Here is a 57,515-nt window from a genome sequence, read left to right as displayed (position 1 = left end):
TTGAATACATGGCGATCGACAAGGCGCGGCAGATGCTGGCGTCTCTACCTTCCCGCAAGCGGCAGGGCAAAGAAACCGGCATCGAGGTCGATGAAGTCTGCGCCACGCTCGACGTACCGCTCGGGCCGGAGATTGGCCAATGCTGTGGCGGCCGCGTCGAGGTCCTGATCCGGCTTGTCGACGGCGTGCTCGCTGCTGAGCTGGTCTCGGCTGCCGAAGCCGAAGAAGCCCACCTGCCGCACGTCTATATCTTCGGCGGCGGCCATGTCGGTCAGGCGCTGGCGTCGACGATCGCGCTCCTTCCTGTACACGGTGTCGTCATCGAGACGCGGGCCGAGGCGCTTGAAGGCATGCCGGAAACCGTCGAGACGCGGCTGACGCCGATGCCTGAGGCCGAGGTGCGCAACGCTCCCGCCGGCACCGCCTTCGCCATCCTCACCCATGACCATGCGCTGGATTTCCTGATCGTCACCGAAGCGCTGAAACGCGACGATGCGGCCTATGTCGGCATGATCGGCTCGAAGACCAAGAAAGCGACTTTCAGGAGCTGGTTTCTGAAATCGGGGGACGGCACGGACGCGGAATTTGCCCGCCTCGTCTCGCCGATCGGTGGCGATGCCGTCAAGGACAAGCGCCCGCCTGTCATCGCCGCACTTGCCGCCGCCGAGATCATGACGGCGCTGGTCATCCACAACGCGGCGTCAAATGCCGACCTTAAAATTCCGCATGACAGAGTGATAGCCGGCTAAGCTTGCGCTGCCGGCTCAGGCCGGCCGCTTCAGCCCGAGATGCTCGCGCAGGGTTCGGCCTTCATAGTCCCGTCGAAACAGGCCGCGCCGCTGCAGTTCCGGCACGACCAACGTGGCAAAGGCATCGAGCTCGCCCGGGAAATAGGACGGCATCACGTTGAAGCCGTCGGCTGCCCCGCCTTCGAACCGCGCCTGCAATTCGTCGGCCACTTGCGCCGCCGTGCCGACAATGCGCCAATGACCCCGCGCGCCGGCGAAATGGCGGGCAAGCTGGCGGATGGAAAGGCCGTCGCGACGCGATTGTTCGACGACCAGCGCCTGCCGGCTTTTCATCCCCTCGCTCTCCGGCAGTTCGGGCAGCGGTCCGTCGATCGGGTAGCGCCAGAGATCGGAGATGCTGAGATAGCTGGACAGCAGCGCCACACCGACATCGTCGGGGATCAGCGCCTGCAATTCCTCGTGTTTCTGGCGAGCTTCGGCCTCGGTTTCCGCGACCACGGGCGAGACGCCGGGCATGATCTTGATGTCGTCAGGCTCACGTCCATAGGTAGCCATGCGCCCCTTGAGGTCGTCATAAAAGGCCTTCGCTTCCTCGAAGGTTTGCGCCGCCGTGAACACCACGTCGGCGGTGCGGGCGGCAAGGTCGCGGCCGACATCCGAGGCGCCGGCCTGGACCATGACAGGCGCGCCCTGCGGCGAACGCGGCAGGCCGAGCGGATCGCGCACTGAAAAGCTCTGGCCGTCATGGCCGGACGCCTTACCGTGCCAAAGCCCGGTGACCACTTCGGCGAATTCGCGCGCCCGCTCATAGCGGTCAGCATGCGGCTTGAGGCCGGTAGAGCCGAAATTGGCGGCTTCGATGGGGCTGGCCGAGGTCACCAGGTTCCAGCCGGCCCGGCCGCCGCTCAAATGGTCGAGCGACAGAAAAGTCCGCGCCAGGCCGTAGGGCTCGTTGTAGCTTGTCGAGGCTGTCGAAACGAGACCGATGCGGCTGGTCCGCACGGCCAGCGCCGACAGCAGGCTGATCGGCTCGAAGCCGATCGAGCGCGATGTCTGGCTGGCAATGCCGACATTGGCCTCGCGCAGGCCGGCGGCGTCCTCGCAGAACACCATGTCGAACTTCGCCGCCTCGGCTATGCGCGCCAGCTGGATGTAATGATCGATGTCGATGCCAGCCGTCACATGCGCCTTGGGGTGACGCCAGGCGGCGATGTGGTGGCCCGTCGCCCACAGGAAGGCGCCGAGCTTCATCCGCGCGGTCATTGGTCACCTCCGCCGTCAAGCCGAAGATGCGAGCGCAGCGTCGTGCCGCGATAGCCCTCCTGGACAAGGCCGCGTTGCCGCAACGCCGGCAGAATATGATCGACGAAATCGCCGAGCGCTGAGTGCTGTGCGGACAGTTGGATGTTGAAACCGTCGCAGCTTTTCGCGCGGAACTGGCTTTCCAACCTGTCTGCGGTGGCGGTCGGCCCATCGTCGGGGGCGAACGAGATGCTCGTCAGCACCTTCACAGCGTCCGGATCGCGCCCAGCGGCCATCGCGCGACGCTTCAGATCATCAAAGCGTACTTTCGCGCTATCGACCGATCCGCTCTCCAGCAAAATGACATCGGCGGTGCGGGCCGCAATATCCAGGTCGGCCTCGGACAGATCGGACAACACCAGCACCGGGGTGTCCTGCGGCGAGCGTGCGACGTTCAGCGGTCCGCGCACGGAAAAGAACTCGCCCTTGTGGTCGAGCAGGTGCATCTTTTCCGGGTCATGGAAGCGGCCACCGGTCTTGTCGAACAGCAGTGCATCCGCATCCCAGCCCTGCCACAGGCCTTGAACGATGCCGATATACTCCTCGGCGCGGCGACGAAAGTCGGTGTCGGAGAAACCTTCCGGCCGGCTGAAATTGGCCGCATCGCGGGAGCCCTGCGCCATCGTCGCATGCCAGCCGGCACGGCCATGGCTGATAATGTCGAGCGAAGCAAAACGGCGCGCCAGATTGTAGGGCTGGTGGGCAACCGTCGAGGCCGCGGCGACCAGCCCGATCTTGTCCGTCACCGTCGCCAGGGCGGCCAGCAGCGTCGTGGCCTCGAACGGACTGCTCGACGGCCCGTCAGCGGTGTCGGAAATTGCGACCATGTCGACGCCAGCCGCTTCTGCCTGTCGCACGAATTTGCTGATCCGGCTGAAATCCAGCACGGCCTCTCCGGTGGCGGCAGCGATGTTGAGCGAAATGGCGAGATGCATCGCACCAACCTAAGTTCGCCGCTGCGCAAGGCAAGCCCGGCGAATGGACCAGAAGGCCGGCACTTGCCGGCCAGCCCCCGGTTGCCGCTCGGCCCTCACTTACCCGCCAGAATATCCTTGATCAGCCGCTGGCAGCGCTCGGCCATGAAGTCGAGCAAAAGCCGCACCTTGGGGTCCTGCAGCTTCTTGTGCGGATAGACGGCGGCGAACTGCACCGGCGTCGGCGGCGTGTCGGCCAGGATCACCTGCAGCCGCTGGTCGCGGATGAAGGGTTCGACCTCGAAGCGCGGCTTGTTGATGATGCCGCGTCCCGACAACGCCCAGCCGGTCAGCACATCGCCATCGTCGGTGTCGTAGGGCCCGTGCACTTCGAATTTCTGCGGGCCGGTGGGGGTCTGCAGCGTCCAGACATATTCGCGCGCGCCGGAATAGCGCAGCATCAGGCAGTCGTGTTTCTTGCCGATCAGTTCCTGCGGCTCGGCCGGTTCGCCGCGTGCCTCCAGATATTTCGGCGCCGCCACCAGCACGCGTTCGCATTCCATGATGCCACGCATTCTGAGGCTGGAATCCTCGATGATGCCGAGCCGGAAGGCGACGTCGATGCCTTCCTTCATGATGTCGACATTGTGGTCCGAGAGCCTGAGCCGCACCTCGATATCAGGGTATTTGTCGTGGAAATCGGGAATGCCCGAGGCCACCAGCCGGCGGCCGAGGCCGAGCGGCGCCGTCACGCGGATGGTGCCGCGCGGCTGGCCGGACAATGCGGACACCGCGGCTTCCGCTTCGGTGATCGCCTCCAGCACCTGCTTGGCGCCGGCGTAAAACACCGTGCCATGCTCGGTCGGCATCAATTGCCGCGTCGTGCGGTTGAACAGCCGCACACCGAGATGCTTCTCCAATTCCTTGATGCGGTTGGAGGCGACCGCCGGCGAAATGCGCATGTCGCGGCCGGCCGCCGACAGATTGCCGAGTTCGACGACGCGGACGAAGACGGCGATGTTGTCGAGATAGGCCATGCGGAGCACCTTCGCCGCTTTTCGGCGATCAGCCTAGTATTTTCCATTTTTTTTTGAAAGTCATCGTACACCTCGCCTCTTTCCGTTTGCGCGCCACACCGTAAAGTCAGCCAATCGGCAGGGACGACTTCAATGATGGATTTCGCGATTTTCTGGGACTGGCTGAGCTTTGCCGTGCGGTGGCTGCATGTCATCACCGGCATCGCCTGGATCGGCTCGTCCTTCTATTTCGTCGCGCTCGATCTCGGCCTGCGCCAGCGTCCGGGCATGCCCGTCGGCGCCTTCGGCGAAGAATGGCAGGTGCATGGCGGCGGCTTCTACCACATCCAGAAATATCTGGTGGCGCCGGCCGAAATGCCGGAACACCTGACCTGGTTCAAATGGGAATCCTACGCCACCTGGCTGTCCGGCTTCGCCATGCTGTGCGTGGTCTACTATGCAGGCGCCGACCTGTTCCTGATCGATCCCAATGTGCTGCCAATGTCGGTGCCGGTCGGCATTCTTTTGTCGATGGCCACGATCGGTGTCGGCTGGGTGGTCTATGATCTCTTGTGCCGCTCGCCGCTCGGCAAAAGCGATACCGGCCTGATGCTGGTGCTCTACTGCGTGCTGGTGTTCATCGCCTGGGGGCTGACGCACCTGTTCACCGGCCGCGCCGCTTTCCTGCATCTGGGCGCCATCACCGCCACGATCATGTCGGCCAATGTCTTCATGGTCATCATCCCCAACCAGAAGATCGTCGTCGCCGACCTCATCGCCGGCCGCAAGCCCGATCCGAAATACGGCAAGATCGCCAAGCAGCGCTCGCTTCACAACAACTATCTGACGCTGCCCGTTCTGTTCCTGATGCTGTCGAACCACTATCCGCTGGCGTTCGGCACGCAGTTCAACTGGGTCATCGCCTCGCTGGTGTTCATCATCGGCGTCTTGATCCGGCATTATTTCAACACCGTGCACAAACGTGCCGGCAACCCGCACTGGACCTGGCTCGGCGCCCTCGTCCTGTTCATCATCATCATCTGGCTGTCGACCGCGCCGAAGGTGCTGACCGGCGAGCCCAAGGCGTCCGCCTCGGCCGAGGTCTACATTGCCTCGGCGCATTTCCCGGCGGTTCGCGACACCGTGCTTGGCCGCTGCTCGATGTGCCATGCGCAGGAACCGGTCTATGAAGGCATCTACCACGCGCCCAAGGGCGTGGTGCTCGACACCGATGCTGATATCGCCAACCATGCCCGCGAGATCTATCTGCAGGCCGGCCGCAGCCACGCCATGCCGCCCGCCAATGTCAGCCAGATCACCGACAAGGAACGGGCGCTGCTGGTGGCCTGGTTCGAAGGCGCGGGGAAATAAGCATGAATTCCACACTTCTGCGCGGCCGCACGCTGTCCTTCGTGCGCTGGCCCGAAACCATCGACGACCATTCGGCCTGGCGCTACGAGGAGGATGGCGGCCTGCTGATCCGCGACGGCAAGATCGTCGCCTCAGGCGCCTACAGCGGTGTCGAAAAGCAAGCCGGCGAGGGTGTACAAAAGATCGATCACCGGCCGCATCTTTTGCTGCCCGGTTTCATAGATACCCATGTGCATTTCCCGCAGATGCAGGTGATCGCTTCCTACGGCGCCGAACTGCTCGACTGGCTGAACACCTATACGTTTCCCGAAGAGACGAAATTCGCCAACGCCCAGCATGGCCGCCGCATCGCGCGGCTCTTCCTCGACGAGATGGTGCGGCACGGCACCACGACGGTCACCGCCTACTGCTCGGTGCATAAGGCCTCGGCCGAGGCCTTTTTCGCCGAATCGCATGACCGCAACATGCTCAACATCGCCGGCAAGGTGATGATGGACCGCAATGCGCCCGAGGGCGTGCTCGACACGCCGCAATCCGGCTACGACGACACCAAGGCGCTGATCAAGGAGTGGCACGGCAAGGGCCGCCAGTTTTATGCCATCACCCCGCGCTTCGCCATCACCTCCTCGCCGGAGCAGATGGAGATGGCCGGCGCGCTCTGCCGCGAACATCCCGATCTGCACATGCAGACGCATCTGTCGGAAAACCATGCCGAGATCGCCTTCACGCAACAGCTCTACCCCTGGTCGCGCGACTATACGGATGTCTATGAGCATTACGGGTTGCTGGGCAAAAAGAGCCTGTTCGGCCACTGCATCCATCTGTCGGAACGCGAGGCGGATGCGCTCTCGGACAGCGGTTCGGTGGCGGTGTTCTGCCCGACCTCGAACCTGTTCCTCGGCTCCGGCCTGTTCGACTATCAGCGCTTCCGGCGTCGGGACAAGCCGCTCAGGATCGCCGCCGCCACCGATGTCGGCGGCGGCACCAATTATTCCATGCTGCGGACCATGGACGAGGGCTACAAGGTGATCGCGCTGAACGGCGAGAAGCTGAACCCGTTCCAGTCCTTCTGGCAGATCACGCGCGGCAATGCCGAGGCGCTCTCGGTGGCCGACAAGATCGGAACGCTGGATCAGGGCACCGACGCCGATATCGTCGTGCTCGACGCCAGGGCGACGCCCGCGATGCGGCTCCGGATGGAAACGGCGCAGACGCTGGCGCAGGAGTTGTTTCTCTTGCAGACGCTGGGCGACGACCGCGCCGTGCGCGAGGTCTATGTCGCGGGGCGGGCGGCGAAGGGCGACATGGCGAATTAAATCGCCAGGTGCGTTCATTGCTTGACCCGGCGGCAGCCATCGGTCAAAGCGTGCGGCGAAGTTGACAGGGGAACGACATGGCCGTTGCTGACGACATCGCTCTGATCAAGAGACAGGAAGAAACTCTTGTCTTTTCCGCCTTCGATGAGGCGGTTGCCTTCAAGATCGGTTCGGCGATTCGCAAGCGCGCGATCGCCGAAAACCTGCCCATCATCGTCGACATCAGGCTGTGGGACCGGCCGCTCTTCTACGCCGCTATGCCGGGTTCGAACGCTTCCAATCCCGACTGGGCGCGGCGCAAGATCAATGTGGTCAGGCGGTTTCTCAGGAGCACCTATCGCATGGTGCTGGAGCAGCAGCGCCCTGACCGCGCCTTCAAGATTGGTGAAGGCCTCGACATCTCCGACTATGTGCTCGCCGGCGGCGGTTTTCCGGTGACGGTCAAGGGCGCCGGTGTCATCGGCGTGATCGCGGTTTCCGGGCTGCCGGAGCGCGAGGATCATGGTGTTGTCGTCGATGCGCTGTGCGATCACCTGGGTGTCGACAAGCGTGGACTGGCGCTGGCTGCGGAACCCGAATGACTGTGCTCAATCCCAAAGCTTTCCTCACCTCGATCTTCGACGCCGCCGTGGCCGCTGCCGATCCGGAGCGGACCATCAGGGGTCATTTGCCGGCGAAGCCCAAGGGCCGCACCATCGTCATTGGCGCTGGCAAAGGCTCGGCGCAGATGGCGGCCGCCTTCGAGAAGGTCTGGGATGGGCCGATCGAAGGGCTGGTCGTCACCCGCTACGGCTATGGCGCCAAATGCGAGCGTATCGAGATCATCGAAGCGGCGCACCCGGTGCCGGATGCTGCCGGCCTCGAGGCATCTCGACGTCTGCTGGCAAAAGTGCAGGGACTGACGGCGGACGATCTGGTCGTGGCGCTGATTTCCGGTGGCGGTTCGGCGCTGCTGCCATCGCCGGCCGCTGGCCTGACACTGGCCGACGAGATCGCCGTCAACGAGGCGCTGCTCGCCTCCGGCGCGCCGATCGCGGCGATGAACACCATCCGCAAGCATCTTTCCACCATCAAGGGCGGCCGGCTGGCGGCAGCGTCGTGGCCGGCCAAGGTGGTGTCACTGGTTGTGTCAGACATTCCCGGTGACAACCCGGCCCTTGTCGCCTCCGGGCCGACCGTGCCGGATACCGGCAGCCGTCAAGACGCGCTGGCCTCGATTGCGGCCTATGGCATGAAGCTGCCGGCCTCGGTGATGGCGCACATCAATTCGCCGGCGGCCGACGCGCCGGATCCCGACGATGAGCGCTTTTCCCGCAATGAGGTGCATCTGATCGCCTCCGCCGGCGTGTCGCTGGAAGCGGCGGCCGCCGAAGCGAAGCGGCAAGGCATCGAGGCCGTCATCCTCTCCGATGCGATCGAGGGCGAAGCGCGCGAAGTCGGAGGCGTCCACGCCGCCATCGCGCGCGAAGTGGCGACGCGCAACCGGCCTTTCCAAAAGCCGGTGCTGATCCTGTCGGGTGGCGAAACAACGGTGACCTTGCGGGCCAAAGGCAAGGGCGGCCGCAATTCGGAACTCCTGCTCGCCTTCGCCATCGGCATCAACGGCGCGGAAAATATCCATGCGCTGGCAGCTGACACCGACGGTATCGATGGCTCGGAAAACAATGCCGGGGCCTTCGCTGACGGTTCGACAGTGTCGCGCATGCGCGCGGCGGGAGTGGATGCCAAGGCCATGCTGGCGGGCAACAATGCCTGGACGGCGTTTCATGCTGTTGGAGATCTTTTCGTGCCCGGCCCGACCGGCACGAATGTGAATGATCTGAGGGCGATACTGATCCGGTAGTTCACCTGCGGCTTGACTAGCGTTTGGCTCACAAAATCGTTGGTGATTAGCGGAAGCCTCTCAGCTTCGTCATCCCTGGGCGAAGCAGGAGCGCAGCTCCGTCGCGGAAACCCTGGGATCCATTCCGTGATCTTGGTCGAAGAATGCAGCGGAGCAGAATTCTGCACCCGTGGTGGCGCCCAGGAGTCCGGCATGGATCCCTTGGGCTGCGGCGCAGCTCCAGGGGTCTGCGCTGCGTCGCTACGCTCCTTGCTCCGCCCGTGGATGACGAAGTCGTTGAGGCCTTCGCTCATCTCACGACCCCATCAGCCGCTTCACCTCTCTCATATCCTGCAAAAACCGCTCGCGCTCCGCTTCCTTCTCCGCCGGCTCCTGAATGCGCAGGATAAATGACGGATGGATGGTGATGAACACGCGCAGGCCATCCTCGCGCTCGATCACCTGGCCGCGCATTTTCGTCACAGGGATCGCCTTGCCCAGCAAGGACAAGGCAGCCGTTGCGCCGAGCGCCACGGCAAGCTCCGGCTTGATCAGCGCGAATTCCCGGTCGATCCACCAGCGGCAGGCCTGTACTTCGCCGGCATTTGGTTTGGAATGGATGCGGCGCTTGCCGCGCGGCTCGAATTTGAAGTGTTTGACCGCGTTGGTGACGTAGACCTTCTGCCGGTCCACGCCCGCGTCATCGAGGATGGAGTCGAATACCTTGCCCGCAGGGCCGACGAAAGGTTTGCCGGCGAGATCCTCCTGGTCGCCGGGCTGTTCGCCGACGAAGATGATCTTCGCATTATCAGGCCCTTCGCCGAACACGGTCTGCGTCGCATCGCGCCAAAGCGGACAGCGGCGGCAACCCTTTGCAGCCTCGCGCAATTCGGAAATGCTGCTTGCGTCATCACCCTGCGGCGTCTCGGCGGGCTGCTTCGGCCAATGCCTGGCCTGCACCTTGGCGTGATGCGGCGCGGGCGTTGTCGGTATTCTGGCGATCATCTCCTTGGCGGCCTTATCAGCTCCTGCGATCAGCTCTGGAATGAGTGAGGCCTCGGGAAGGTTCCGCCAATATTTCTTCGGCATCTCCTTTTGCATGGCCTTCACCTTCAGCCGTGCCGGGTTGAAAATGTTCTCGAAATAGGTGCGCCACAGGGCCTCCGTGTCGTCCTGATCAGGCGCATCGCCCTTGGTGGCGCCCGGTCCGATGGCCAGCCTTTCGCCATCCCAGTCGGCCGATGCGTAAGGCGTGAGGATCGTCCAGCGCATGCCGGTGAAGCGCCTGACGAAGAAATCGGCGTTCCGCTCGACAATGAAATGATCGGGCTCAAACCAGGCGACATACCGCTCCTCGCCGCCATCGCCAATTTTTCGGAAGCGTACAAAAGCATGCATCTTGTGGCTGTCGCGCCGCACCGCCTTCTCCATCGCCTCGAGCCGTCTGGTGTCGGGATCCGACGCGATCGCCAGCAGCTTGGGTTCGCTGCGCAGCCGCCACAGCAACCGGTAGAGAAAGGCGAACCTACCGGGGTCGGAATGGCAGAAGGCGGTTTCAGCGTGCTCGATAAAATCGCGCGGCACCACGAGTTGCGCCCCCGCAGGTACGACTGGCAAATCGCCAGGCGGTTGGTCGGAGCCGGCCGCGACATGCCAGCTGATGTCCTCGGGCCTGACCTCGTTCAGCGCCAGCCGCCGTGCCGCGTCGCGCCAGCCGGTAAAATCGGTCTCGCTGTCGAGCCGAACACTGTATCGGGCAAGGTTGAGCTCGGCCGGCTGCATGGTCAAAACAGCGAAAGTTGTTCGCAGGAGCGCACGATCTTGTCGCGCAGGCCCTGCTTGTCGGTGAGCGTTCCAGGCGACCAACCCTCCGCGATGATGAACGGCCTGAGCTTGGCGATCGACTGGCAGATCCGCCCGACATCTTCAAGCCGCAGCCTTCGGTGCCGGCGGGTCTCCAGGATTTTCGCCACCACCTTGGTGCCGAGGCCGGGGACCCGCAACAGCGCCTCGCGGTCGGCGCGGTTGATGTCGACAGGAAACTGCCCCCTGTTGCGCAGCGCCCAGGCGAGTTTGGGATCGATAGTAAGGTCGAGCATGCCGTCGCTGCTGCCGGCCAGGATTTCCGGCTGTGAGAAGCCGTAAAACCTCATCAGCCAGTCAGCCTGATAAAGCCGGTGTTCGCGCATCAGCGGCGGCTTCTGCAGCGGCAGGGACGACGAGGAGTCCGGGATCGGACTGAAGGCCGAGTAATAAACGCGCCGCAGATGATAGCTGCCATAGAGCCGCGCGCTGGTGTGCAATATGCCGTCGTCGGATGTCTTGTCGGCGCCGACGATCATCTGCGTCGACTGGCCGCCGGGCGCGAAGCGCTCGCGCTTCTTGGTCCTCAGCGTCGGCTCGGCTTTTTCTTCCATCTTCTGGCGCAGCCTGGCCATGGAAAGGCGGATCGTTTCCGGCTTCTTTTCCGGCGCCAATTTCTTGACGCCCTCGTCGGTCGGCAGCTCGACATTGATCGACAGCCGGTCGGCGTAGAGACCGGCCTTTTCGACCAGTTCCGCCGAACTTTCCGGAATGGTTTTCAGATGGATATAGCCGGAGAACTTTTCTTCCAGCCGCAGCCGCCGCGCCACCTCGACCATCTCGCCCATGGTCTCGTCGGGTGAGCGGATGACGCCCGAGGACAGGAACAGGCCTTCGATGTAGTTGCGGCGGTAGAAATCCATGGTCAGCTTCACCACGTCGTCGATGCTGAAGCGGGCACGCTTCACATTCGAGGACGAGCGGTTGATGCAATAGCTGCAATCATAGATGCAGAAATTGGTGAGCAGGATTTTCAGGAGCGAAATGCAGCGGCCGTCCGGTGCGTAGGAATGGCAGATGCCCATGCCTTCGGTGGAACCGATGCCGCCTGACATCAGCGAGTCCTTTTTCGCCGAGCCCGATGAGGCGCAGGAGGCGTCATATTTGGCGGCGTCGGACAGGATCGCCAGCTTTTCAAGGACGGTGAGAGCGCTCATTCGTTCATGATATGTTCTGAACGGCCGCCGCGCTACCTCATTTGACGTAGCGGCGAAAAAGTGATCGCCGCCCATCACAAGGTCGTCACACCTCGTGTAGGTAGAGATGATAATCCAGTTCGCTGACCGTGCGCGCCACGCGCAGATACTCGGACTGTTTGATCGCCACGAAGGTGCGGTGCAGGTCCTCGCCAAGCGCGCCTTTCAGGAAGCTGGACGCCTTGGCCGCTTCGATTGCCGCGCGCCAATCGGCCGGCATCGTCGTCCGCGTCACCGCAGCCTCATAGCCATTGCCGGTCGTTTCAGGGCCAGGATCGAGGCCTTCGTCGAGGCCCTTGATGATGCCGGCGAGCACCGTCGCTGCGATCAGATAGGGATTGGCGTCGACGCCCGACGGCCGGTGCTCGATGCGCCGGTTTTTGGCGTCGCCCGCCGGCACGCGCAGCGCCACCGAACGGTTGTTGACACCCCACGTCGGCGCCACCGGCGCATAGGATTGCGAGACGAAGCGCCGCCAGGAATTGGCGTGCGGCGCAAACACCAGCATCGATTCCGCCATCGTCTGGATCAGCCCGCCGAGCCCTTGCAGCAGGGGCAGCGACCAGCTCTCGCCGCCGGCCTCGGCAAAGACGTTTCGGCCGGCCTTGTCCTGCAGCGAGACGTGGAAATGCATGCCCGAGCCGGCATATTTCTCGATCGGCTTGGCCATGAAGCAGGCGGTCACGCCATGGCGGCGCGCCTGTGCCCGCACCAGTCGCTTCAGCATGACGAGGTCGTCGGCTGCCCGCATCACATCCTTGCGGTAGTTCAGCGTCAGCTCGTACTGGCCCGGCGCATATTCCGATATCACCGTCTCGGCCGGAATACCTTGCGCCTTGGCCGCGGCATAGATGTCGGAGAACAGCGGCTCCATGCCGTGCAGATGGTCGACGGAATAGACCTCCGTCTTGCCCGAGACACGGCCGTCGAGCACCGCGCGCGCCGGCTGCACCTTGCCCTCGGCATCGCGCTCATTGGCCAGCAGGAAAAATTCGAGTTCAAAGGCGCCGGCCGGGTAAAGCCCCTTGGCCGCCAATATGTCGACCTGCCGGGCCAGCGCCAGCCGCGGGTCCGACGACATGGGCTGGCCATCGAGATGATACATCGCCATCAGCACCTGGCCGCGCGGCGGATTGGTGCCGTAGAGCGGCACCAGCGTGCCGGGGATCGGCCAGGCCCGGAGGTCGCCGTCGCCGGTCGTCCAGATCAGCCCGGTCTCGTGCACGTCCTCGCCTGTGATGTCGAGGCCGAGAATGGAGATCGGCATGTGCCGGCCGCCCTCGAAAATGCTTTTCAGCTCATGCCGGCGCACGATCTTGCCGCGGCCGACGCCATTGGCATCAGTCAGCACGATATCGAAGGCTTCGATCTCGGGATGGGCGTCGAGAAAGGCTTGCGCTTCGGCGGGCGACGACCCTGAAGGCGAGGTCACAATGGCATTGTCCATGGCCGCTTGTCTCATGCCGCAAGCTTTGCCGCAACCGCGCCGAAGGCGGCGATCAGCCGGTTGACCTGGGTGCCGGTGGTTGCCGGCGAGATCAGCATCATGTTGTGGAAGGGCGCGATCAGCACGCCGCGATTGACCAGCGCGACATGGATGGCGGCCTCCAGCTCCGGCGCATGCGCGGTCTCGGCTTGCGCGCCGTTGCGCAACGGGCCGGGTGCGCAGATGAATTCGACGCGGGCGCCGACACGGGCGACATGCCAGGGCAGGCGATAACGGTCGATCACCCCGGTCAGCCCGGCATCCAGACGCCGCGCCAGATGGTCCATGCGGTCATAATTCTCCGGCGTCATCACTTCTTCCAGCGTGGCGCGCATGGCAGCAAACTGCAGCGGGTTAGCCGAAAGCGTCGTGCCCATGCCGGAATAGCCGGGCTCCTTGGTCCTGTTGTAGTCGGCGTAGCGCGAGGCGACCTCGTCGCTCATGCCCCACACACTTGCCGGCACGCCGCCGGCGATCGGCTTGCCCAGCACGAAGAAGTCCGGCTCCAGCCCGTATTTCCTGGTGTAGCCGCCGGGGCCGGTCGAGATGGTGTGCGTCTCGTCGATCAAAAGCAGTGTGCCGGCCGCGCGCGTCAGCCTGCGCAGCGCGTCATGGAAGCCGGGATCGGCCAGCACCATGCAGGAATTGGTCAGCACCGGTTCGGCGATGACACAGGCGACATCCCTGTCCTTGAGCGCGGCCTCAAGTGCTGCAACATCGTTGAACTCGATCACCTTGGCCGTGCGGGTCAGGTCGCGGAACTCGCCCGCCAGTCCCGGCCGGTTGACCGGCTTGCCGTCGATCAGCCGCACCATCGTCTCGTCGACCGAGCCGTGGTAGCAGCCGTTGAAGACCAGGATTTTCTCGCGCCCGGTGACGGCACGGGCCACGCGCAGCGCGAAGCGGTTGGCGTCGGTCGCCGTCGTCGCGATCTGCCAGAACGGCAGGCCGAAACGCTGCTGCAGCAGTGGTCCGATGGCAAGCGCGTCTTCCGAAGGCAGCATATAGGTCAGGCCACGCCCGGCCTGGCGTCGGATGGCGCGCGCCACCGGCGGTGGCGAGTGGCCGAACATCGAACCGGTGTCGCCAAGGCAGAAATCGTCGAGTCTGTTGCCGTCTATGTCAGTGATCGCAGCGCCCCGGGCACTCTCGACGAGGATCGGAAACGGCGTTGGCCAGTCGTTCATCCAGTGCATCGGAACGCCGCCGAAAAAGCCGGGCAGGCCGTTGCCGACCTTGGCTTGGGATTTCGGCCGCGCCTTGCGGAAGGCCGCCCCTTCCGTTTCGCGCAATTGTGCGATGCGCTCGCGGCTGATGCCGCCGATGGACGTCTTTGAACTGTCGCTGCTGTGCATGAAAACCCCTCTCGTGCGTACCTCTTAGCCAATCCACCTCCGCAACTGCAATTGGCCGCGCGCCCGCCCTGCATTGGCTCAGCCTTTGCCGGCGACGCTTGACCGTGCTGCCGAAGTCAGCGCCAATGTGTGCGGGCGTTGAGGTGGGAGGACAAAAATGCGCACGATCATCTGTGCGGCAATGCTGCTGTCGTCGGCCGGCACGGCCTTCGCCTCAGGCGGCATCTGGTGCAATGTCGACGATACGGCGGTGACGTTCGACGTCGGCGCCGGCGTCACCAGAGGCATGGGTGGCCCGACCTTCAACTTTCGCGGCGATCTCGAAATCAAGGCGAGGCCGGCTGGCGATGGATTGCGCAAGACGGTGTTCGAGGATTCCAACCTGACCCAGTACTGGCTGGACGACAAGGAGCTGCGGCTGAACATCTACCGCGAGTACGAAGCGGCAAACACCTTCAATTCGGTCGAACTGACGATCCTGACCAAGGCCAGCGACGAAGGCGTCTATGACGGGCAGTACACGCTTGCCGTCTATGACAATGCCGCCGACACGGACAAGGACGGCAAGCCGGCGGAGTTGACGGGCAAGGTGTCGTGCGGGGCTGAGTAGGCTCGCCGACCGGTTGTGTCAGCCCGACTGCATCGAGGCGATGGCGCGCCGCATCAGGTCGAGAAACATCAACCGCTCGTCCTCGCTGAAGCCGGCCAGCGCCGCCTCGTTCTGTGAACGCGCGGCCTGTGTCGCCGGCTCGCGCAGGCCAACGGCTTTCGCTGTGAGATGGATCGACTGCGAGCGTCCGTCTTCGGGGTGCAGGCGTCGTTCGATCAAGCCGTCACGCTCCATGCGGATCAGTGTGTTGGCCATCGTCGCTTGTTCCACGTTGAGACGCTGCACGAGTTCGCGTTGCGTCAGGCCATCTTCATCCCACAGCGCCAGCAGCGTCATGAACTGGGCGGGCGCCAGGCCGAGTGGCCGGATGCGCTGCTGCAGCCCGTTGGCAAACAACCGTGCCATGTGGTTGGCCAGGAATCCGGCGGATCGTTCCTTCTGAAATGCCATGCTTGCCAGATAATAGTTGAATAGCATGCTATGCAATGATATATAGCTTGCTATGAAAATGAAAACCAGAATTCATGCGGCGGCGGGCGCCGTCGCGCTCATCACGGTGTCTGCTTTCTGGCTGTCGACGGCCACGGTTGAACTGCTCGGCGACACGGCCGCGATCACAATGGTCAAAAACTCTGTGCTGGTCGGCATGGCGGTGCTCATCCCGGCGATGATCATTGTCGGCGCGTCGGGCTTTTCACTCGGCAAGGGCTGGAAGAGTCCGGTCGTGGCACGCAAGAAGTGGCGCATGCGCATCATCGCCGCCAACGGATTGCTGGTGCTGGTGCCGTCCGCCTTCCTGCTCAGCAGCTTTGCCACGGCCGGTCGCTTCGACAGCCTTTTCACAATCGTCCAGGCGATCGAACTGCTGGCCGGCGCAACGAACATCGCACTGCTGTCGCTCAACATGCGCGATGGTCTGTCGCTGCGGCGGAAACCTGTTCGGCTGGCCGCGCGGGCGCGGTGAGTTCAGGCCGTGATGTCGATGACGCCGCAGTCGCCGGCGGCACTGCCGAAGGCGATGCGGCGTTCTTCCTTGTCCCACATCATCGCGGTGATGGCGCCCTTGCCTTGCCGGCGCAACAGTACTTCCTTGGCGTCGGCGAAGCGCGCGGCGATCACCATGCCGTCCTCATAACCGATCGCCACGACATCCTGGCTTGGATGGCAGGCGACTGAGGTCACCATCGTGTTGCCTCGCGTGCCGAGTTCCAGCGGCGCCTTGCCCATCGGTCCGTCCTTGCCCGAAAACGGCCAGACGATCGCCGCCGGCGCGCCGGAACTCGCCAGCCATTTGCCTTTGGCGCTCCATGACAAGCTTTTCACCTTGCCGGGATAGCCGGTCATGCGCATGTGCTTGCCGTCGGCGAGCTTCCAGCCATGCAAGGCGTTTTCCTGCATGGTGGTGACGAGGAAGGCGCCGTCCGGCGAGAAGGTGATGCCGGTGTGGGCGCCGGCCCATTCGAGTTCCACCGGCTTGCCCTCGGCGGCCGGGAAATGCAGCGTCGCACCATTGTAGCGGGCGACGCCGAAGCGCATGCCCTTGGGCGAAAACGCCAGCCCCTCGACCGAACGCGGATGGGCAAATTCCCTTGTCTTGCCATCGGCGAAGCGCACGAAGGCGGTCTTGCCCGTGGCATAGGCGATGATGGCGCCTTGCGGCCCCGCGGCAACGCTGGTGATCCATTTCTTGCCGGCGTTCGCCAGTTCGCTGAGATCGCCGCCGACTTTCACGGCGAACACCTTGCCGTCCTCGCCGCCAGTGATCAGCCGGTCGTTGGCCGCGTCGTGGAAGGCGGCAAGCAGCCCGTCATTGGCTTGCACCGTCTTGTGGCCATTGTCGAGCCGGTGGACGGCGCCGTCAGCCAGCGCGAAATGCGGCACGTCGCCGAGGAAGACGGCGGCTACGCAATGGCCATCGAGATCGAGAGGGGCAACTGTGGGCATCAGAACCATTCCAATGAAATTTGTCGCCAACCCCAAGAAGCCGCCAGCGCGGCCAGGTGTGGCGCCGCCTTCTCCCCTTGTGGGAGAAGGTGGATCGGCGCGTAGCGCCGAGACGGTTGAGGGGTGGGTGACGGAGCGCCGTCATTGCCAAGCTGAAACACCCCTCATCCGACCTCGCTACGCGAGGCCACCTTCTCCCACAAAGGGAGAAGGAAGAAGGGGCAGCGCTAGCGCCATAAAGTCAGGAAATCAAGCCGCCTGGCAGGCGTCAAAACTCTTCTTCAGCCGCTCGGCGTCGAGCTCGCGGCCGATGAACACCAGCCGGCTCTCATGCTTCTCGCCGTCCTTCCAGGCACGCTGGTGGTCACCCTCGATGATCATGTGTACGCCCTGGATGACGTAGCGCTCGTCATCGCCCTTGAGCGCAATGATGCCCTTCAGCCGCAAGATGTTGGGGCCTTCCATCTGGGTGATCTTCTCGATCCATGGGAAGAACTTCTTCGGGTCCATCTCGCCGCCGCGCAGCGACACCGACTGCACCGTCACGTCGTGGATGTCGGAAGGATGCGCGTGGTCGTGATGATGATGATCATGCCCGTCATGATCATGGTGATCGTGGCCATCATGGTCGTGATGATCATGATCGTGGTCATGATGATCGTCATGCGCCTCGAGGAAATGCGGATCGTTTTCCAGCGCCCGCGACAGGTCGAAAGCGCCGCGGTCGAGCACTTCCGACAGGGCGACGCCGGCGCGCGTGGTGCGGTGGATCCTGGCCGCCGGATTGATGGCGCGGATCGTCGCTTCGACCTTGGCCAGCTCTTCCGGGGTGACCAGATCGGTCTTGTTGAGCACGACAACATCGGCAAAGGCGATCTGGTCCTCGGCTTCCTTGGAATCCTTGAGCCTGAGCGGCAAATGCTTGGCGTCGACCAGCGCCACCACCGCATCGAGCTTGGTCTTGGAGCGCACATCGTCATCCATGAAGAAGGTCTGCGCCACCGGCACTGGATCGGCGAGGCCGGTGGTTTCGACGACGATGGCGTCGAAACGGCCGGGCCGGCGCATCAGGCCTTCGACGACGCGGATCAGGTCGCCGCGCACCGTGCAGCAGACGCAGCCATTGTTCATCTCGTAGATTTCCTCGTCGGATTCCACGATGAGGTCGTTGTCGATGCCGATCTCGCCGAATTCGTTGACGATGACCGCGTAGCGCCTGCCATGATTCTCCGACAGGATGCGGTTGAGCAGCGTCGTCTTGCCGGCGCCGAGATAGCCGGTGAGAACGGTTACGGGGATCTGCGTCTGTGCGTCGCTCATGGCTTGCCTCGAAAATGACTGGGCCTTGAAATCCAGGCCGCGAAAAAGGGATTGTCGGCTCCATATAGGATGTGTGCGGGGCTTTTGCACGGGGCAAACCGATGGGCCAAAGCTCTCGGCCCGGCCACTGGGATATCGGCGTGCCGGATGACTGCGGAAGTGCGCCTTTGTGGCGAGCAAAGCGCATCTCATGCCATGCGCGCCTCGTCCTTGCGGCGATTCCTGTGCGGCCAAAAGTCGTTTGTCATCTAACTGAAATAAACATCTGGCATTAGCCACGGCGGGCACCGCAATGCTTGCCGGCAAAGCTGTTTCACGCGCCGGATTCTTTTTATCGTCGATTGCCAACCGGCCGGCTGCGTCTATGCTGTCGCTACCGGTATGGCCGAAGAGGGATGAACCATGGCCAAGGCGGACAAGACTGCAACAATGAGCCGGCTGCATTCGGCGGCCAGGCTGGCAAGAACCGCGCTGGCGGCCCGGCTTCTGGCGCATGGCTTCTATGCCGGCCAGGACCAGATCATGCTGGCGCTCGACCGCGAGGATGGCCAGACGCCGGGCAATCTTGCCGGTCGCCTTGGCGTGCGCCCGCCGACCATCACCAAGACCATCAACCGGTTGCAGGCGCAGGGTTTTCTGGAAAAGCGCGCCTCCGAGGCCGATGCCCGCCAGGCGCACATCTTCCTCACCGACAGCGGCCGCGAGACCATCCGCGCCATCGAGAAGTCGGTGAAGAAGACCGAAAAGCAGGCATTGAAAGGCCTCGACAAGAAGGACCAGAAGGCGCTGTTCAAACTGCTGGCCCGCATCGAGGCCAATCTCTCCAACGAGGAGCTGGAGCTGATCGACGACGACGCCGAGTCGGACGACTGATCAGGCCGCCGCTGGGGCCGAGTCCCGGATCAGCGAGGACCAGCGTCCCGGCGTCATGCCGAACGCTTTCTTGAATTGCCTGTTGAAGTGGCTCTGGTCGGTGAAGCCGGCCTCGACCGCGATCTGCGCCAGCGGTTCGCCGGCGGTGATCATCCGCCGCGCGCGCTGAAGCCGGCGCATCACCAGGAAACGATGCGGGCTGGTCGAGAAGGCCGCGCGGAAATGCCTCGATAAGGCATAGCGGTCAAGCCCGGTGATGGCCTCCAGTTCGCCGGATCGCACGGGCCGCGTTGCGTTCTCCGTCAAATAGTCCCGCGCCAGCGCGGCCGCCCGCCACGCCGTTCTGGCCATCGGCTTCTCCGGCTGGCCGGCATGGCGCGCCAGGCTTCGCATCAGTTGCGTGAGAAAATCGTCGACGAACAGCTCGTCGAGTTCCTGCTGCAGCGGCCCCAGCGCCGAAAGCAGCGTGGCGCAGAAGGCGTCATCCTTCACCACGGCATCCCCGACGAACGGCAGAGAAGCGCCACCAAGGCAATCCAGCATCAGCGACGGTTCGAGATAGAGCATCCTGTAGCGCAACCCATCCTCGGTGCCGGCGCCGCCATCATGCAATTCGTCGGGATGCAGCACGATGATCTGGCCGGGCAGGCTTAGCCGCGTCGCGCCGCGATAGCGAAAGGTCTGCACGCCCTGAAGCGTCACCCCGATCGCGTAGGTGTCATGACGATGCAAATCGAAGGCGCTGCCTTGAAACCGCGCCTCGATCCGCTCCATGCCCGCAGGGTCGGGAGCGGAGATGATGCAGTTCTCCGCCGCATCGGTGCACAAACGTCCAAGACCCTCGAAGGCCTGGCGGCCTAGATCGTGCGACATCGTCTCCTTCAGCCCCGACATCGGGGCGCAGCCTTGAATGGCCCATTTTTCATGTTTGATACGAAGTTTGCAATCGTGCTGCGGGAAGACTTGCCCGTCTGGCAGAAACTCAACGTCACCGCCTTCCTGACCAGCGGCGTCGTCGCGCAGTTTCCTGACATCATCGGCGAGCCCTATCGCGACCGCTCCGGCAACCTCTACAATCCGCTGTCGATCCAGCCTGTCATCGTGCTGTCCGCCGACCAGGCGGCGCTGGCCACCATCCACCGGCGCGCGCTGGAGCGCGGCGTGACGACCTCCCTCTATGTCGAGGAGATGTTTTCCACCGGCTTCGACGCCGCCAACCGCGCTGTCTTTGCACAATTCGCGCCGGAAGACGCCAAGGTGGTCGGCATCGCGCTGCGTGCCGAGAAGAAGGTGGTCGACAAGATCACCAAGGGCGCCCGTATGCACACATAAGGATTTCAACCAGCTGGCTGCCGCCGATCGAGATGAGCGGCATACAGTGCCGCCAGCAATGCGAGTGCCGCCGATATCAGCATCGTGACCAACAGCGCAGGGATCGACCCTGCCAGGAACAGGCCGGCGATGGCGGCTATGAGTGCCCCGCCGCCGATCCGCATTGCGGCGGCCAGTCCTGCGGCGGTGCCGACCAGATCCTGTCGCACCGACAAGGCGCCGCTGTTGGCGGCAGGCATGGTCAATCCATTGCCGACGCCGATGAACAGGCAAGGTCCAAAGAAGGCCAGGACGTGCGCGATGCCCAAGCTTGACAGGACCAGACCGGCCAACAGGCCAGCGCAGGTCAGCAGGCGCGCAAAGACAAGCGTGGCGCCGAGCGAGGTCTTCGCGGCGTAGCGCCCGGCCAGATAGCTGCCGAGAATGAAGCCGGTTGGAACCAATCCCATGTAAAGGCCGAGCTTCGCACTTGATCCACCGAGCGCGTCGCCGACGACCAATGGGGCTCCGCCCAGGAACACATAAAGCACCCCCATCGAGGCGGCCATGCACAACGTGTAGGCCCAGAACCGCGCTGAACCCAGGAGCAGCCCATAGGAGGCAAGGTAGTTCCTGTTCGATCTCGGTAATGGAATTCTTCTGATCTCGCGCATGGACAGGGCGAAGGCGGCTATCCCGAGGATCGCAAAGACCACGAAGCTTGAACGCCATCCGAACAGCTCGTCCAGCGACCCGCCAAACAAAGGACCGACCATGGGCGCGAGCGCCCACCCCATGGCGAGGTAACCGAATTTGCTGGCGGCTTCGCGCTCGTCCGATGTCTCCTTGATGATGACCAAGGCGACCGAATAGCAGGGGCCGATGCACGCCTGCATCGCGCGAAACAGAAGGAAAGTGCCGATATTGGGAGCCAGAGCGCAGCCGATGGACGCCGCGACGAAGATCGAGAGGGATATCAAGACGACCAGCCTGCGCCCAAATCGGTCCGATAGTGCGCCCCCGATGGCCTCTATGACGGCGGTGATGATCGCAAAGCCGGCAACCGACAGATTGACCAATGCGAAATCAGCTTGGAACGTTGCGGCAATGTTCGGCAGCGACGGCAAAATCATGTTCACCGGCAGCACGGCAAGAGCCGAAAGCAGGATAAGGGTAATTAGCCGGGGCGGAGCAACGGGTTTGGGGACGACCGTTGTCTCGAGCATGTCCGTGCCCGGACTCCGAATGGGGTTATCGCTCGCCATGATCTCGCTCGCCTTGTCGGTGGGATTGAAGGGAGGGTCTGACGGGGCGGCCCAAATTCCGGGCATAAAAAAAGGCCCCGTCAGGAGCCTGCTTACCGCGCATGGGTGCTTTCGCCGGATGGTTACACCATCCTGCCCATGCGCTCCCTTACGATGATCAAAGTCATTGCGATGTTCATGGCACCAGAGCTAGGCGCAAAAGGTGCATGTCGTCAAGGCAACACGCGCTCGGACGTCGATCGGCAACAGAGCCATGCATGTGGTCTGCCGGAGCAATTCCAGGAACAAGAGTGAAATGGTGAATTGCTCTAAGCCTGTCGGCGCGTCTTGTTGTGCCAGACGCTTTTGGCTTGCCGGCAAGCGACAATTCCCGCAAAGGTGGGCTTCAGCCCCGCTTTTCCCCGGCCTGCAAGTGAATGCTTCCCAAAGATATGTCGAGAGCGCGACGCCGCCGGTGGCGATCCTGTGCATGCTTACCACCTACGTCTTCTTCACCTTCCTCGACACCTCAAGCAAATATCTCGTCCTGGCCGGCGTCTCCGCGCTGATCGTCGCCTGGGTGCGTTTTGCCGTGCATGTCGTGCTGGTCGGCACGCTGCTGCGCGGCTGGCGCGAACCCATGCGGTTTCGCCCGGTCAGCCTGCCGGCGCATGTGTTGCGCGGTGTGTTCCTGTTCGGCTCGACCATGTGCAACATCTTGGCCCTGCGCTCCCTGCAACTGGCCGAGACGACGTCGATCTATTTCTTCGGGCCGATGGTGATCACGGCCCTAGCCGGCCCGCTGCTCGGCGAGTGGGCCGGTTGGCGGCGTTGGTTGGCCATTCTGGCTGCCTTCGCCGGGGTCCTGATCATCACAAGGCCGGGTGTCGGCGTCTTCGGCATCGGCCATCTTTTCGCGCTCGGCTCGATGCTGTCGAACTGCTTCTATGTCATCATGACACGCCGCATGTCGTCGACCGAGACGCCGGAAAGCCTGATCCTGTTCTCGGCGCTGGCGCCCGTGGTGCTGCTTTTGCCCTTGCTGCCGTTTTCCTTCTCGCTGCCGCATGATGGCTGGCATTGGTTCGTGCTGCTCATGCTTGGCGTGTTCGGCGGTGTCGGACACTGGCTGCTGGTGCAAGCCTATAGGCTGGCGACGACCACGGCCCTGGCGCCCTATCCCTATTCGCAGATGGTGTGGATGATCATTTCCGGCTGGATCGTCTTCAAGCAGTTCCCGGATCGCTGGACGCTGGTCGGCGCCGCCATCATCGTCGTCAGCGGCCTCTATATCGTCCATCGCGAGCACCGGCTTCGGCTGCAGAGCCGCGCGGCCTCCGATGTCGAGGCCGAAGCGCTGGCAAAAAAACTTTGATTTGCCCCCGATCGGTGGCATAACGCCGCCTTTAAACAGTTTAGGTCGGAATTCAGGTCGTTCGGGGGGCGCAAGGCGCTGGCACAAAAAATCAAGCTTTCGACGATCGCCGATGCGCTCGGCGTGTCCACCGCCACCGTGTCCCTGGCGCTGCGCGACAGCCCGCTGGTGGCCGGCTCGACGCGCGACCGCATCAAGGAACATGCGCGCGCCATCGGCTATATCTACAACCGCCGCGCCGCCAGCCTGCGCACTTCGCGCTCGGGCATTGTCGGCGTCGTCGTGCACGACATCATGAATCCGTTCTTCGCCGAGATCCTGCGCTCGATCGAAAGCGAGCTCGACCGCAGCCGGCAGACCTTCATCCTGTCCAACCACTACGACCAGCTCGAAAAGCAGCGCACCTTCATCGACACGCTGCTGCAGCTCGGCGCCGACGGCGTCATCATGTCGCCGGCCATCGGCACCCCGGCTTCGGACATCCTGATGGCCGAGGAAAACGGCCTGCCGGCGGTGCTGATCGCGCGCACCGTCGAGGGCGCCGACGTGCCGGTGTTTCGCGGCGACGATTCCTATGGCACCGGGCTTGCCACCAACCATTTGATCTCGCTTGGCCACAAGCGCATCGCCATGATCGGCGGCACCGACCAGACCTCGACCGGCCGCGACCGCTACCAGGGCTATGTCAACGCCATGGAGGCGGCAGGGCTCGAAGTCAGGCCGTCCTGGCGCATCGCCGGCCCGCGCACCAAGCAGGCCGGCTTCGAGGCGGCCGGGCAGTTCCTGGCGCTGAAGGACAGACCGACCGCGGCTTGCTGCTGGAACGATCTCGTCGCCATCGGCCTGATGAACGGCATTGCGCGCGCCGGGCTGGTGCCGGGCATCGACATTTCCGTCACCGGCTATGACGATCTCGAGGAGGCGGCGATCGCCACACCGGCGCTGACCACCGTCTGGAACGGCCAGCGCGAGGTCGGCCGCCGCGCCGCCAGCGCGCTGCTCGACAAGCTCAACGGGCAGACGGTGCGGCCCTCGCAGGAATTGATCAAGCCGGAACTGCATGTGCGCCAGTCGACCGGCAAGCCGGTGGAGCGTGCATGACCAAAGCCGAACAGCTGCAAGCCGTCGCCATTCTGGTGCCGGCTGACTTCAGCGACCATGCCGTCAGGCGCATCGATCGCACCTTCAAGCAGGTCAGCATCGAGCGCGCCGATCCGGCGCTGGTCACCGAGGAGATGCGCCGCACGGTGCGTGGCATTGCCTCCTTTGCCGGCATCAGCGCGGCGATGATGGACGCGCTGCCCAATCTCGAAGTCATCGCTTCCTTCGGCGTCGGCTATGATTCGGTCGATGTCGGCCACGCCGCGGCGAAGAACATCATGGTCACCAACACGCCCGACGTTCTGACCGAGGAGGTCGCCGATACCGCGATCGGGCTGCTGATCAACACGATCCGTGACCTGCCACGCGCGGAAAACTGGCTGCGTGACGGCAGTTGGGTGCGCAAGGGCAACTATCCGCTGACCCGGCTGACCTTGCGCGCGCGCCGCGTCGGCATTTTCGGCATGGGCCGCATCGGGCAGGCCATTGCCCGGCGGCTTGAGGCGTTCGGCCTGCCGATCGCCTATCATAACCGGCGCCGTGTCGAAGGGCTTGCCTACCAGTACCATTCGACGCTGAAGGGCCTTGCCCAAGCGGTCGACACGCTGATTTCGGTGGCGCCCGGTGGCGCTTCGACGCAGAAGGCGGTCAATGCCGAGATCCTGTCGGCGCTAGGCGCCAACGGCGTCTTCGTCAATATCGGCCGTGGCAGCACGGTCGACGAGGCGGCCCTTGCGGCGGCGCTCGCCGATGGCACCATCGCCGCCGCCGGGCTCGATGTCTTCGCCGACGAACCGAACGTGCCCAAGGCGCTGCTCGACGCGCCAAACACCTCTCTGTTGCCGCATGTCGGCTCGGCTTCGGAGCACACACGCCGCGCCATGGCCGATCTGTGCGTCGACAATCTGGTGTCCTGGTTCACCGAGCGCCGGTCGCTGACGCCGGTGCCGGAGACGGCGCACGTCAAGGCTCCCGGCTGAGTGCCAGGCTGCCACATTTATTAACGTCGGCTTAACCCTTTGGAATCATTGTTCATCCTGTGCGCGGGCATGGATGAAGAACGATGAGAGTGCTTTCCGCCTTTGTTGCAATCACCGCCCTGTTTGGGGGCGCCCAGCTGTTTCATGGCGGCAATGGGGAAAGCGTCGCCGAAGAGGTCACGCCGTCCAACAGCTACAGGCTGGTCGCCAATGGCGACCAGGGAGCCTGCGCGGTGACGCGGGGCGCTTCGATTTCGGATGGCTTGTCCCTGCTTACCGTCGCTCCGACATGCCGTCGTCTGCTGCCTGGCATAGAGCGGGCAAAGTTTTGGCGTGACCAGAATGACGGCACGGTGGCCTTCAGCGCCAACGGCGTCGATCCGATTGTCACCTTCGCCGTGGCGGATGGCGACGGTTACGAATCCTATGCGCCAGCCACGCCCTTGCTGTCGCTGGCGGGCGACCGCAAGACTGACGACTGATTACTCCGCGGCGGCCCGCGCACCGGCCTTCGCGGCGGCGTGCAAGCGCACGGCATCCCCGAAGGCGCGGAAGATCTTGGCCGAGTTGCTGTCCGAGTTGACCCAGTATTCCGGATGCCACTGGACGCCGACGGCGAAGGCGCGGGCGCCCTTGACCGAAACCGCTTCGACCGTTCCGTCAGTGGCGACAGCCTCGATCTCAAGCTTCGAACCCAGCCGGTCGATCGCCTGGCGATGCAAGGAATTGACCTTGATCTCGCCGGCGCCGAACACGCCGGCCAGGCAACTGCCCGGCTTGATCGAAATGGTCTGGTGGATGACGAAGCGCTCATCCTGTTTGTCGCTCACCGGTGCGCGGTGGTCGAGCGAACCCTCGCGCTCCTGGATCTCGGTGCCCAGAGTGCCGCCGAGCGCGACGTTCAATTCCTGGATGCCGCGGCAAATGGCGAGCAGCGGCACGCCGCGCTCGATCGCCCGGCGAATCAGCGGCAGCGTGGTGGCGTCGCGCGCCGGATCATAGGGACCGTTGGCTTCGCTGGCATCGCCACCGTAGAGCGAGGGGTGCACGTTGGATTTCGAGCCGGTGACCATGACGCCGTCGACCGAGGACAGGAGTTCGTCGAAGTCGAGCCTGTCGCCGAACGACGGCACCAGCAGCGGGAACACGCCCGCTCCAGTGATCGCGGCTTCCAGATATTGCTGCGGGGCGGCATGCCAGGTGTAGTTGTCGAACTGACGGACGTCGGTCGATATGGCGACGAGCGGCTGCTGCATTTTGGCTCTGGTTTCCATCTGGCAAGGGATATCCTGCCTTCAAAATAGGCGATCCGCTGTGGTTTTTCCATGGCAAGTTTCAGCGTGTCGCATGGGCCACCAAATCCGCTGTTAGACTATAGTTGCAGGGTCGCATGGCTTGGTTACCAAATCCGGCCGCCGTGCTGGACTAGACTTCTCGCCCGTGTATTGTTTCTGCCAACCGATGCGGGAGCCCGAGGATTTCCCGAATGTCGGTCTGTTGATCCAAAAGGGAGGAACTGCATGGATCGTCGTTCATTCATTCGCAAGGCCGGCGTGACCGGCGTCGGCGCCGCGGCGGCGGCGGCAACGCTTGCCGCCCCGGCAATCGCCCAGTCCAATCCCAAGGTGACATGGCGGCTTGCCTCGTCCTTCCCGAAATCGCTCGACACCATCTATGGCGGCGCCGAGGTGTTCTCCAAGATGCTGTCGGAAGCCACCGACGGCAATTTCCAGATCCAGGTCTTTGCCGCGGGCGAACTCGTGCCCGGCCTGCAGGCCGCCGACGCCACCACGGCCGGCACGGTCGAGGCCTGCCACACGGTGGCATATTATTACTGGGGCAAGGACCCGACATGGGCGCTCGGCGCCGCGGTTCCCTTTTCGCTCAACGCACGCGGCATGAATGCCTGGCACTACCATGGCGGCGGCATCGACCTGTTCAACGAGTTCCTCGCCACGCAAGGTCTTTTTGGCCTGCCGGGCGGCAACACCGGTGTCCAGATGGGCGGCTGGTTCCGCAAGGAGATCAACACCGTCGCTGACCTCTCCGGCCTCAAGATGCGCATCGGCGGCTTCGCCGGCAAGGTGGTGCAGAAACTTGGCGTCGTGCCGCAGCAGATCGCCGGCGGCGACATCTATCCGGCGCTGGAGAAAGGCACCATCGACGCCGCCGAATGGGTCGGCCCCTATGACGACGAGAAGCTCGGCTTCTACAAGGTCGCGCCCTATTACTACTATCCCGGCTGGTGGGAAGGTGGCCCGACCGTCCATTTGATGTTCAACAAAGCGAAATACGAGGAACTTTCGCCGGCTTACAAGTCGCTGCTGCGCACCGCGGCGCAAGCCGCCGACGCCGACATGCTGCAGAAATACGATTATGTGAACCCTCCAGCGGTGAAACGGCTGGTGGCCGGCGGCGCCAAACTGCGTCCGTTCAGCCAGGAGATCATGGCCGCCTGCTTTGAGAAGGCCAACGAGGTCTATGCCGAAATGGAGGCCTCGAACGCGCCGTTCAAGAAGATCTGGGAATCGATCAAGGGCTTCCGCAAGGAGCACTATCTTTGGGCGCAGGTGGCTGAGTACAATTACGACACCTTCATGATGGTCCAGCAGCGCAACGGCAAGCTGTAGGACAGCCCCGCCGACGAGGGGCCCGGAGAACTGATCCGGGCCCTATTCGGCTGGCGACGCGACCAACTACAAGCGTTTGCGCCGCCCTCATTGCCCTGCCGGGCATTTCTCCCCGTAAACAGGGAGAAAGAAGCTGGCCGGGGCGTCGGCGCTATTTCTGCAACGCTGGTGATTGGCGAAGCCATCGATGAGGCGCCCTTCGCCCCGTTCACGGGGAGAAGATGGCGGTAGCCAGATGAGGGGCAGCGCCAACGCTTGGACGAGAAGCGAACTGAAGCGCCCTGCCCGGGTAGTTCAGCTCCGGCCTGGCACCACCAGCACCTTGACCTCGCCGGCCGCCGGCGGATTGGCGATCACATCGGCCGCCTCTTCGAGCGGCACCTGCCTGGAGATCAGCCGGTCGATCTCGATCGCACCCGACGCGATCAGCTCGGCGGCACGGCGATGCGTATAGGGATTGAGGAACGAGCCGACCACCTTCAATTCCCGAAACAGCAGGCCAAAGGGCTCGAATTCCGCCTTCATGCCTTGTGGCGTCACGCCGACGATGACGACCGTGCCTCCGGCTCTCGCCAGCCGCATCGACTGCTCGACGGTGTCGCGCACGCCGGCGCATTCGAACACCACGTCGACGCCGCCTGGCATCAGGCCCGCCGGTCCGGCAACGGCATCGATGACATCGCCGGCTGTAGGGTCGACCGTCGCTGTCGCGCCGAGTTCCTCGGCGAGCGCGCGCCGCGAGGCCTGCCTGGTCGACAGGATGATGGTCGTGGCGCCGGCCAGCCGCGCCAGTTGCACGGTGAGCAGGCCGATCACGCCGCCGCCCAGCACGATCACCGAACTGCCCGGCCTGATCTCGGCAAGGTCGACGCCATGCAGGCAGCAGCCGAGCGGCTCGCAGAACGCGCCATGCGTTGGCGGCAAGTCGGCGGGCAGGATGAAAGCCTGTTTCTGCGGCAGCACGACATACTCGGCAAAGCCGCCATCGCGGTGGATGCCGATGGCATTGAGATTGCGGCAGAGATTGACCCGGCCGGCATGGCAATACGGGCATCGCCCGCAGGCGATGTTGGGATCGCCGGTGACACGGTCGCCGACGGCAAAGCCGGAGACGGTGTTGCCGACCGCCTCGACGATGCCGGAAAATTCATGCCCGGGTGTCACCGGCGGCCGGCAGGGGAATTCGCCATGGAAGAGGTGGCGGTCGGTGCCGCAGACACCGCAGGCCTCGATCCGCACCAGAAGCTCATCCGGGCCGGGGACAGGTTTGTCCACCTCACGCAGCGCTATGCTGCCCACCGCCTCCAGCCGCACCGCTTTCATGGCGTCGTCCCCATCAGTTGAAGCTCGGCGGCTGCGAAAGGTCTGGCGCCGGTGTCGCTGGCTTGGACGGCGGCGCATCGCCGAAACTCGGCGGTTGCGACAGGTCCGGCGTGCCAGGCGCGGCCGGTGCGCTGCCGCCATTGGCAGGGGCCGTGCCACCAGCCGGCGGTGTACCGAGCGGTGACAGGCCGGGCGCATCCGGCACCTTGTAGTCGATCGTGCCCGGATCGATCGCCGTGCCCTTGTAGCGCATCACCATTTGCGGGAAGGCGATGGTCAGTCCGATCATCACCACCTGGATCAGGACGAAGGGCACCGCGCCCCAATAGATCTGGCCGGTCGTCACCGGCGCGATCTGCTTGCCGGTGAGGCGGTCGAGATAGGGCACGCGGGCGGCGACCGAGCGCAGGTAGAACAGCGCGAAGCCGAAGGGCGGGTGCATGAAGCTGGTCTGCATGTTGACGCCGAGCAGCACGCCGAACCAGATCAGGTCGATGCCGAGCTTGTCGGCTGCCGGCGCCAGCAGCGGCACGATGATGAAGGCCAGCTCGAAGAAGTCGAGGAAGAAGGCCAGGAAGAAGACGAGGAAATTGACGCCGATCAGGAAGCCGACTTCGCCACCCGGCAGCGAGGTCAACAGGTGTTCGACCCAGATGTGGCCGTTGACGCCGTAGAAGGTCAGCGAGAAGACGCGCGCGCCGATCAGGATGAACAGCACGAAGGACGACAGCCGCGTCGTCGAGGTCAGCGCCTGCTTGATAACGTCCAGCGACAGCCGGCCTTTTGCCGCTGCCATGATCAATGCGCCGACGGAGCCCATGGCGCCGCCTTCGGTCGGCGTGGCGATGCCGAGGAAGATGGTGCCAAGCACCAGGAAAATCAGCGCCAGCGGCGGAATCAGCACGATGACCACCTGCTGCGCCAGCCTGGACATCATGTTGAAGTTCAGGCGTTTGTCGGCAATTGCCACGATATAGATGAAGAGCACCCCTACGGTGGCGCCGAGAATGTCGGCATTGTCGCCATGGGTTGGGGCGAGATAGCGATACGCGGCATAGGAGATAGCCACCGCCACCACCAGCGCCACCAGCAACGACAGAACGCCGTGGCCGAGCGTACGGGCCTCGAGCGGCAGAGCCGGCACCGACTTCGGCCGGACGATTGACATGATCAGGATGTAGAGCGCGTAGAGGCCGGTCAGCACCAGACCCGGGATCAGTGCGCCGGCATACATGTCGCCGACCGAGCGGCCGAGCTGGTCGGCAAGCACGATCAGCACCAGCGAGGGCGGGATGATCTGGGCAAGCGTGCCGGATGCCGCGATGACACCGGCAGCCAGCCGGCGGTCGTAGCCGTAGCGCAGCATGATCGGCAGCGAGATCAGACCCATGGCGATGACGGATGCCGCCACCACGCCGGTGGTCGCCGCCAGCAGCGCGCCGACGAAGATGACTGCGTAGGCAAGGCCGCCGCGGATCGGCCCGAACAGTTGGCCGATCGTGTCGAGCAGGTCCTCGGCCATGCCGGATCGTTCGAGCACGATGCCCATGAAGGTGAAGAACGGAATGGCCAGCAGCGTGTCGTTCGACATCACCCTGCTGCCGTAGAAATTATCCGGCAGTGCGTGCAGAAGCGGCCAGGCGAGGTTGATCGATCCACCAGAATAGGGCGAGAGGAGCACGCCGATGAAGAAGAACATCAAGCCGTTGGCGGCCAGCGAGAAGGCCACGGGGTAGCCGATCAGCAGGAAGATGATCAGCGAGGCGAACATGATCGGTGCCATGTTCTGGGCGATGAATTCCATCATGAGCGCACCTCGTCGGCCAATGCCTTGGCTTCGAGTTCGGCTTGCTCATGTGCCGATATGAACGGATTGGGGTCGTCCATGTCGCCGCGCATGATGGCGATTTTCTTGATGATTTCGGAAATGCCCTGCAGCGCGAGCAGGAAAAAGCCGACCAGCAGGATGGCCTTGGCCGGCCAGATGATGAGCCCGCCGGAGTTGTTGGACATCTCGCCGCTGCGGAACGACAGGGATACGTAGGGAACGAAATAGAACACCATCAGCGTCACGAACGGCATCAGGAAGAGGAGATGGCCGAGAAGGTCGATCCAGTGCTGCACGCGGCGTGAAAACAGGCCGTAGACGATGTCGATGCGGATATGCTCGTTCTGCTTGAGCGTATAGGCGGCAGCCAGCATGAAGGCGGCGCCGAACAGGTACCATTGCAGCTCCAGCCAGGCATTCGACGAAATGTCGAAGAGCTTGCGGATTACGGCGTTGGCCGCGCTCACCAGGATCGCCAGCAGGATCAGCCAGGATACCGATTTGCCGATGAATTCATTGAGGCGGTCGATGCCCCGCGACAGAGCGAGCGGCCCTTCCATGCAGTCCTCCCTTTGTACCGAAGGCGTGCCGGCTCCCCCTGCCGTCACGCCGCGTGGCCCAACGGTATGCCGTGCGTGGCCGGACGGGTCAACACGGATGGGAGCGGCAAAACGGGATTGGATGAAGGGCGGGGCCGGACAAGGGCAGTCTGCCCCGGCGTCATACAACCAAAGTCTGATGGTTCAGACGACCTTGCTGGTGTCGCGGCCGGCGCCGATCAGGATCAGCATGGCCACAAGGAACAGATACATCCACGCGTCGCGCCATTCGAGCGGAAAATAGCCGGCCCACAATGATTCGGCCATGCCGAAGGCTGCTGCGCCGAGTGCTGCCCGTGGCGGTGAGAGATAGCCGCCGACCGCCGTCACGAACAGGATCTTCAGGCCGTAGACGAGGCCGGAGCCGAAGCTGACATTGCCGTAGTAGAGGCTGGCCATGACGCCGGCCAGCGCGGCGCAGAAGCCACCGAGCAGCACGGCATGCCGGAATACGCTTCGCACATCGACACCGCACAGGGCTGCGGCGCGTGGATCGTCGGAGACAGCGCGCCAGCGCCGGCCGAAGTTGGAGCGGGCAAACGCAGATGTGGCAAGTGCGACCGCTGACAGCACCACCGCGCAGTCGAGCACCTGGATCAGCGTCAGCGTCGCCTTGAAGCCGGCGCCTTCGGCGAAGACGATGGGCTGTGCCAGCATTGGCGGCAGCCACAGATCATGCGTGTCGGCCGCGATACGGCTTGCTTCCGACAAGACGATCAGGATGCCGAGCGTCGTCACCACGATGGCGTTGGGCGAGCGGTCGGCCAACGGTTCAAAGACGCTGCGCGACAGGACATGGCTGATCAGCGCGGCATACAGGAATGCCGCCACCACGCCGAACAGCACCGACGCCAGCAGCGTCAGCCACAGCACCTGGTAGCCGAAGGCGACGCTCAGGATCATTGCCTGGCCGCAGAAGGCGAACAGCGCCCCATAGGCGAGGTTGGTGCGGTGCAGGATGCCGTTGATCAGCACGTAGCCGAAGGCGAGCAGCGCGTAGAGCGCGCCCGAATGCAGCCCGTTCAGCACCTGCTGGAGGAAATAGAGCATGCTCAACAACACCAGAAGCATCTCGCCCAGAGGGTTTGGGACGACGGAATGCTCGAGACAAGGCCACGATACCGTGCGCATCGGAGGTTTGCATCGTCGAATCTAACTTGTCAAATGCGATTTATCGGTTAGATTTTGTGGCATGACGGTTGCCTGGACCCCACACCGCTTCACCGGCGGCTTGCTCGCGCTTGATACGGCGAACACCGTCGTGCTGCGTGGCGATCCGGAGCGCACGTTCGACCGTTTCGACGATCCGGCCGAAATCGCCCGCTTTGCCGATGCAGCCAGCGGCTTTCGCGCCGCCGAACTCGGCGACCGGCGGCTGACGGTGTCTTCGCCGACGGCAATCGCTCCGATAGTGCTGTCGATCCGCGAGACGACCGACCGGCTGTTTCGCGGCGCGGTGGCGAAGGGCGCGGTTTCCACCGCCGACCTGCCTGATTTCCTGCATGCCTGTGCGGCGGGCCTGGCCGGCAGCCGGACCGAGATCGGCGCGCCGGGAAGGCCGTTCGGTGATCCCCTGGCGCCGATCGCCTTTGAGGCGGCGCTGGCGGTCTCGGCGCTTTCGCTGCTGCGCAACGACACCGTCGCGAGGCTGAGGATCTGTCCCAACTGCACCTGGCTGTTCGTCGACAGAAGCCGCAATTCCAGCCGCCTTTGGTGCGACATGGCGGTGTGCGGCAACCGACAGAAGGCAAGTCGTCACTATCGCCGCCGCCGCATGGCGGCCCATGAGGTCAAGGATGCCTAGAGGAGTTTCACGCGCGCTCGTTGCCGGCGCCTTGTTGATTGCCGCCGCGACCCTCGGCGCCTGCCGCGACACTGGCGGCGAGGGCAAGCTGTTCGAGGTTTCCGGCAAGATTTTCGTCTTCAATTACCGTCTCGCCAGGGCGACTTACGTCGTGACGCTGCGGCCCTTGCAGCCGATGGGCGAGGGTCAGGTGGCGGTTGCCAGCTTCCAGAACCCAGCCGGCGGCGCACCGTTGGTGGTCGAGCAGAAAGTCTGGCCGAAGCTTGACAAGGTGAGCCTGGAAAGCCCGGCCCTGACCTGCATCGTCAAGAACAAGCCCTATGCCATCGCCATCAGCATCAAGGGCGCCGACGGCGCGATCTTGCAGAAAATCGACACCACACTGATGTCGACGGAAGACCAGTCGATCCTGCCCGACCGGCCGCTGGTCATGGATCAGCTCTATACGGCCAACCCCGACCTCGCCGGCCATCCCGACGGCAAGCTGCCGGGCGAGCCGAAGCCGGACTGCTCGAAAGCCGGCTGACACCTTCCGACAGCAGCGATTCCGGCCGGAATTTTCGTGCGCAGCAGCACTGTCGGCGCGTGGTTTCATGCGTGGTCCGGCGCCCATCGGACTGTTTGTTGCGCGTTGCCTGGCCCCTGCGATTTTGTTTGACCTCACTTGCAAGGGGAGAAAGGATGCGTCATCCGATCCCGACGTTGGCCGCTTCCCCGCGCGGCCTTCGCAGAGGAAATGCCTGATGACGCTGCATGATGTCGCGCTCGACGACAAGTTCGATCTCGGAAAGGAGCGCATCTTCCTGTCCGGCGCGCAGGCGGTCATCCGCATGCTCCTGATGCAGCGCGAGCGCGACCGTCGCGCCGGCCTCAACACGGCCGGCTTCGTCTCCGGCTATCGCGGCTCGCCGCTCGGCGGCCTCGACATGCAGCTGTGGAAGGCGAAGAAGCAGCTCGCCGGGGCCGATATCGTTTTCCAGCCCGGCCTCAACGAGGAGCTTGCCGCCACAGCCTGCTGGGGATCGCAGCAGACCGAGCTTCTGGGCGAGGGCACCCATGATGGCGTCTTTTCCGTCTGGTACGGCAAAGGCCCGGGCGTCGATCGTTCCGGCGACGTGTTCCGCCACGCCAATCTCGCCGGCTCGTCCAAGCATGGCGGTGTGCTTGCCCTGATGGGCGACGACCACATGGCCGAATCCTCGACCAATGCGCATGCCACCGAATTCCTCTTCGTCGACACCATGGTGCCGATCCTCAACCCGGCCGGCGTCCAGGAGATCATCGACTACGGCCTGTACGGCTTTGCCATGTCGCGTTTCGCCGGCACCTGGGCGGCGATCAAATGCGTCAAGGACAACATAGAATCGACGGCCTCGGTCGATGCCTCGCTCGAACGGCTCAACATCGTCGTGCCGGAGTTCGACATGCCGCCGGGCGGGCTCAACATCCGTCACGAGATCGACATGCTGGGCCAGGAGGAGCGGCTGCACGAATACAAGCGTGCCGCGGCTTCCGCCTTCATCCACGCCAATGGGCTGAACCACATCGTCTATTCGGGCGGCCGCAACCCCAAGCTCGGCATCATCACGCTCGGCAAAAGCTATCTCGACGTCCGCCAGGCGCTGGAGGATATCGGCATCGACGAGGCCGCCGCCAACCGCATCGGTGTGCGGCTGTTCAAGGTCGGCTGCCCTTGGCCGCTCGACCTCCACCACATCGCCGACTTTGCCCGTGGCCTCGACACCATCGTCGTCGTCGAGGAGAAACGCTCGCTGATCGAGGTGCAACTGCGCGAAAGCCTCTACGGCACCGCCTCGCAGCCAGTCATCGTCGGCAAGAAGGACGAGCGCGGCGATTGGCTTTTCCCGGCCAAGGGTGCGCTAGACCCCAACGAGATCGCCATCGCCCTTGGCGAAAGGATCGTCAAAACCATCGGCCCGTCGGAAGAGATTTCGGCGCGGGTGGCGAAATTGCGCCAGTTCCAGGCGATGCTGGCGGACGCCACCGACATCGGTTCACGCACGCCCTTCTTCTGTTCGGGCTGTCCGCACAACTCCTCGACCAAGGTGCCGGATGGCTCCATCGCCGCCGCCGGCATCGGCTGCCATTTCATGGCGCTGTGGATGGATCGCAACACGCTCGGCTTCACGGCGATGGGCGGCGAAGGCGCGCAATGGGTCGGCCAGGCGCCGTTCTCCAACCGAGGCCACATCTTCCAGAATCTCGGTGACGGCACCTACAACCATTCCGGTACGCTGGCGATCCGCTTCGCGCTGTCGAGCGAAGCCAACATCACCTATAAGATCCTCTACAACGATGCGGTGGCGATGACCGGCGGCCAGCCGCATGAGGGCGGCCTGACGGTGGATATGATCGCCAGGCAGGTGCGGGCAGAGGGCGTCGACCGCATCGCCATCGTCACCGATGAGCCCGACAAATATGCCGGCAAGGCCGAATTTCCGGCCGGCGCCACCATCCATCATCGCGACGACCTCGATCTCGTCCAGCGCGAACTGCGCGACGTCAAGGGCGTGTCGATCCTGCTCTACGACCAGACTTGTGCCGCCGAAAAACGCCGGCGCCGCAAGCGCGGTACCTTTCCCGATCCCGACAAGCGCGTCTTCATCAACGAACTGGTCTGCGAAGGCTGCGGTGACTGCGGCGTGCAGTCGAACTGCGTCTCGATCCAGCCGGTCGAGACCGAATTCGGCCGCAAGCGCAAGATCGACCAGTCGAGCTGCAACAAGGACTTCTCCTGCGTCAACGGCTTCTGCCCGTCCTTCGTCACCGTGCATGGCGCCAAGATACGCAAGGCCGAGGGCCTTGCCGGCAAGACCGATCCGCTCGACGGCGTGCCGACACCTGCCGAGTTCCCGCTTGGCGAGCAAGGCTGGGCGGCGATCATCGACGGTGTCGGCGGCACCGGCGTCGTCACCGTCGGTGCCGTGCTCGGTATGGCGGGTCACCTCGAGGACAAGGGCTGCGGCATGATCGACATGGCCGGCCTTGCCCAGAAGGGCGGCTCGGTGTTCACCCACGTCCGCATCGCGCGCACGCCGGACGACATCCATGCCATCCGCGTTTCGGCGGGTAAGGCCGATCTCGTCCTTGGCTGCGATCTCGTGGTGTCGGGCGCCAAGAAGGTGCTGACGGCGGTACGCGAGGGCCATACGATCTTCCTCGCCAACACCGCCGAGATCATGCCCGGCGAGTTTGCCCGTTCGGCCGATTTCTCCTTGCCGATAGAGCGCCTGAAGAAGGCGATCCGCACCGCTGCCGGCGACGACAAGGCGCATTTCTTCGACGCCACCCGCACCGCCACATCGCTGTTTGGCAATTCGCTTGGCGCCAACATGTTCATGCTCGGCTTTGCCTTCCAGCATGGCGGCCTGCCACTGTCGGCCGAGGCGGTCGAGAAGGCGATCGAGCTCAACGGCGAAGCGGTGGCCATGAACATCGCCGCCTTCCGCTGGGGCCGTCGCGCGGCGCACCAGCCGGATTTCGTGCGTGGCCTCGTCGCCCAGCCGGGCAAGGCGGGACAGACCGCCCCGATCGCACAGACGCTGGACGAGATCATTGCCCGCCGTGTCGCCTTCCTGAGCGCTTACCAGAACGCCGCTTACGGCAAGCGCTATGCCGACAGGATTTCCGCGCTGCGGGCGGCAGAAACGAAGGCCATGCCGGGTTCAACTGTTGTGACCGAGGCGGCAGCCAAGAACCTGTTCAAGCTGATGGCGATCAAGGACGAATATGAGGTGGCGCGGCTCTACACCGACGGCTCCTTCGCCGCCGAGCTTGGCAAGCAGTTCCAGAGCTACGAAAAACTCGAATTCCATCTCGCTCCGCCGATCATGGGCCGTCGCGGCAATGACGGAAGCCCTCGGAAATCGAGCTTCGGCCCCTGGATGATGAAGGGGTTTCGCGTGCTGGCGGCGCTGAAGGGCCTGCGCGGCACCGTTTTCGACCTGTTCGGCTACACCGCTGAACGACGCATGGAACGGCAGCTTTTGGCACGGTATGAGGGCGATCTTGAGCTCGTCGCCAGGTCGCTGGCGCCTGATAAGGCCGATGCGGCGGTTGCTTTCGTCTCGGTCCCCGCGCTTATCCGCGGTTATGGCCATGTCCGGCAGGCCAGTGCCGAAAAGGCCGCGGGCGAGCGCCAAAGGCTGCTGGCGCGCCTGTCGAGCACGCCGACGCGGGCGGAACTTCAGGCCGCCGAATGATGGATACGCCTTGTTTACCTGAAGCTTGATTTTCCAGGTCTGCCCTGCATTTGCGGGCCCCGGTAACCGGGCCGAAGTCACTGTTCTAAGCCTTTCTTAAGGCGGGTGTGACATGACAAGGCTTAGCGTTGGGCCGACAATATGGGCAGACCAAAAACCGAAAACATCCCCGCGGATGTTTATATCCAGTTTGTGCGGTCGTTGTTCGACAACGCCCACATGCTGGTGATCGGCGGCGTATGCTACTGGATCCTCGGATTCATGATCTATTTGCGTACGCACAACCCTTTGTTTCTGGGTTTTTCTTTTGGTTTGCTGTCCATCAGCCTTTTCCGCTACTCCGGCATTCGCGGCTTCCGGAAGGCGGGCGGGGTAATCGCCAATGTCGAAGAGGCGCGGCGGTGGGAGCGCACCTATATCCTCAAAGGCAGCCTGCAGGGCCTCGGCTTGGGCGCGCTGTGTTTCATATCGATCTATGTATATCCCGATCCGTTTGCCGAACTGGCCGCGACGTCGCTGGCCATCGCAACCCTGGTGACGGTTGTTGGCCGCAACTATGGCTCTCCGCTGATGGTGCGGATTTTTTCCGTGACCTTCATTGGCCCGGCGGCACTTGCACTCTTGCTGCGCATGGATATCCCCTCGGTCGTTCTGGGCTTGATGATCATCCCGTTGACGTTCATCACGATCAACAGCGCCGACCACGTCCGTAACGTGCTTTTCTCGGCGGTCATCGGCCACAAGGAAGCGAGGAAGCTCGCGCACAGGTTCGATCGCGCCCTCAACACCATGTCGCACGGCCTCGTCATGCTCGGCCCCAACGGCCGTGTGGCGGTGGCCAATGCCGAGGCGGCCCATCTGATGTCGCTCAAGTCCGCGAATGCGCTGCTTGGGCGGTCGATCCATGGTCTGCTGATGCGCGGCGTTGCCGGCGGCATGCTGGCGCCGAAGGACTGCCGCTATATCGAGGCCCAACTGACGCGTGCCCTGCGCGAGGGCCGCGACCGCAAGGTGCTCGTTTCCCTCGCCAATGGCCAGCACTACGAATTCTCGGCCCGCGAAGGCAGCCAGGAACTCGGTGTCATCACCTTCGAGGACGTGACGGCGCGTGTCGAGGCGGAAGACAAGATCCGCTTCATGGCGCGCTATGACAATCTCACCGGCCTGCCCAATCGCGCCTATTTCCACGAGCTGGTCGGCGAGGCGATGGCGTCAGGCGACCGCGACCGTTTCTGCGGTCTGGCCGTGCTCGACCTCGACGATTTCAAGAGCGTCAACGACACGCTCGGCCATCCGATCGGCGACGGGTTGATCTACGCGGTCGCCGAGCGTCTTGCCGCCGTTGCAGGGCAAGGCATCACCGTCAGCCGTTTCGGCGGCGACGAATTCATGGTCTTCTTCGACCGCATCGAGGACGAGAGCCATCTGACGACGCAGATCGATGAGATCTTCGCCGGGCTGCAGGGCGAGGTGGACGTCGCCGGCCATGGGCTGCGCATCCAGGCCAGCGGCGGCGCCGTGCTGTCGCGGGTCAAGGACAGCGACGTCGACGCTATGATCGTCAAGGCGGATCTGGCGCTCTACAAGGCCAAGGAGCTCGGCAAGAACGGCTGGCGGCTGTTCGAGGCCGCGATGGACGCCGCGTTCCGCAATCGCCAGCTGATGAAAGCGGATCTGCGCAGCGCGGTGGAAAGCAAGGAATTGCGCGTGGTCTATCAGCCGATCGTGGCGATGAACACCATGCGCATTGCCAGCTGCGAGGCGTTGTGCCGCTGGGATCACCCCGATCTCGGGCCGATTTCGCCCAGCATTTTCATTCCGCTGGCCGAGGAAATGGGCATCATTTCCGAGATCAGCACGTTCGTGCTGCAGGCAGCCTGCACGGAATGCGCCAAATGGCCTGATCAGACCAGCGTCTCGGTCAACCTCTCGGCCAAGGATTTCCGCAACCGCGACGTCATCCAAAAGGTTCGCGATGCCTTGGCGAATTCCGGCCTCGCCGCCGGCCGGCTGGAGATCGAGGTCACCGAAACGGCGCTGCTCGACGACAAGTCGCTGACGCGCCAGTATATCGAGGAACTGAAACAGCTCGGCGTGCGCATCGCGCTCGACGATTTCGGCACCGGCTATTCGAGCTTGAGCTACCTCCACAAGCTGCCGCTCGACAAGATCAAGATCGACCGTTCGTTCCTGATGGACGTCACCCAGAACAATCGTTCGCTGGAACTGCTCAAGGGCATTGTCAGCCTGTCGCGGCCACTCGGGCTTTCGGTGACTGTGGAAGGCGTCGAGACCTTCGAACAGCTCAAGATCCTGGCTTTGCAGGTCAAGCCGGATCTCGTGCAAGGCTTCCTCTTCGGTGCCGCGCTGAGTGCGTCGGGTATCGAGACGATGTCGAATGTCACCTGGCCATTCGCCGCGGAGCTGCGTCTCACCGGCAAACGGACAGCCATTTCCGGCAAACGGACAGCCAGTCAGTTGTCGTGATTTCGAAGGTCGCTGGATGGTGGTTCCGCCGCTTTGTCGGGCGTTCCATGCGCAGGCGATGCACAACGCTGCATTAATGACCGGGAACGGGTCGGCCGTGAGGCCAAGCCCGACAGGCGGCGTCATTGATGGTCAGTCTTTCCAATATATAAAGCAAAAACAATTTGTTACGACGCGTTCGGCAATTGCCGAACGCAAGCGCCACGGTCTCAACCGGACGCCTGGCTGTTAAGGTTAACAGAAGGTAAACCGGCGCTATCTAAGTTTCAGCTTGTGTCTCATTTCAGCTCGAATAGCCTATTCATAGGCGGAATTTCGAGGACAGATGATGGATGCTGCAACGGCTGCAAGGAATGCGTCTGGCGTGGTCAGGGCAGCCGGAGATTCGGTGCTGAACCGATCGATGATGCAACTGCTGGAGCATGTCGACTATCGCCTCATTACCGGAGGTGAGGATTTAGAGGCGATTTACCGGCTTCGCTATAAATCCTATCTGCGCTCAGGCATGTGCGGCCCAATCGCCAGCGGGATGTTCGAGGATCGCTGGGACAATCTGCCCAATTCCTACCGGTTCGGTGTCTATTTCTATGGCGAGTTGGTCAGCACGATCCGCTTCCACTACATTTCTCGGGAGCACCCGAATTCGCCGTCCGTCGATGCCTATCCGGAAATACTGCTCGAGCGACTTGCCCGCGGAGAAACCTTTATCGACGGAACCCGGTTTGCAACCGATCCCGATAGCGCGCCGGCGCCCGGAGTGCTGCCGTTCCTGACCCTCAGGCTTGCCATGGTGGCCTCGCTCTATTTTGGGCAGGACTCGGTGCTGACGCCGGTCAAGGTTGAGCATTCCAATTTTTATTCGCGTTATTTCAATGCCGTACAGCGGACCGAGGCTAAGGAATTTCCAGGCGTTCTTACCCGGATCGCCCTGTTCGAAATCCCTGCCGGCGAAAATATGCGCATGACGCTCGAACGGTTCCCATTCTTCAGGTCGACGCCGACCGAGCAGCGGCTGATGTTCGCCAATCCGGCCATCAACCGGCTGACACCCTTGTCCGTCGTGCCGACAGCGAAATATTATCGCGCCGCCGCCTGAGACTGCGCGATTTTTGATGAGCCTCGGGAGCTTTCCGGCCAGATCCGCGTTCTGATGACGGCGGCGTGCCGCCGTTCCGTCTCGTCATCATGCCAACCGATCTGCCGCGAAGGACCCCGACATGCACATTTCCCAGCTCGCGCTCACGCCGCTTATCTCGCTGATCGCCGGCGTGCTGATCCTCATCATGCCACGGCTGCTGAACTACATCGTCGCGCTCTATCTGATCGTCGTTGGACTGCTCGGCCTTTTCCCGCACCTCGCCGGCTGAGGCCGCGGGGCAAGCCTGGCGCAAAAAGCCGTCCCTCACAGGGACGGCCGGCAGTTTCAATTTTCCCTTGAGGCAGTTGTCCGCCCCAATGCGGCAATAGCGCCATTGCTCTCGGCCCGGCTTTTCGCTATGTGCCTGAAAGATGTCTTCGAAGGGGTATTCCTATGGCTGATCACTCGCCGACCGGTCCTGTCGAACTGGGCGCGAAGATGGACTATGCGGAACATGACCGCACCTATGCGGGCTTTCTCGCGCTGGCCAAATACGGATCGCTTTTCTGCGGCGCGTTGCTCATCGCGATGGCTTTCGGCTTCTTCGCGGCCGGTTTCTTCTCGGCGACCATCCTGTTCATCCTGATCATGGCCGTCGGCGCCTTCATTCTGCGATAGACCTTCCAAAACCCCGTTGCCATTGACGTCGCCGGATATTCCGGCCGACACTTTGCGCAAACAGGTTCCAGCCGAAAGGATCATGCGGTGGGACAGACGGTTTTCATCCCTCGTGAGCTTGATGCGAACGAGCCGCGTGTCGCGGCCTCGCCCGATACGGTCAAGCGGCTGGCGGGGCTGGGCTTCGATGTGATCGTCGAAACCGGCGCCGGCACAAGGTCGCGTATCCCCGACGAAGAGTTCGCCAAGGCCGGTGCTGTCATCGGCAAGGCTGACGCTGTCGCCAAGGCCGATGTCGTGCTGAAGGTGCGCCGGCCGACGGAAGCCGAGCTGAAAGGCTACAAAGCCGGCGCAGCGGTGATCGCCATCATGGATCCCTACGGCAATGATGCCGCGGTCGCGGCCCTGGCCAAGGCCGGTGTCACCGCCTTCTCGATGGAATTCATGCCGCGCATCACCCGCGCGCAATCGATGGACGTTTTGTCCTCGCAGGCCAACCTTGCCGGCTATCAGGCAGTCATCGACGGCGCCTCGGAATATGATCGCGCACTGCCGATGATGATGACGGCGGCGGGCACGGTGCCGGCGGCAAAGGTCTTCATCATGGGCGTCGGCGTGGCCGGCCTGCAGGCGATCGCCACGGCGCGCCGCCTTGGTGCGGTCGTCACCGCTACCGACGTGCGCCCCGCCGCCAAGGAACAGGTCGCCTCGCTCGGCGCGAAATTCCTCGCCGTCGAGGACGACGAGTTCAAGGCCGCCGAGACCGCCGGCGGCTACGCCAAGGAAATGTCGAAGGAATACCAGGCCAAGCAGGCGGCACTCACCGCCGAGCATATCGCCAAGCAGGACATCGTCATCACCACGGCGCTGATTCCCGGCCGGCCGGCGCCGAAGCTGGTATCGGCGGCGATGGTCGCTTCGATGAAGCCGGGTTCTGTGCTCGTCGACCTCGCCGTCGAACGCGGCGGCAATGTCGAGGGCGCTGAGCCAGGCAAGGTCGTCACCACGGCCAACAATGTGAAGATTGTCGGCCATCTCAATGTGCCGGGCCGTGTCGCCGCCTCCGCCTCGCTGCTCTATGCCAAGAACCTGTTCGCTTTCCTCGAGACGCTGGTCGACAAGACGACCAAGACGTTCGCCATCAACCGCGACGACGATCTGGTCAAGGCGACGATGCTGACCGACGGCGGCAAGGTGGTGCATCCGGCCTTCGCCAAGGCCGACCAGCAGCCTCATGTCGAGCCGGCCGCGATCCCGGCCACGACCATGGTGGCCTCGGCTGAGCCGGCTGCTGCAAAGAAAGCCGCGACAAAGAAAACGGCCGCATCCCAGTCGCCCTCGTCCAAGTCGCCCAAGTCGAAAGGCACAGCGTGATGGATCAGACCCTGCAGAAAGCCCTCGACCAGCTCGACCAGGCAAGCGCTGCCGTCAGGCTCGCGGTGCAGAACCTGGCCAATGCTCCAGGCGGTGCCGAGGCGGCGGGTGATGCCGCGCATGCTCTGTCCGGCGGTGCCATCGATCCCTTCGTCTTCCGCTTCGCCATCTTCATCCTCGCGATCTTCGTCGGCTACTATGTCGTCTGGTCGGTGACCCCAGCGCTGCACACGCCGCTGATGGCCGTCACCAACGCCATCTCCTCGGTCATCGTCGTCGGTGCGCTGCTGGCTGTCGGCATCGCGGCTTCCGGTGTTGCCGCCGGCTTCGGCTTCGTCGCGCTGATGCTGGTCTCGGTCAACATCTTCGGCGGCTTCCTGGTCACCCAGCGCATGCTGGCCATGTACAAGAAGAAGGACAAGTAGAGCGCCATGAACGCCAACTTTGCGTCCTTCCTCTATCTCGTCTCCGGCGTCCTGTTCATCATGGCGCTGCGCGGCCTGTCGCATCCGACCACCAGCCGCCAGGGCAATCTCTATGGCATGATCGGCATGGGTATCGCCATTGCCACCACGCTGGCGCTGGCAACCCCGTCGGCCGGCCGCTTCGGCCTGATCGTGCTTGGCCTCGCCATTGGCGGCGGCGTCGGCGCCGTCACCGCGCGCCGCATCGCCATGACTTCGATGCCGCAGTTGGTCGCCGCCTTCCACTCGCTGGTCGGCCTTGCCGCCGTCATGGTGGCGGCCGCTGCCATCTATGCGCCGGAAAGTTTTGGCATCGGCACGGCGGGCGATATCCATGCCCAGGCGCTGATCGAGATGAGCCTTGGCGTCGCCATCGGCGCCATCACCTTCACGGGCTCGGTCATCGCCTTCCTGAAACTCGATGGCCGCATGTCCGGCAAGCCGATCATGATCGGGGGCCGCCACTTCATCAACGCGGCCCTCGGCGTCGCGCTCATCGTGTTGATCATCCTGCTCGTCACCACCGAGTCAAAACTGGTGTTCTGGCTGATCGTCGCCGCCTCGCTGGTGCTCGGTATTCTCCTGATCATCCCGATCGGCGGCGCCGACATGCCGGTCGTCGTCTCGATGCTGAATTCCTACTCGGGCTGGGCCGCCGCGGCGCTTGGCTTCACGCTCGGCAATCTGGCGCTGATCATCACCGGCGCGCTGGTCGGCTCGTCCGGCGCGATCCTGTCCTACATCATGTGCAAGGGCATGAACCGCAGCTTCATCTCGGTCATCCTCGGCGGCTTCGGCGGCGAGACCGCTGCAGCGGCCGACGACGGCATCGAGCGCACGGTCAAGCAGGGCTCGGCCGACGATGCCGCCTATCTGATGATGAACGCCCAAAAAGTCATCATCGTGCCGGGCTACGGCATGGCCGTCGCCCAGGCGCAGCACGCTTTGCGCGAAATGGCCGACAAGCTCAAGGCCAATGGCGTCGACGTGAAATACGCCATCCACCCGGTCGCCGGCCGCATGCCTGGTCACATGAACGTGCTCTTGGCCGAAGCCAATGTGCCCTATGACGAAGTGTTCGAGCTCGAGGACATCAATTCCGAGTTCGCGCAGGCCGACGTCGCCTATGTCATCGGCGCCAACGACGTTACCAATCCTTCGGCCCGCGACGACAAGTCGTCGCCGATCTACGGCATGCCGATCCTCGACGTCGACAAGGCGCGCACCTGCCTGTTCGTCAAGCGCTCGCTCGGCTCCGGCTATGCGGGCATCGACAACACGCTGTTCTACAAGGACGGCACCATGATGCTGCTCGGCGACGCCAAGAAGATGACGGAAGAGATCGTCAAGGCCATGGATCACTGATCCAGCTGATAGTCTCGATATCCGAATAGCAAAGAGCCCGGTCTCGAAAACCGGGCTCTTTCTTTTTTGGCAAGGTGTCTGAGCGTTTAGCGGCTGGTCAGGAAAACCGCTTCCTCTTCGTCGCGCTGCCTGCCGCCGAGAGCGGCCGCAGCACTGGCGATAAAGGCGCCGATGACCAGCGACAAAGCGCCGAGCAGGGCAAACGTCGCACTGCCTTTCCGAGCTGTGTCGGCGGCCTGCTTGGCCTTGACCTTGGCGTCCTCGACCTTGGCAACCAAGGCATCGACACGCGCCTTGGCATCAGCCTCGGACAGCCCAGTGCGGGCGGCAACCAGTTGCGACAGGTACGTCCTGTCGTCGGCTGAAATCTCGCCCGCCGCCGCACTGGCGATCAGGATGCGCGAGGCCTCTCCGACTGCAGCAGCATCGCTGTCCGAATCGGCAGCCGCAAGCTTGGCCGGATCGGCCGGACGGAACAGCGAATCCACCAGATAGGCGGTTGCATTGTCGGCCGATGCGCTGCCGGTCTTGGCCGAGACACCAGCCGATGCACCCATGGCGGCGCCGGATGCTACGGTTGAGACAGCCTGTACACCTGAGCCCAAGGCTGCGGACAACGCCGAGCCGAGGACGCCGACGACAAGCAGCGTTGCCAACGCCCAGGCAAGGAAGCCATGGGCAGTGTCGCGGAAATACACTTCGTCAGTGTGGATGCCGACCCATTTGGTGCGCAGGCGTCCGGCAAGGTAGCCGCCGACGCCGGAGGACAGCCATTGCACGACGACCAGCCAGATCGCGGTCGACACGGCGAAGGTGGTGATCGACGCGCCGGAGCCCGACCATGGCGAAACCATGCTGAGCCCAAGCCCGGAGCCGAGCAACATGAGGATGAAGGTCAGCGTCGAAGCCGCGAAAGCGCCGGCAATGATCGGTCCCCAGCTGACAGCTGTTGCGGAGGATTCTTCTGAAGCGGATAGGTCGATAGCCGATACGGTGGGCTGCATGAACGCCCCCTACCGTACGAACAGCATGATGAGGATGATGATCGGGATCGGAATACCGAGCAACCAGAGCAAAATGCCACGTCCCATGAGGGCCTCCTGTGAGAAATTATGATCGATGTTGTCACAATGTCCCGACAGGACTTCCGTTCCGGCAGGCTATAAAATGATTTGTTTGCCGGCGACGGAACAATTCGGAGCGCCGCTTGGCGCCCATGTCTCAAGCGATCATGTTGTTGTGATTTGACCCATTGGTCGAGCCGGGCAAAAGCGGAAATCCGGGCGTCGTCCCTGCCTTGCGACTCATAAATCTCGCTGGATCCGACCCATTAGCCCTACGAATTGCCTTGCCGAGCAGGAAGACAAATGACTCCAAGGAAATTCCAGGAGAAGCAAAAAGCAAAAGCCCAGCGGATTTGGGCGCCTGTCCGCGGGCAGCGCCCAGCAATTTTCGCCGGCCTGGTCTTGCTCTCTGGTCTGTTCACCTGGGGCGCGACCCCGGCAGTTGCAGCCGGTACACCGACTGGCACGACATCGGCCAGTTCGGCTGCCGAGGACACCGCGCATCTTTCTGCCGTGGGCTTTGAAGTCGTTCGTGTTCCCGATGGCGACGAGCCGCCGCTAGCTGCCGGTATCTGGTACCCGACCTCAGCCGAGCCGCGCGATGTGCCGCTGGAAAACTTCAAGCAACACGTCGCGCCTTCCGGTCTTGTAAAAGGCCATGCGCTGCCGCTTATCGTGATTTCGCATGGCGGCGGCGGATCCTATGCCGGTCATTATGATACGGCGATCGCCTTGGCGAGAGCCGGCTTCGTTGTCGCCGCGGTCAGCCATGCCGGTGACACTTTCGACGACCAGAGCAAGGTGCTGATGCTATGGCGCCGACCCGCCCAACTGAGCCGGCTGATCGATTTCATGCTGACGGACTGGCAGGGACATGCAGACATCGATCCGCAGCGCATCGGTGCCTTCGGATTCTCGAATGGCGGCTTCACCGTGCTCGTCGAAGCGGGCGGAATACCTGATCTCGGCAGGATCGACCCATACTGTGCGGCAAATCCCCAGCATGATCTTTGCACGACGCTGGCGAAAGCGGGGGTCCATTCCGTTGCGCAAGCGGCCCAGCCACCTCCGGATGCGTGGAAGCCTGATCGGCGGATCCGCGCCATCGCAGCCGCCGCGCCCGCGTTCGGCTTCACCTTTGACCGCGCCGGCCTCGCTTCGGTTCAGATCCCGGTGCTCCTGTGGCGGGCCGCCAACGACCGGCATCAACCCGACCCCTGGTACGAGGAGCCCGTGCGCTCGGCGCTGCCTCGACCGCCGGAGTATCATGTCGAGCCCCTGGCAGGCCACTATGCGTTCCTGCCGCCTTGCAGCACTCGCCTGCGCGCCATTGCGCCCATGGCTTGCGTTGACGCACCCGGCTTCGACCGGGCCGCGTTCCATCAACGTCTGAACGCCGCCCTGGCAGACTTCTTCAGCGCATCGCTACAGTCTCAAAGCCCGTCGCATTGAAGCGGATTCAGCCGCCGCGCTCTAAGCTCTTGCGCATGTTGTTCGCCCAAAACCGCTGCGCAGTCTTGGGCGACAAGCATCAAATATCCAGATTGGCGACCGACAGCGCATTGTCCTGGATGAATTCGCGCCGTGGCTCGACCTCGTCGCCCATCAGCCGCGAGAAAAGCGAGTCGGCATCGGTCGCATCGTTCACCTTGACCTGCAGCAGCGACCGCACATTCGGGTCGAGCGTGGTTTCCCACAGCTGCTCGGCATTCATCTCGCCGAGACCCTTGTAGCGCTGCATGGTCAGGCCCTTGCGGCCGGTCGCAAAGACGGCGTTGAGCAGCGCCAGCGGGCCCGAGACGGTTTCGGACACATCCTTGCGGCGCAGCACCGGCGGCGTCCCGTAGACCTCGCTGAGGCGCTGTGCGTAGCGGTCGAGCTGGCGGGCATCGGCCGAATTGATCAGCCCCATGTCGAGATGGGCGTATTCCTTGACGCTGCGCACCGTGCGCTCGAAGACATAGCCGCCGCTGCCGTCATTCGAGGTCGACATGCGGCCGGTCCAACCACGCTCGGTGTCCTCGGCGATGATGTCGAGGCGTTGTGCAATGCGTTCCGCCATGGCGTTGGCGCGGCCAAGATCGCCGAAGACCTCGGGGTTGAGCCCACCGGCGATTGCGGCTTGTTCGACCACGCCTCTGTTGTAGCGTGTGTGCAGGCCATTGATGAGCTGGCGCACAGCCAGCGCATCGTCAACCGCACCGCGCAAATCCTGCCCGGTCCGCACTTCGCCCGAACCCATCGTAAGCGAAGCTTCCTCCAGCCCGGACTCGATCAGGAACTCCTCGAAGGCGCTTTCATTCTTGATGTATTGCGAGCTCTTGCCGCGCGTCACCTTATAGAGCGGCGGCTGGGCGATGTAGAGATGGCCGCGCTCGATCAGTTCCGGCATTTGCCGGAAGAAGAAGGTGAGCAGCAGGGTTCTGATATGGGCGCCGTCGACGTCGGCGTCGGTCATCAGGATGATCTTGTGATAGCGCAGCTTGTCGGCGTTGAACTCGTCCTTGCCGATCGAGGTGCCGAGCGCGGTGATCAGCGTGCCGATCATGTCGGAGCCGAGCATGCGGTCGAAACGCGCCCGCTCGACATTGAGGATCTTGCCGCGCAAGGGAAGGATCGCCTGGTTCTGGCGCGAACGGCCGCCCTTGGCCGAGCCGCCGGCCGAGTCACCCTCGACGATGAAGATTTCGGATTTCGCCGGGTCGCGTTCCTGGCAGTCGGCCAGCTTACCGGGGAGCGAGGTGACGCCGAGCGAGCTCTTGCGGGTGATGTCGCGCGCCTTGCGCGCGGCTTCGCGCGCCGCCGCGGCCTGGATCACCTTGTCTATGACAACCTTGCCCTCGGTCGGATGCTCTTCCAGCCAGGTGCCGAGCGCCTCGTTGACCAGCCCCTCGACCACGGGACGGACTTCCGACGAAACCAGCTTATCCTTGGTCTGCGAGGAGAATTTCGGGTCGGGAACCTTGACCGACAGCACGGCCGTCAAGCCTTCGCGGCAATCGTCGCCGATCAGCGAGACCTTTTCCTTCTTGGTCAGGCCCGAGGATTCGCCATAGCCGGTGATCTGGCGCGTCAACGCACCACGGAAGCCGGCCAGATGGGTGCCGCCATCGCGCTGCGGGATGTTGTTGGTGAAGGCCAGCACGTTCTCGTGGTAGCTGTCGTTCCACCACATCGCCACTTCGACGGTGATGCCGTCGCGCTCGGCCTTGATGGCGATCGGCTTCTCGATCAGCGGTTTCTTGACCCGGTCGAGATATTTGACGAATTCTTCGAGGCCGCCATCATAGTGCAGTTCATGCCGCACGATGTCGGCGTGGCGAGCGTCGGTCAGAATGATGCGGACGCCCGAATTGAGGAAGGCGAGCTCGCGCAGCCGGTGCTCCAGCGTGCCGAAGTCGAACTCGACCATGGTGAAGGTCTCGGCCGACGGAAAGAAGGTGATCTGGCTGCCGCTACGGCCCTCATAGGTGCCCGGCTGCTTGTCCTGCTCGTAGCTGCCTGTCGCCTTCAATGGCGCATCGGCATTGCCATGCGTGAAGCTCATCTCGAAGATCTGACCGTTGCGGCGAATCTTCAGTTTCAGCCAGGCCGAAAGGGCGTTGACCACCGAGACGCCGACGCCATGCAGGCCGCCCGACACCTTGTAGGAGTTCTGGTCGAATTTGCCGCCGGCATGCAGCTGCGTCATGATCACTTCGGCCGCGGAAATGCCTTCGCCGGTGTGGATATCGGTCGGAATGCCACGGCCATTGTCGATCACCGTCACCGATCCATCGGGGTTGAGCGTCACGGTGACGAGATCGGCGTGGCCGGCCAAGGCCTCGTCGATGGCGTTGTCGACCACCTCATAGACCATGTGATGTAGGCCGGAACCGTCGTCGGTGTCGCCGATATACATGCCAGGGCGTTTGCGGACGGCGTCCAACCCCTTCAAAACCTTGATGGAATCGGCGCCGTATTCGGCTTCGGCGCCGTTGGTGCTCTCGGTCTGGTCGCTCATGAAAACCTATTGTCTAGATGCCGCTTTTACAGCGCGAAAAATCGGCCCCGAATCGCGCGTCTGATATGTGCTAGATATAGGCGCTAAAGGCGGTTTTTCCAAGGTTTGCGGGTATTTCCGGACCGAATCCCGGGCTGGCAGCCGGCTATTTTTTTCGGACACCGAATTTGGCGAGAAGATTGCGTAAATATTTGATCGTGGGCTTGTCCCGGGGCGCCAGCCGGCCCGTGCGGTCGAGCTCCAGCGTCAGGTTCAGCGCCTTGGTCAGCACCGCCTTCGGATCCTTCGCCACATAGGCATAGTTGATGTAGGCCTGCACCAGATCGAATTGCCAGATCGCATTGTTCGGATCGGACTGGGCGAGTTTCTGGCGGATGCCGAGGCTGGCTTCGAAGGCCTTTTTGGAGCCCTCGAAGTGGCGCTGCTTGGTCTCCAGCATGCCGATTTCCGACAGCGTGATCGACAGGTCGCGTTGCCAGTCGGAATTGGCCGGGTCGAGCTTCGCCAGCCGGTCGGCAATGGCAAGACTGTCCTGATAGTTTTGCAGTGCGCCGCTGACATCGCCCTGGGCATCAAGCACACCGGCAACCTTTTCCAGACAGACCGACAGGTCGCGCTGCCATTCGGTGTTGCCGGGATCATCAGCCGCAAGGTCACGCGCGACGGCCAGCGCTTGCTGATAGGAAGCCAGCGCTGCCGGCCAGTTCTCCTGGTCGTTGAGCGCGTTGCCGATCTTGGCGTAACTGATCGACAGGTCGCGCTTCAGGTCGGTATCGTTAGGGTCACGGCGCACCATTTCCTCGGCGATCGCCTGGCTCTTGGTGTAGGCCACGAGCGCAGCGGCGGCGTCGCCGCGCTGGCGCAGCAGGTCACCGATCCTGTCGTGGCTGACGGAAACAGCGCGCTGGCGCTCAGGGTCATCGGGCTTGTTCTCGGCCAGCACGAGGCGAATTCTCAGGCTCTCTTCAAAGGCCGTCTGGGCGCCGTCCAGCTGTCCGGCGGTCCGGGCAAGGTCGCCGATTTCGTCATAGGTTATGGTCAGGTCGCGCAGCAGATAGGCGCTGTTCGGCTCGGCATCGGCCAAACGCTGCTTGATCGACAGGCTTTGCTGATAGGCCTGGGCCGCCGCACCCACATCGCCTTGCGTCGCCAGCACGTTGCCGATCTTGTCATTGGCCATGGCAAGATCACCGAGCCAGTCTTTCTTGTCCGGCACGCTTGCGGTCAGGTTCCGCAACATGTCCCTGGCCGCCTCATAGTTTTCCAGGGAGGTTGGCAGGTCGCCTTGCGCCATCTCAGTGTTGGCGAGCTTGATATGGGCGATGGCGAGATCGCGCTTCACGCTGGGGTCGGTTTCCTGACGCGACCGCTGCTCGAGATTGGCCAACAGTGCGGTGAAGGCGCGGCCGGCCGCCTCGACATTGCCCACCGTCGTATAGAGAATACCGAGTTCCTCCAGCGTGCGGCTCTGGCGGTCGGCCTGCTCCAGATTGAGTGAGGTCTGCCCGGCCTCGCCATACAGTGCCAGCACCGATTCATAGTCACTGATGGCCGTGGTGTAGTCGAGGTCGGCGCGTGCCGCGCCACCGGAGAGGAAGCGCGTCGCGGCCTCGGACAGGGTGCGGCTGACGAAATTGACCTTCAACGCCTGACGCGAAACATTGTCGATGTCGGCGGCCTTGGCGAGCAGGGCGCGGGCACCGTCGAAGACTCCGAGCGAAAGCTGCTCTTCGGCCTGCCGGCGCAGTTCCGTCACCTGGGGGTCGTCGGAGGCGAGCGTCTTCATTTCGCTGCGCACCTTGACGAAGGCGTCGGCGGCCTCGCGCAGCCGGGCATTCAGGCTGTCGGCCGAGAGATGGCTGGTGTCGGCGCTGATCAGCGCGCCATAGAGCGGCGCCAGCGGCATGTCGGCATCGCTGGCGATCTGCTCGACCTCGCCGCGCATTTCCGGCGTCACATCGGCCATGGCCAGCAGCAGCCGTTCGCGCTCCGGCAATTGTTCCTTGGCGGCAGCGGCGAAGAACAGTTTCGGCAGGCCGCTTTCGACATAGGGCAGCTGCTTGCCGCGCGAGAGGTCATAGACCTCCTGCTGCACCAAGGTCAGCACCGAGCGGATTTCGAGCCCGTCCGTGCCGAGATATTTGGTCAGCGCCGTTGTGAAGGGTGAGTTCTGGCCGGTGCCGTCGGCCGCCGTTTCGCCGGGTGCGGCCGAGAAGGCGAACAGGATGTTTTCCGCCCGGCCGACGCGGCCAAGGCCCGGCTTGACCTTGTCGGCGACATCCTTTGCCAGTGACGTCGCGCCGCGCCCTTCGCCACCGCTACCCGAGAACGGATCGCTGCGGCAGGCGTCGAGCACGATCAACCCGACCTTGGCGGTGGCGGCGACTGCAGCGCGCACTTCTTCCAGCGGCAGGCTTGTCTTGTCCAGTTGATCGAGCGAGGAGGCGTCGGCATCGACCGGCAGCAGCCGGTTGTCGCCCGAGATCTCGACGCCATGGCCGGAGAAATAGACCAGGGCGACATCGGCGCCCTTGGCATCCTCGCGAAAGTCGTCGAGCGCGCGCCGCATGCGCCGCAGATCACGGTCGGTTTCGAGCACCACCTCGAAGCCGAGCTTCTTCAGCGCCGATTGCATCGCCTCGCCGTCATGGATGGGATTGGCGAGCGGCCGCACCAGCCGGTAGTCGTCCTCCGCCATGACCAGTGCCACACGCCGTTCCGCCGCCGCGGTGGCGGTGGTCGCAATCATCAGCAGCAAGGCAAACAGCAAGCGCAAGTCGAACCGCCCCCGGCTCAGTCCTTTGCCAACCATTCCATCTCTTTATGGCGCGAGCAAGCCGGGCCGAAAACCGGCTCTTTCATTTGGCCGGGGCGTCGAGCTGCTTGAGCCGCTTGCGCAGTTCATCGGGAATCCAGGCGTCCGCGGGCGAGAGGATTCCGGCCTGCTGCATGTCGGAGGCGATTTTGAGGGCCGCCGTCAAATTCGAACGGACATCGAGACCCATCTCGGCCATTTTGAAATGGCCGATGACCATATCGCGCAGCCACATCGAATTGTCCGGATCGATCGCAGAGAAGCGCTCGGAGATATCGAGCGACTGCCGGTAGAATTGGGTGGCGAGATCCTTGTTGCCCGATCTTGCCAGGAGATCGCCGATCTTGCCGCAATTGATCGCCAGATCGCGTTGCCAGAGGCTGTTGCTGGCGTCGTTTCCAGTCAGGGCGAGAGATGCGTCGAGTGCTGATTTGTAGGCGGTCAGCGCCGCTCCCGGCTCGCCATTCGCCAGATGGGCGTCGCCCAGCTTGCTGTAGTTGATTTCGAGATCACGCAGCCATCGTGTGTTGCTCTGGTCGGTCTTGACCAGCGATTCCCAGATGTGATTGGCCTCGTTGAACGCGGTCAGAGCCTCTGCATTTGCCTGCAGCATCAGCTGCGCGTCGCCGATGCTGTCATGAAGGATCGCGATATCCCGCTGGCCCTCGAGATTTTCCGGATCGGCGCTGGCAAGGGCCGAACTCAGGCTCAGGCCGGCCTGATAGGAAACGATGGCGTTCTTGTACTCGCCCAAGATCTGCAAGCTGTCGCCGATCTTGGTGTAGGAGACGCAGAGATCGCGCTGCCAGGAGAGATTGGCGGGGTCCAGCTCCGTCAGCTTGCGCCATATGGCAAAGCCCGAACTGAAGGCGTCGAGCGCCCGGTTGTAGTCGCCCTCCATGATCAGCACGTCGCCGATCGAGTCGTGGGCCACGCCCAGCCGGCGCTGCCAGTTGATGTTGTCGGGGTCAAGTCCGACCACCCGTTTGGAAATCTCCAGCGCCTTCTGGTAATAGGGCATCGCGTCCTTGAGATTGCCCTGCGAGCGCATGACGTAGCCGATCCGGTCGTAGGCAAAGGAAAGATCGCTCTGCCATTCGAGTTCGGTCGGGGCCGCGGCAGCCACCTTCTCGGCGATATCCGCCGATGCCTGGTAATCGGCCAGGCCGTCGGCGAGCTTACCTTGGGCGACGGCGGTATCGCCCATCTTGTCCAGACTGAGCGAAACATCCCGCTGCCAGAAAACGTTGTTCGGATCGGTGCCAGAGCGCCTTGTCGATCCTTCATTCCATTCCTTGTAGATCCTGGCGGCGTCATCCAGCCTGCCCAGCGTCGTGTAGACATCGCCGAGCCGGGCAAGCGTGAGAAGCTGCTGCAGTCGGTCGTCCGCCGGAATGTCCTCGCCATTGACCTCGCGATAAAGCGCTGTCGCCTTCTCATAGCCATCGGCGGCCAATTGATATCTGAGCAAAGCGCTTGCCGCGCCGCCCTCCAGCGAATGGGTTGCCGCTTCCGAAAGCGTGCGTTCGACATAATTGGCCTTGAGCCGCTGGCGCGAATTCCTGTCGATGCCGGCGGCCTCGGCGAGCTTGGCGCGAGCGGCATCGAAAGCGCCCAGCGAAAGCTGCCGTTCCGCATCCTGCCGCAACTGCGTCACCTCGGGATCGCCAGAGGCCAGCGTGGTCATTTCCCGTTGCACCTTGACGAAGGCATCCGCGGCTTCCCTGAGCTTGGCCGAGCGCTGCTCGGGACCGAGCGCAGCAAGATTTTTCGACAGCAGCGCGCCATAGAGCGGCGCCAGCGGCATGTCGGCATCGCTGGCGATTTGCTCGACCTCGCCGCGCATTTCCGGCGTCACATCCGCCATGGCCAGCAGCAGCCGTTCGCGCTCCGGCAATTGTTCCTTGGCGGCGGCGGCGAAGAACAGTTTCGGCAGGCCGCTTTCGACATAGGGTAGCTGCTTGCCGCGCGAGAGGTCATAGACCTCCTGCTGCACCAAGGTCAGCACCGAGCGGATTTCGAGCCCGTCCGTGCCGAGATATTTGGTCAGCGCCGTTGTGAAGGGTGAGTTCTGGCCGGTGCCGTCGGCCGCCGTTTCGCCGGGTGCGGCCGAGAAGGCGAACAGGATGTTTTCCGCCCGGCCGACGCGGCCAAGGCCCGGCTTGACCTTGTCGGCGACATCCTTTGCCAGTGACGTCGCGCCGCGCCCTTCGCCACCGCTACCCGAGAACGGATCGCTGCGGCAGGCGTCGAGCACGATCAACCCGACCTTGGCGGTGGCGGCGACTGCAGCGCGCACTTCTTCCAGCGGCAGGCTTGTCTTGTCCAGTTGATCGAGCGAGGAGGCGTCGGCATCGACCGGCAACAGCCGGTTGTCGCCCGATATCTCGACGCCATGGCCGGAAAAATAGACGAGCGCCACATCGGCGCCCTTGGCATCGTCGCGAAAGTCGTCGAGCGCGCGCCGCATGCGCCGCAGATCACGGTCGGTTTCGAGCACCACCTCGAAGCCGAGCTTCTTCAGCGCCGATTGCATCGCCTCGCCGTCATGGATGGGATTGGCGAGCGGCCGCACCAGCCGGTAGTCGTCCTCCGCCATGACCAGTGCCACACGCCGTTCCGCCGCCGCGGTGGCGGTGGTCGCAATCATCAGCAGCAAGGCAAGCAGCAAACGCAAATCGAACCGCCCCCGGCTCAGTCGCGTGCTGACAATTCCACCTCTTTATGGCGCGAGCAAGCCGGGCATTTGGTCAGAACCGGCTCGTTCAGCCAGCGCGCAGCGGTTTCAATGCTTCGCTCCAGCGCAACAACTCGTCCAGCATGGCCTTGGCGCCGCCCGCCACCTGTTCGCTGGCGCTGAAGGCGCCGTTTTCGTCGAGCAGTTTCTGGTACATCGGCAGCGCGACGCCCTCGGGGATCGGCATGATCCCCACCGCGGCCAGCAGCGGCTTCAGCGCCTGCGCTGCGCGCAGGCCGCCGGAAACGCCGCCATAGCTGAGGATGGCGGCGGGCTTGTATTTCCATTCTCGCAGCAGGTAGTCGACGGCGTTGACGATCGCCGGGGCTGCGAAATAATTATACTCCGGCGCCACGAAGACGAAGGCGTCGGCGGCGTCTATCGCCTTCGACCAGGCCTTGGTGTGATCGTTCTGGTAGTTGCGAAGCCTTGGATGATGCGGCTCGTCCAGCACCGGCAGGTGGAACGCGGCAATGTCGGTCAGCACCGGCTCGAATTTCCCGTGTTCGCGCGCGAACGTCTCCAGCCATTCGGCAAAAACCGGTCCGGCGCGGCCCGGCCGCGTGCTGCCGATGATGATGTTCAACTGGTGCTTCAAGGCAGGCTCCTTTGTCAGGCGGTATCTGTTGGTGACTGTCACTACGGCAGTGTGTTCCGGCGGGCAAGGCGGGACGCCTGGTGGCGCGGTCACGATCGAATGAACAGACCATCTGCTTGGTGCCGTGAATTGCCTGCCGTTCGGTCACATGGACGCCCGGATCGCCAGCCACTACATTGAGGGTAGCAGCGGAGCACTTCATGGACACTCAGCCCGCCCCCTTTGTCCCGCCCGCACCGAAGCCGCGCACCTCGCCGCCTTCGACGCTGGAGATGATCCGCATCGTCTACCGCAACCCGCTCGAACTGTGGGGCGAGCCGACCTACAACGAGCCCTGGATATCGGTGAATGGTGTTGGCGGGCATCTGGTCATCGCCAACGATCCCGGCCTCATTCGCCATGTGCTGGTCGACAATGCCAAGAACTACAAGATGGCGACGGTGCGCCAGAAGATCCTGCGGCCGATCCTGCGCGATGGACTGCTGACCGCCGAGGGCGAGGTGTGGAAGCGGTCGCGCAAGGCGATGGCGCCGGTGTTCACGCCACGCCATATCTTCGGCTTTGCCCAGCCGATGCTGAAACGCACCAAGGAGTTCGTCACCCGGTACGAACAGGGCGGCACATCCGACATCGCCCATGACATGACATTGCTCACCTACGACATCCTTGCCGAGACGCTGTTCTCCGGCGAGATAGCGGGCGAGCCGGGCAGTTTCGCCAACGAGATCGACCGCTTGTTCGAGACCATGGGCCGTGTCGATCCGCTCGATCTGCTGCGTGCGCCCGACTGGCTGCCGCGGCTCACCCGCATCCGTGGCCGCAAGACCATGGCCTATTTCCGCAAGATCGTCACCGACACCGTCAAGATGCGCGAGGAGCGTTTCAAGCGTGATCCCGATGCGGTGCCGCAGGACTTCCTCACGCTGCTGCTGAAGGCCGAAGGCCCCGACGGGCTGACGCGCTCGGAAGTCGAGGACAACATCATCACCTTCATCGGCGCCGGCCATGAGACCACCGCGCGGGCGCTGGGCTGGACGCTTTATTGCCTGGCCGAATCGCCGTGGGAGCGCAACCGCGTCGAGCAGGAGATCGACGAGGTGTTGGCGCGCGAGCCCGATCCGACGAAATGGCTGGATGCGATGCCGTTGACTCGCGCTGCTTTCGACGAGGCGCTTCGGCTCTATCCGCCGGCGCCCTCGATCAACCGCGAGCCGATCGTGCCGGAGATGTGGAAGGATCTTTATATCCCCAAGCACGCGGCCGTGCTGGTCATGCCCTGGGTCGTCCACCGCCACAG

48 protein-coding genes (2 of these 48 only partly in view) are annotated in these 57,515 nt (G+C 63.4%); 26 read left to right on the top strand and 22 right to left on the bottom strand.

Features of this window, described 5'->3' with window-relative positions:
• Positions 1 to 749 carry the 3' portion of a xanthine dehydrogenase accessory protein XdhC gene (gene xdhC / locus JN279_RS01805; protein ID WP_202353618.1) on the top strand. It extends 160 nt beyond the left edge of the window, so only the last 749 of its 909 coding nucleotides appear in the window; its start codon lies off the left edge, out of view; the stop codon is at positions 747 to 749.
• A 15-nt stretch (positions 750 to 764) separates the two neighbouring features.
• Here the strand turns inward: xdhC and JN279_RS01800 are convergent, their stop codons facing one another.
• From JN279_RS01800 to JN279_RS01790, 3 genes are all read right to left on the bottom strand, one after another.
• A complete protein-coding gene (locus JN279_RS01800; protein ID WP_202351843.1) occupies positions 765 to 2,012 on the bottom strand; it encodes an LLM class flavin-dependent oxidoreductase in 1,248 nt (415 codons plus the stop codon).
• Positions 2,009 to 2,986: an LLM class flavin-dependent oxidoreductase gene (locus JN279_RS01795; protein ID WP_202351842.1), complete on the bottom strand. Its 978-nt coding sequence runs from the start codon at positions 2,984 to 2,986 to the stop codon at positions 2,009 to 2,011. Before JN279_RS01795 ends, JN279_RS01800 begins: the two co-directional genes overlap by 4 nt.
• Before the next feature lie 95 nt (positions 2,987 to 3,081).
• Positions 3,082 to 4,002, bottom strand: a complete 921-nt coding sequence (locus tag JN279_RS01790; RefSeq protein WP_202351841.1) for a LysR family transcriptional regulator — start codon at positions 4,000 to 4,002, stop codon at positions 3,082 to 3,084.
• 132 nt (positions 4,003 to 4,134) lie between these two features.
• On the opposite strand from JN279_RS01790, the gene JN279_RS01785 reads away from it, so the two are divergent.
• The 4 genes from JN279_RS01785 (at position 4,135) to JN279_RS01770 (ending at position 8,511) form a co-directional block, all read left to right on the top strand.
• Entirely contained in the window at positions 4,135 to 5,352 is a 1,218-nt protein-coding gene (locus JN279_RS01785) for a urate hydroxylase PuuD (RefSeq protein ID WP_202351840.1), read from the top strand.
• 2 nt (positions 5,353 to 5,354) lie between these two features.
• Positions 5,355 to 6,668, top strand: a complete 1,314-nt coding sequence (guaD, locus tag JN279_RS01780; protein WP_202351839.1) for a guanine deaminase — start codon at positions 5,355 to 5,357, stop codon at positions 6,666 to 6,668.
• Positions 6,669 to 6,745: 77 nt separating this feature from the next.
• Positions 6,746 to 7,249 (top strand): heme-degrading domain-containing protein, encoded by a 504-nt coding sequence (locus JN279_RS01775; protein WP_202351838.1) that lies wholly within the window; start codon positions 6,746 to 6,748, stop codon positions 7,247 to 7,249.
• Entirely contained in the window at positions 7,246 to 8,511 is a 1,266-nt protein-coding gene (locus JN279_RS01770) for a glycerate kinase type-2 family protein (protein WP_202351837.1), read from the top strand. Before JN279_RS01775 ends, JN279_RS01770 begins: the two co-directional genes overlap by 4 nt.
• Before the next feature lie 294 nt (positions 8,512 to 8,805).
• Here JN279_RS01770 and JN279_RS01765 read toward each other — a convergent pair whose 3' ends face one another.
• The 4 genes from JN279_RS01765 to JN279_RS01750 form a co-directional block, all read right to left on the bottom strand.
• On the bottom strand, positions 8,806 to 10,272 hold the full coding sequence (locus tag JN279_RS01765) for a UdgX family uracil-DNA binding protein (RefSeq protein ID WP_202351836.1): 1,467 nt from the start codon (positions 10,270 to 10,272) through the stop codon (positions 8,806 to 8,808).
• A gap of 2 nt (positions 10,273 to 10,274) precedes the next feature.
• Positions 10,275 to 11,510, bottom strand: coding sequence for a putative DNA modification/repair radical SAM protein (locus JN279_RS01760; RefSeq protein ID WP_202351835.1), 1,236 nt, complete (start codon positions 11,508 to 11,510; stop codon positions 10,275 to 10,277).
• Positions 11,511 to 11,595: 85 nt separating this feature from the next.
• Positions 11,596 to 12,996, bottom strand: a complete 1,401-nt coding sequence (locus tag JN279_RS01755) for a glutamine synthetase family protein (RefSeq protein ID WP_096452881.1) — start codon at positions 12,994 to 12,996, stop codon at positions 11,596 to 11,598.
• 11 nt (positions 12,997 to 13,007) lie between these two features.
• Entirely contained in the window at positions 13,008 to 14,390 is a 1,383-nt protein-coding gene (locus JN279_RS01750; protein ID WP_202351834.1) for an aspartate aminotransferase family protein, read from the bottom strand.
• A gap of 157 nt (positions 14,391 to 14,547) precedes the next feature.
• Here JN279_RS01750 and JN279_RS01745 point away from each other — a divergent pair, with 157 nt between their 5' ends.
• On the top strand, positions 14,548 to 15,000 hold the full coding sequence (locus tag JN279_RS01745) for a hypothetical protein (RefSeq protein ID WP_096452885.1): 453 nt from the start codon (positions 14,548 to 14,550) through the stop codon (positions 14,998 to 15,000).
• Positions 15,001 to 15,018: 18 nt separating this feature from the next.
• Here JN279_RS01745 and JN279_RS01740 read toward each other — a convergent pair whose 3' ends face one another.
• Entirely contained in the window at positions 15,019 to 15,450 is a 432-nt protein-coding gene (locus tag JN279_RS01740) for a MarR family winged helix-turn-helix transcriptional regulator (protein ID WP_202351833.1), read from the bottom strand.
• A gap of 58 nt (positions 15,451 to 15,508) precedes the next feature.
• Here JN279_RS01740 and JN279_RS01735 point away from each other — a divergent pair, with 58 nt between their 5' ends.
• Positions 15,509 to 15,964 carry a hypothetical protein gene (locus JN279_RS01735; protein WP_202351832.1) on the top strand — a complete coding sequence of 152 codons (456 nt, stop codon included), beginning with the start codon at positions 15,509 to 15,511 and terminating at the stop codon, positions 15,962 to 15,964.
• Positions 15,965 to 15,966: 2 nt separating this feature from the next.
• Here the strand turns inward: JN279_RS01735 and JN279_RS01730 are convergent, their stop codons facing one another.
• Both JN279_RS01730 and JN279_RS01725 read right to left on the bottom strand, forming a co-directional pair.
• Entirely contained in the window at positions 15,967 to 16,944 is a 978-nt protein-coding gene (locus JN279_RS01730; protein ID WP_202351831.1) for a WD40 repeat domain-containing protein, read from the bottom strand.
• Positions 16,945 to 17,193: 249 nt separating this feature from the next.
• Complete coding sequence (locus tag JN279_RS01725) at positions 17,194 to 18,264, bottom strand: CobW family GTP-binding protein (protein ID WP_202351830.1); 1,071 nt, start codon at positions 18,262 to 18,264, stop codon at positions 17,194 to 17,196.
• Positions 18,265 to 18,666: 402 nt separating this feature from the next.
• On the opposite strand from JN279_RS01725, the gene JN279_RS01720 reads away from it, so the two are divergent.
• Positions 18,667 to 19,137 (top strand): MarR family winged helix-turn-helix transcriptional regulator, encoded by a 471-nt coding sequence (locus tag JN279_RS01720; RefSeq protein WP_096452889.1) that lies wholly within the window; start codon positions 18,667 to 18,669, stop codon positions 19,135 to 19,137.
• On the opposite strand, the gene JN279_RS01715 is transcribed toward JN279_RS01720, so the two are convergent.
• Positions 19,138 to 20,010: an AraC family transcriptional regulator gene (locus tag JN279_RS01715; protein ID WP_202351829.1), complete on the bottom strand. Its 873-nt coding sequence runs from the start codon at positions 20,008 to 20,010 to the stop codon at positions 19,138 to 19,140.
• 51 nt (positions 20,011 to 20,061) lie between these two features.
• Here JN279_RS01715 and JN279_RS01710 point away from each other — a divergent pair, with 51 nt between their 5' ends.
• Entirely contained in the window at positions 20,062 to 20,469 is a 408-nt protein-coding gene (locus JN279_RS01710) for a DUF2000 family protein (protein WP_202351828.1), read from the top strand.
• A 5-nt stretch (positions 20,470 to 20,474) separates the two neighbouring features.
• Here JN279_RS01710 and JN279_RS01705 read toward each other — a convergent pair whose 3' ends face one another.
• Positions 20,475 to 21,713: a multidrug effflux MFS transporter gene (locus JN279_RS01705; RefSeq protein WP_202351827.1), complete on the bottom strand. Its 1,239-nt coding sequence runs from the start codon at positions 21,711 to 21,713 to the stop codon at positions 20,475 to 20,477.
• A gap of 469 nt (positions 21,714 to 22,182) precedes the next feature.
• On the opposite strand from JN279_RS01705, the gene JN279_RS01700 reads away from it, so the two are divergent.
• The 4 genes from JN279_RS01700 to JN279_RS01685 all read left to right on the top strand — a co-directional run bounded on the left by JN279_RS01700 (position 22,183) and on the right by JN279_RS01685 (position 25,630).
• The gene (locus tag JN279_RS01700) at positions 22,183 to 23,067 is read left to right on the top strand and encodes a DMT family transporter (protein WP_202351826.1); all 885 of its coding nucleotides are present in this window, start codon (positions 22,183 to 22,185) and stop codon (positions 23,065 to 23,067) included.
• A 78-nt stretch (positions 23,068 to 23,145) separates the two neighbouring features.
• Entirely contained in the window at positions 23,146 to 24,168 is a 1,023-nt protein-coding gene (locus JN279_RS01695) for a LacI family DNA-binding transcriptional regulator (protein WP_202353617.1), read from the top strand.
• Positions 24,165 to 25,148, top strand: a complete 984-nt coding sequence (locus JN279_RS01690) for a 2-hydroxyacid dehydrogenase (protein ID WP_202351825.1) — start codon at positions 24,165 to 24,167, stop codon at positions 25,146 to 25,148. The genes JN279_RS01695 and JN279_RS01690 overlap by 4 nt, the downstream gene beginning before the upstream one ends.
• 83 nt (positions 25,149 to 25,231) lie before the next feature.
• Positions 25,232 to 25,630, top strand: a complete 399-nt coding sequence (locus JN279_RS01685; protein WP_202351824.1) for a hypothetical protein — start codon at positions 25,232 to 25,234, stop codon at positions 25,628 to 25,630.
• Here JN279_RS01685 and JN279_RS01680 read toward each other — a convergent pair whose 3' ends face one another.
• Entirely contained in the window at positions 25,631 to 26,422 is a 792-nt protein-coding gene (locus tag JN279_RS01680; RefSeq protein ID WP_244734366.1) for a gamma-glutamyl-gamma-aminobutyrate hydrolase family protein, read from the bottom strand.
• Between the two features lie 246 nt (positions 26,423 to 26,668).
• Between JN279_RS01680 and JN279_RS01675 the strand changes: the two genes are divergently transcribed.
• Positions 26,669 to 27,778 (top strand): TRAP transporter substrate-binding protein, encoded by a 1,110-nt coding sequence (locus JN279_RS01675; protein ID WP_096452903.1) that lies wholly within the window; start codon positions 26,669 to 26,671, stop codon positions 27,776 to 27,778.
• 294 nt (positions 27,779 to 28,072) lie between these two features.
• Here JN279_RS01675 and JN279_RS01670 read toward each other — a convergent pair whose 3' ends face one another.
• The 4 genes from JN279_RS01670 to JN279_RS01655 form a co-directional block, all read right to left on the bottom strand.
• Entirely contained in the window at positions 28,073 to 29,101 is a 1,029-nt protein-coding gene (locus JN279_RS01670) for a zinc-dependent alcohol dehydrogenase family protein (RefSeq protein ID WP_202351823.1), read from the bottom strand.
• 13 nt (positions 29,102 to 29,114) lie between these two features.
• A complete protein-coding gene (locus JN279_RS01665) occupies positions 29,115 to 30,908 on the bottom strand; it encodes a TRAP transporter large permease (protein ID WP_202351822.1) in 1,794 nt (597 codons plus the stop codon).
• Positions 30,905 to 31,489 carry a TRAP transporter small permease subunit gene (locus JN279_RS01660; protein ID WP_096452909.1) on the bottom strand — a complete coding sequence of 195 codons (585 nt, stop codon included), beginning with the start codon at positions 31,487 to 31,489 and terminating at the stop codon, positions 30,905 to 30,907. The genes JN279_RS01665 and JN279_RS01660 overlap by 4 nt, the downstream gene beginning before the upstream one ends.
• A 183-nt stretch (positions 31,490 to 31,672) precedes the next feature.
• Positions 31,673 to 32,578 (bottom strand): branched-chain amino acid ABC transporter permease, encoded by a 906-nt coding sequence (locus tag JN279_RS01655; RefSeq protein WP_096458377.1) that lies wholly within the window; start codon positions 32,576 to 32,578, stop codon positions 31,673 to 31,675.
• Positions 32,579 to 32,720: 142 nt separating this feature from the next.
• Between JN279_RS01655 and JN279_RS01650 the strand changes: the two genes are divergently transcribed.
• The 10 genes from JN279_RS01650 to JN279_RS01605 all read left to right on the top strand — a co-directional run bounded on the left by JN279_RS01650 (position 32,721) and on the right by JN279_RS01605 (position 45,001).
• On the top strand, positions 32,721 to 33,332 hold the full coding sequence (locus JN279_RS01650; RefSeq protein ID WP_096452910.1) for a CGNR zinc finger domain-containing protein: 612 nt from the start codon (positions 32,721 to 32,723) through the stop codon (positions 33,330 to 33,332).
• Complete coding sequence (locus JN279_RS01645; RefSeq protein WP_096452911.1) at positions 33,325 to 33,858, top strand: hypothetical protein; 534 nt, start codon at positions 33,325 to 33,327, stop codon at positions 33,856 to 33,858. The genes JN279_RS01650 and JN279_RS01645 overlap by 8 nt, the downstream gene beginning before the upstream one ends.
• Positions 33,859 to 34,075: 217 nt before the next feature.
• Positions 34,076 to 37,555: an indolepyruvate ferredoxin oxidoreductase family protein gene (locus tag JN279_RS01640; protein WP_202351821.1), complete on the top strand. Its 3,480-nt coding sequence runs from the start codon at positions 34,076 to 34,078 to the stop codon at positions 37,553 to 37,555.
• A gap of 141 nt (positions 37,556 to 37,696) precedes the next feature.
• Positions 37,697 to 40,042 (top strand): putative bifunctional diguanylate cyclase/phosphodiesterase, encoded by a 2,346-nt coding sequence (locus JN279_RS01635; RefSeq protein ID WP_096452913.1) that lies wholly within the window; start codon positions 37,697 to 37,699, stop codon positions 40,040 to 40,042.
• Between the two features lie 328 nt (positions 40,043 to 40,370).
• The gene (locus tag JN279_RS01630; protein WP_244734364.1) at positions 40,371 to 41,138 is read left to right on the top strand and encodes an N-acyl amino acid synthase FeeM domain-containing protein; all 768 of its coding nucleotides are present in this window, start codon (positions 40,371 to 40,373) and stop codon (positions 41,136 to 41,138) included.
• A gap of 121 nt (positions 41,139 to 41,259) precedes the next feature.
• Positions 41,260 to 41,409 (top strand): DUF3096 domain-containing protein, encoded by a 150-nt coding sequence (locus JN279_RS01625; protein WP_019862764.1) that lies wholly within the window; start codon positions 41,260 to 41,262, stop codon positions 41,407 to 41,409.
• A 164-nt stretch (positions 41,410 to 41,573) separates the two neighbouring features.
• Positions 41,574 to 41,798 (top strand): aa3-type cytochrome c oxidase subunit IV, encoded by a 225-nt coding sequence (locus JN279_RS01620; RefSeq protein WP_095200826.1) that lies wholly within the window; start codon positions 41,574 to 41,576, stop codon positions 41,796 to 41,798.
• An 87-nt stretch (positions 41,799 to 41,885) separates the two neighbouring features.
• Positions 41,886 to 43,172: a Re/Si-specific NAD(P)(+) transhydrogenase subunit alpha gene (locus tag JN279_RS01615; RefSeq protein WP_096452915.1), complete on the top strand. Its 1,287-nt coding sequence runs from the start codon at positions 41,886 to 41,888 to the stop codon at positions 43,170 to 43,172.
• A complete protein-coding gene (locus JN279_RS01610) occupies positions 43,172 to 43,597 on the top strand; it encodes an NAD(P) transhydrogenase subunit alpha (protein ID WP_015314277.1) in 426 nt (141 codons plus the stop codon). Before JN279_RS01615 ends, JN279_RS01610 begins: the two co-directional genes overlap by 1 nt.
• A gap of 6 nt (positions 43,598 to 43,603) precedes the next feature.
• Positions 43,604 to 45,001: an NAD(P)(+) transhydrogenase (Re/Si-specific) subunit beta gene (locus JN279_RS01605; protein WP_019862768.1), complete on the top strand. Its 1,398-nt coding sequence runs from the start codon at positions 43,604 to 43,606 to the stop codon at positions 44,999 to 45,001.
• An 86-nt stretch (positions 45,002 to 45,087) separates the two neighbouring features.
• Here JN279_RS01605 and JN279_RS01600 read toward each other — a convergent pair whose 3' ends face one another.
• Positions 45,088 to 46,005: a hypothetical protein gene (locus JN279_RS01600; protein WP_096452916.1), complete on the bottom strand. Its 918-nt coding sequence runs from the start codon at positions 46,003 to 46,005 to the stop codon at positions 45,088 to 45,090.
• Between the two features lie 363 nt (positions 46,006 to 46,368).
• Here JN279_RS01600 and JN279_RS01595 point away from each other — a divergent pair, with 363 nt between their 5' ends.
• The gene (locus JN279_RS01595; RefSeq protein WP_096452917.1) at positions 46,369 to 47,517 is read left to right on the top strand and encodes an alpha/beta hydrolase family protein; all 1,149 of its coding nucleotides are present in this window, start codon (positions 46,369 to 46,371) and stop codon (positions 47,515 to 47,517) included.
• Between the two features lie 79 nt (positions 47,518 to 47,596).
• Here JN279_RS01595 and gyrB read toward each other — a convergent pair whose 3' ends face one another.
• The 4 genes from gyrB to JN279_RS01575 all read right to left on the bottom strand — a co-directional run bounded on the left by gyrB (position 47,597) and on the right by JN279_RS01575 (position 56,218).
• Positions 47,597 to 50,068, bottom strand: a complete 2,472-nt coding sequence (gene gyrB, locus JN279_RS01590; RefSeq protein WP_096452918.1) for a DNA topoisomerase (ATP-hydrolyzing) subunit B — start codon at positions 50,066 to 50,068, stop codon at positions 47,597 to 47,599.
• 145 nt (positions 50,069 to 50,213) lie between these two features.
• Positions 50,214 to 52,880, bottom strand: a complete 2,667-nt coding sequence (locus JN279_RS01585; RefSeq protein ID WP_244734362.1) for a caspase family protein — start codon at positions 52,878 to 52,880, stop codon at positions 50,214 to 50,216.
• Between the two features lie 46 nt (positions 52,881 to 52,926).
• Entirely contained in the window at positions 52,927 to 55,560 is a 2,634-nt protein-coding gene (locus JN279_RS01580) for a caspase family protein (protein WP_244734360.1), read from the bottom strand.
• Between the two features lie 88 nt (positions 55,561 to 55,648).
• Positions 55,649 to 56,218: an NADPH-dependent FMN reductase gene (locus tag JN279_RS01575; RefSeq protein WP_096452919.1), complete on the bottom strand. Its 570-nt coding sequence runs from the start codon at positions 56,216 to 56,218 to the stop codon at positions 55,649 to 55,651.
• 200 nt (positions 56,219 to 56,418) lie between these two features.
• On the opposite strand from JN279_RS01575, the gene JN279_RS01570 reads away from it, so the two are divergent.
• Positions 56,419 to 57,515, top strand: the 5' portion of a protein-coding gene (locus JN279_RS01570) for a cytochrome P450 (protein WP_096452920.1). Its footprint extends 277 nt past the window's final position; the window shows 1,097 of its 1,374 coding nt (coding positions 1–1,097); the start codon lies at positions 56,419 to 56,421; the stop codon falls past the right edge of the window.

This window comes from Mesorhizobium sp. 113-1-2 (genome assembly GCF_016756475.1).
GTDB classification, from domain to species: Bacteria; Pseudomonadota; Alphaproteobacteria; order Rhizobiales; family Rhizobiaceae; genus Mesorhizobium; species Mesorhizobium loti_C.
The sequence above is the reverse complement of the archived record's forward strand: the minus strand, read 5'-3'. Positions and strand labels throughout refer to the sequence as shown.

Excerpts from the sequence above, each read along its gene's own strand:
- JN279_RS01800 (WP_202351843.1), bottom strand. The coding sequence starts at position 2,012 with ATGACCGCGCGGATGAAGCTCGGCGCCTTCCTGTGGGCGACGGGCCAC.
- JN279_RS01795 (WP_202351842.1), bottom strand. The coding sequence starts at position 2,986 with ATGCATCTCGCCATTTCGCTCAACATCGCTGCCGCCACCGGAGAGGCC.
- JN279_RS01790 (WP_202351841.1), bottom strand. The coding sequence starts at position 4,002 with ATGGCCTATCTCGACAACATCGCCGTCTTCGTCCGCGTCGTCGAACTC.
- JN279_RS01785 (WP_202351840.1), top strand. The coding sequence starts at position 4,135 with ATGATGGATTTCGCGATTTTCTGGGACTGGCTGAGCTTTGCCGTGCGG.
- guaD (WP_202351839.1), top strand. The coding sequence starts at position 5,355 with ATGAATTCCACACTTCTGCGCGGCCGCACGCTGTCCTTCGTGCGCTGG.
- JN279_RS01775 (WP_202351838.1), top strand. The coding sequence starts at position 6,746 with ATGGCCGTTGCTGACGACATCGCTCTGATCAAGAGACAGGAAGAAACT.
- JN279_RS01770 (WP_202351837.1), top strand. The coding sequence starts at position 7,246 with ATGACTGTGCTCAATCCCAAAGCTTTCCTCACCTCGATCTTCGACGCC.
- JN279_RS01765 (WP_202351836.1), bottom strand. The coding sequence starts at position 10,272 with ATGCAGCCGGCCGAGCTCAACCTTGCCCGATACAGTGTTCGGCTCGAC.
- JN279_RS01760 (WP_202351835.1), bottom strand. The coding sequence starts at position 11,510 with ATGAGCGCTCTCACCGTCCTTGAAAAGCTGGCGATCCTGTCCGACGCC.
- JN279_RS01755 (WP_096452881.1), bottom strand. The coding sequence starts at position 12,996 with ATGGACAATGCCATTGTGACCTCGCCTTCAGGGTCGTCGCCCGCCGAA.
- JN279_RS01750 (WP_202351834.1), bottom strand. The coding sequence starts at position 14,390 with ATGCACAGCAGCGACAGTTCAAAGACGTCCATCGGCGGCATCAGCCGC.
- JN279_RS01745 (WP_096452885.1), top strand. The coding sequence starts at position 14,548 with ATGCGCACGATCATCTGTGCGGCAATGCTGCTGTCGTCGGCCGGCACG.
- JN279_RS01740 (WP_202351833.1), bottom strand. The coding sequence starts at position 15,450 with ATGGCATTTCAGAAGGAACGATCCGCCGGATTCCTGGCCAACCACATG.
- JN279_RS01735 (WP_202351832.1), top strand. The coding sequence starts at position 15,509 with ATGAAAACCAGAATTCATGCGGCGGCGGGCGCCGTCGCGCTCATCACG.
- JN279_RS01730 (WP_202351831.1), bottom strand. The coding sequence starts at position 16,944 with ATGCCCACAGTTGCCCCTCTCGATCTCGATGGCCATTGCGTAGCCGCC.
- JN279_RS01725 (WP_202351830.1), bottom strand. The coding sequence starts at position 18,264 with ATGAGCGACGCACAGACGCAGATCCCCGTAACCGTTCTCACCGGCTAT.
- JN279_RS01720 (WP_096452889.1), top strand. The coding sequence starts at position 18,667 with ATGGCCAAGGCGGACAAGACTGCAACAATGAGCCGGCTGCATTCGGCG.
- JN279_RS01715 (WP_202351829.1), bottom strand. The coding sequence starts at position 20,010 with ATGTCGCACGATCTAGGCCGCCAGGCCTTCGAGGGTCTTGGACGTTTG.
- JN279_RS01710 (WP_202351828.1), top strand. The coding sequence starts at position 20,062 with ATGTTTGATACGAAGTTTGCAATCGTGCTGCGGGAAGACTTGCCCGTC.
- JN279_RS01705 (WP_202351827.1), bottom strand. The coding sequence starts at position 21,713 with ATGGCGAGCGATAACCCCATTCGGAGTCCGGGCACGGACATGCTCGAG.
- JN279_RS01700 (WP_202351826.1), top strand. The coding sequence starts at position 22,183 with ATGCTTACCACCTACGTCTTCTTCACCTTCCTCGACACCTCAAGCAAA.
- JN279_RS01690 (WP_202351825.1), top strand. The coding sequence starts at position 24,165 with ATGACCAAAGCCGAACAGCTGCAAGCCGTCGCCATTCTGGTGCCGGCT.
- JN279_RS01685 (WP_202351824.1), top strand. The coding sequence starts at position 25,232 with ATGAGAGTGCTTTCCGCCTTTGTTGCAATCACCGCCCTGTTTGGGGGC.
- JN279_RS01680 (WP_244734366.1), bottom strand. The coding sequence starts at position 26,422 with ATGGAAACCAGAGCCAAAATGCAGCAGCCGCTCGTCGCCATATCGACC.
- JN279_RS01675 (WP_096452903.1), top strand. The coding sequence starts at position 26,669 with ATGGATCGTCGTTCATTCATTCGCAAGGCCGGCGTGACCGGCGTCGGC.
- JN279_RS01670 (WP_202351823.1), bottom strand. The coding sequence starts at position 29,101 with ATGAAAGCGGTGCGGCTGGAGGCGGTGGGCAGCATAGCGCTGCGTGAG.
- JN279_RS01665 (WP_202351822.1), bottom strand. The coding sequence starts at position 30,908 with ATGATGGAATTCATCGCCCAGAACATGGCACCGATCATGTTCGCCTCG.
- JN279_RS01660 (WP_096452909.1), bottom strand. The coding sequence starts at position 31,489 with ATGGAAGGGCCGCTCGCTCTGTCGCGGGGCATCGACCGCCTCAATGAA.
- JN279_RS01655 (WP_096458377.1), bottom strand. The coding sequence starts at position 32,578 with ATGCTCTATTTCCTCCAGCAGGTGCTGAACGGGCTGCATTCGGGCGCG.
- JN279_RS01650 (WP_096452910.1), top strand. The coding sequence starts at position 32,721 with ATGACGGTTGCCTGGACCCCACACCGCTTCACCGGCGGCTTGCTCGCG.
- JN279_RS01645 (WP_096452911.1), top strand. The coding sequence starts at position 33,325 with ATGCCTAGAGGAGTTTCACGCGCGCTCGTTGCCGGCGCCTTGTTGATT.
- JN279_RS01640 (WP_202351821.1), top strand. The coding sequence starts at position 34,076 with ATGACGCTGCATGATGTCGCGCTCGACGACAAGTTCGATCTCGGAAAG.
- JN279_RS01635 (WP_096452913.1), top strand. The coding sequence starts at position 37,697 with ATGGGCAGACCAAAAACCGAAAACATCCCCGCGGATGTTTATATCCAG.
- JN279_RS01630 (WP_244734364.1), top strand. The coding sequence starts at position 40,371 with ATGGATGCTGCAACGGCTGCAAGGAATGCGTCTGGCGTGGTCAGGGCA.
- JN279_RS01625 (WP_019862764.1), top strand. The coding sequence starts at position 41,260 with ATGCACATTTCCCAGCTCGCGCTCACGCCGCTTATCTCGCTGATCGCC.
- JN279_RS01620 (WP_095200826.1), top strand. The coding sequence starts at position 41,574 with ATGGCTGATCACTCGCCGACCGGTCCTGTCGAACTGGGCGCGAAGATG.
- JN279_RS01610 (WP_015314277.1), top strand. The coding sequence starts at position 43,172 with ATGGATCAGACCCTGCAGAAAGCCCTCGACCAGCTCGACCAGGCAAGC.
- JN279_RS01605 (WP_019862768.1), top strand. The coding sequence starts at position 43,604 with ATGAACGCCAACTTTGCGTCCTTCCTCTATCTCGTCTCCGGCGTCCTG.
- JN279_RS01600 (WP_096452916.1), bottom strand. The coding sequence starts at position 46,005 with ATGCAGCCCACCGTATCGGCTATCGACCTATCCGCTTCAGAAGAATCC.
- JN279_RS01595 (WP_096452917.1), top strand. The coding sequence starts at position 46,369 with ATGACTCCAAGGAAATTCCAGGAGAAGCAAAAAGCAAAAGCCCAGCGG.
- gyrB (WP_096452918.1), bottom strand. The coding sequence starts at position 50,068 with ATGAGCGACCAGACCGAGAGCACCAACGGCGCCGAAGCCGAATACGGC.
- JN279_RS01585 (WP_244734362.1), bottom strand. The coding sequence starts at position 52,880 with ATGGTTGGCAAAGGACTGAGCCGGGGGCGGTTCGACTTGCGCTTGCTG.